Origin of the sequence: Polaribacter sp. AHE13PA, assembly GCF_019278505.1 — a bacterium.
Lineage (GTDB): Bacteria > Bacteroidota > Bacteroidia > Flavobacteriales > Flavobacteriaceae > Polaribacter.
In genome coordinates, this window is record NZ_CP058985.1 from 2,344,731 (window position 1) to 2,402,401 (window position 57,671).

Annotated in this window: 54 protein-coding genes and 2 tRNA genes (1 of these 56 only partly in view); 20 read left to right on the forward strand and 36 right to left on the reverse strand. The window is 30.7% G+C overall.

Features of this window, described 5'->3' with window-relative positions; genetic code table 11:
* Nucleotides 1-55: 55 nt before the first annotated feature.
* From H0I28_RS10185 to H0I28_RS10215, 7 genes are all read right to left on the reverse strand, one after another.
* A complete protein-coding gene (locus H0I28_RS10185) occupies nucleotides 56-1,546 on the reverse strand; it encodes a M48 family metallopeptidase (protein WP_218759042.1) in 1,491 nt (496 codons plus the stop codon).
* 5 nt (nucleotides 1,547-1,551) lie between these two features.
* Nucleotides 1,552-2,721 carry a DUF6882 domain-containing protein gene (locus H0I28_RS10190; RefSeq protein ID WP_218759043.1) on the reverse strand — a complete coding sequence of 390 codons (1,170 nt, stop codon included), beginning with the start codon at nucleotides 2,719-2,721 and terminating at the stop codon, nucleotides 1,552-1,554.
* 38 nt (nucleotides 2,722-2,759) lie between these two features.
* Nucleotides 2,760-3,416, reverse strand: a complete 657-nt coding sequence (locus H0I28_RS10195) for a hypothetical protein (RefSeq protein ID WP_218759044.1) — start codon at nucleotides 3,414-3,416, stop codon at nucleotides 2,760-2,762.
* Between the two features lie 14 nt (nucleotides 3,417-3,430).
* Complete coding sequence (locus H0I28_RS10200) at nucleotides 3,431-4,393, reverse strand: hypothetical protein (RefSeq protein WP_218759045.1); 963 nt, start codon at nucleotides 4,391-4,393, stop codon at nucleotides 3,431-3,433.
* Between the two features lie 50 nt (nucleotides 4,394-4,443).
* The gene (locus H0I28_RS10205; protein ID WP_218731362.1) at nucleotides 4,444-4,854 is read right to left on the reverse strand and encodes a hypothetical protein; all 411 of its coding nucleotides are present in this window, start codon (nucleotides 4,852-4,854) and stop codon (nucleotides 4,444-4,446) included.
* 107 nt (nucleotides 4,855-4,961) lie between these two features.
* Complete coding sequence (locus H0I28_RS10210) at nucleotides 4,962-5,699, reverse strand: LytTR family DNA-binding domain-containing protein (RefSeq protein WP_218754403.1); 738 nt, start codon at nucleotides 5,697-5,699, stop codon at nucleotides 4,962-4,964.
* On the reverse strand, nucleotides 5,699-7,549 hold the full coding sequence (locus tag H0I28_RS10215; RefSeq protein ID WP_218759046.1) for a histidine kinase: 1,851 nt from the start codon (nucleotides 7,547-7,549) through the stop codon (nucleotides 5,699-5,701). Before H0I28_RS10215 ends, H0I28_RS10210 begins: the two co-directional genes overlap by 1 nt.
* Nucleotides 7,550-7,732: 183 nt before the next feature.
* Between H0I28_RS10215 and H0I28_RS10220 the strand changes: the two genes are divergently transcribed.
* From H0I28_RS10220 to H0I28_RS10250, 7 genes are all read left to right on the forward strand, one after another.
* Nucleotides 7,733-8,074 carry a DUF3703 domain-containing protein gene (locus H0I28_RS10220; protein WP_218754405.1) on the forward strand — a complete coding sequence of 114 codons (342 nt, stop codon included), beginning with the start codon at nucleotides 7,733-7,735 and terminating at the stop codon, nucleotides 8,072-8,074.
* A gap of 242 nt (nucleotides 8,075-8,316) precedes the next feature.
* On the forward strand, nucleotides 8,317-8,856 hold the full coding sequence (locus tag H0I28_RS10225; protein ID WP_218759047.1) for a sigma-70 family RNA polymerase sigma factor: 540 nt from the start codon (nucleotides 8,317-8,319) through the stop codon (nucleotides 8,854-8,856).
* Between the two features lie 69 nt (nucleotides 8,857-8,925).
* The gene (locus H0I28_RS10230; RefSeq protein WP_218754407.1) at nucleotides 8,926-9,816 is read left to right on the forward strand and encodes a dienelactone hydrolase family protein; all 891 of its coding nucleotides are present in this window, start codon (nucleotides 8,926-8,928) and stop codon (nucleotides 9,814-9,816) included.
* A 174-nt stretch (nucleotides 9,817-9,990) separates the two neighbouring features.
* Entirely contained in the window at nucleotides 9,991-10,812 is an 822-nt protein-coding gene (locus H0I28_RS10235; protein ID WP_218759048.1) for a class I SAM-dependent methyltransferase, read from the forward strand.
* A 78-nt stretch (nucleotides 10,813-10,890) separates the two neighbouring features.
* Complete coding sequence (locus H0I28_RS10240) at nucleotides 10,891-12,348, forward strand: NAD(P)/FAD-dependent oxidoreductase (RefSeq protein ID WP_218761707.1); 1,458 nt, start codon at nucleotides 10,891-10,893, stop codon at nucleotides 12,346-12,348.
* A 342-nt stretch (nucleotides 12,349-12,690) separates the two neighbouring features.
* Nucleotides 12,691-13,755 (forward strand): sensor histidine kinase, encoded by a 1,065-nt coding sequence (locus tag H0I28_RS10245; RefSeq protein ID WP_218759049.1) that lies wholly within the window; start codon nucleotides 12,691-12,693, stop codon nucleotides 13,753-13,755.
* The gene (locus H0I28_RS10250) at nucleotides 13,752-14,486 is read left to right on the forward strand and encodes a LytTR family DNA-binding domain-containing protein (RefSeq protein WP_218759050.1); all 735 of its coding nucleotides are present in this window, start codon (nucleotides 13,752-13,754) and stop codon (nucleotides 14,484-14,486) included. The genes H0I28_RS10245 and H0I28_RS10250 overlap by 4 nt, the downstream gene beginning before the upstream one ends.
* An 82-nt stretch (nucleotides 14,487-14,568) precedes the next feature.
* On the opposite strand, the gene H0I28_RS10255 is transcribed toward H0I28_RS10250, so the two are convergent.
* A complete protein-coding gene (locus H0I28_RS10255) occupies nucleotides 14,569-15,720 on the reverse strand; it encodes an adenylyltransferase/cytidyltransferase family protein (RefSeq protein ID WP_218731371.1) in 1,152 nt (383 codons plus the stop codon).
* Between the two features lie 193 nt (nucleotides 15,721-15,913).
* Between H0I28_RS10255 and H0I28_RS10260 the strand changes: the two genes are divergently transcribed.
* Nucleotides 15,914-16,378 carry a glycine--tRNA ligase subunit alpha gene (locus H0I28_RS10260; protein ID WP_218759051.1) on the forward strand — a complete coding sequence of 155 codons (465 nt, stop codon included), beginning with the start codon at nucleotides 15,914-15,916 and terminating at the stop codon, nucleotides 16,376-16,378.
* Between the two features lie 87 nt (nucleotides 16,379-16,465).
* Here the strand turns inward: H0I28_RS10260 and H0I28_RS10265 are convergent, their stop codons facing one another.
* The gene (locus H0I28_RS10265) at nucleotides 16,466-18,430 is read right to left on the reverse strand and encodes a YgiQ family radical SAM protein (protein ID WP_218731373.1); all 1,965 of its coding nucleotides are present in this window, start codon (nucleotides 18,428-18,430) and stop codon (nucleotides 16,466-16,468) included.
* A 297-nt stretch (nucleotides 18,431-18,727) separates the two neighbouring features.
* On the reverse strand, nucleotides 18,728-19,474 hold the full coding sequence (locus tag H0I28_RS10270; RefSeq protein WP_218759052.1) for a DJ-1/PfpI family protein: 747 nt from the start codon (nucleotides 19,472-19,474) through the stop codon (nucleotides 18,728-18,730).
* A gap of 266 nt (nucleotides 19,475-19,740) precedes the next feature.
* Between H0I28_RS10270 and H0I28_RS10275 the strand changes: the two genes are divergently transcribed.
* Nucleotides 19,741-21,657, forward strand: coding sequence for a CocE/NonD family hydrolase (locus H0I28_RS10275; protein WP_218759053.1), 1,917 nt, complete (start codon nucleotides 19,741-19,743; stop codon nucleotides 21,655-21,657).
* Between the two features lie 53 nt (nucleotides 21,658-21,710).
* On the opposite strand, the gene H0I28_RS10280 is transcribed toward H0I28_RS10275, so the two are convergent.
* The gene (locus H0I28_RS10280; RefSeq protein ID WP_218759054.1) at nucleotides 21,711-22,916 is read right to left on the reverse strand and encodes an MFS transporter; all 1,206 of its coding nucleotides are present in this window, start codon (nucleotides 22,914-22,916) and stop codon (nucleotides 21,711-21,713) included.
* 234 nt (nucleotides 22,917-23,150) lie between these two features.
* Between H0I28_RS10280 and H0I28_RS10285 the strand changes: the two genes are divergently transcribed.
* Entirely contained in the window at nucleotides 23,151-23,765 is a 615-nt protein-coding gene (locus H0I28_RS10285; RefSeq protein WP_218759055.1) for a DUF1684 domain-containing protein, read from the forward strand.
* A 96-nt stretch (nucleotides 23,766-23,861) separates the two neighbouring features.
* Here H0I28_RS10285 and H0I28_RS10290 read toward each other — a convergent pair whose 3' ends face one another.
* On the reverse strand, nucleotides 23,862-24,110 hold the full coding sequence (locus H0I28_RS10290; protein WP_165732273.1) for a hypothetical protein: 249 nt from the start codon (nucleotides 24,108-24,110) through the stop codon (nucleotides 23,862-23,864).
* Entirely contained in the window at nucleotides 24,110-24,436 is a 327-nt protein-coding gene (locus H0I28_RS10295) for a nucleotide pyrophosphohydrolase (RefSeq protein ID WP_218731378.1), read from the reverse strand. The genes H0I28_RS10290 and H0I28_RS10295 overlap by 1 nt, the downstream gene beginning before the upstream one ends.
* A gap of 161 nt (nucleotides 24,437-24,597) precedes the next feature.
* On the opposite strand from H0I28_RS10295, the gene H0I28_RS17590 reads away from it, so the two are divergent.
* Nucleotides 24,598-25,170 carry a hypothetical protein gene (locus H0I28_RS17590; protein ID WP_254712763.1) on the forward strand — a complete coding sequence of 191 codons (573 nt, stop codon included), beginning with the start codon at nucleotides 24,598-24,600 and terminating at the stop codon, nucleotides 25,168-25,170.
* A 152-nt stretch (nucleotides 25,171-25,322) separates the two neighbouring features.
* On the opposite strand, the gene H0I28_RS10305 is transcribed toward H0I28_RS17590, so the two are convergent.
* Nucleotides 25,323-26,096, reverse strand: a complete 774-nt coding sequence (locus H0I28_RS10305) for an alpha/beta fold hydrolase (protein ID WP_218759056.1) — start codon at nucleotides 26,094-26,096, stop codon at nucleotides 25,323-25,325.
* 158 nt (nucleotides 26,097-26,254) lie between these two features.
* Nucleotides 26,255-26,968 (reverse strand): pyridoxine 5'-phosphate synthase, encoded by a 714-nt coding sequence (locus tag H0I28_RS10310; RefSeq protein ID WP_218731380.1) that lies wholly within the window; start codon nucleotides 26,966-26,968, stop codon nucleotides 26,255-26,257.
* Nucleotides 26,969-27,034: 66 nt separating this feature from the next.
* On the opposite strand from H0I28_RS10310, the gene H0I28_RS10315 reads away from it, so the two are divergent.
* The 8 genes from H0I28_RS10315 to murI all read left to right on the forward strand — a co-directional run bounded on the left by H0I28_RS10315 (nucleotide 27,035) and on the right by murI (nucleotide 34,954).
* Nucleotides 27,035-27,688, forward strand: a complete 654-nt coding sequence (locus H0I28_RS10315) for a CBS domain-containing protein (RefSeq protein WP_254712691.1) — start codon at nucleotides 27,035-27,037, stop codon at nucleotides 27,686-27,688.
* Nucleotides 27,689-27,727: 39 nt separating this feature from the next.
* Nucleotides 27,728-28,627 (forward strand): NAD kinase, encoded by a 900-nt coding sequence (locus tag H0I28_RS10320; protein ID WP_218754416.1) that lies wholly within the window; start codon nucleotides 27,728-27,730, stop codon nucleotides 28,625-28,627.
* Nucleotides 28,628-28,731: 104 nt separating this feature from the next.
* Nucleotides 28,732-29,430, forward strand: coding sequence for a DUF6089 family protein (locus H0I28_RS10325; protein ID WP_218759057.1), 699 nt, complete (start codon nucleotides 28,732-28,734; stop codon nucleotides 29,428-29,430).
* A 6-nt stretch (nucleotides 29,431-29,436) separates the two neighbouring features.
* The gene (locus H0I28_RS10330; RefSeq protein WP_165732258.1) at nucleotides 29,437-30,180 is read left to right on the forward strand and encodes an isoprenyl transferase; all 744 of its coding nucleotides are present in this window, start codon (nucleotides 29,437-29,439) and stop codon (nucleotides 30,178-30,180) included.
* A 7-nt stretch (nucleotides 30,181-30,187) separates the two neighbouring features.
* Nucleotides 30,188-32,719 (forward strand): outer membrane protein assembly factor BamA, encoded by a 2,532-nt coding sequence (gene bamA / locus H0I28_RS10335; protein ID WP_218731384.1) that lies wholly within the window; start codon nucleotides 30,188-30,190, stop codon nucleotides 32,717-32,719.
* Between the two features lie 64 nt (nucleotides 32,720-32,783).
* Nucleotides 32,784-33,563, forward strand: coding sequence for an OmpH family outer membrane protein (locus tag H0I28_RS10340; RefSeq protein WP_218754417.1), 780 nt, complete (start codon nucleotides 32,784-32,786; stop codon nucleotides 33,561-33,563).
* Between the two features lie 19 nt (nucleotides 33,564-33,582).
* Nucleotides 33,583-34,089, forward strand: coding sequence for an OmpH family outer membrane protein (locus H0I28_RS10345; protein WP_165732252.1), 507 nt, complete (start codon nucleotides 33,583-33,585; stop codon nucleotides 34,087-34,089).
* Nucleotides 34,090-34,156: 67 nt separating this feature from the next.
* Nucleotides 34,157-34,954, forward strand: a complete 798-nt coding sequence (gene murI / locus H0I28_RS10350; RefSeq protein WP_218759058.1) for a glutamate racemase — start codon at nucleotides 34,157-34,159, stop codon at nucleotides 34,952-34,954.
* On the opposite strand, the gene H0I28_RS10355 is transcribed toward murI, so the two are convergent.
* From H0I28_RS10355 to H0I28_RS10400, 11 genes are all read right to left on the reverse strand, one after another.
* Entirely contained in the window at nucleotides 34,951-35,934 is a 984-nt protein-coding gene (locus tag H0I28_RS10355; RefSeq protein WP_218731387.1) for a type IX secretion system membrane protein PorP/SprF, read from the reverse strand. The genes murI and H0I28_RS10355 overlap by 4 nt on opposite strands.
* 156 nt (nucleotides 35,935-36,090) lie before the next feature.
* A complete protein-coding gene (locus H0I28_RS10360) occupies nucleotides 36,091-36,789 on the reverse strand; it encodes a sulfite exporter TauE/SafE family protein (protein ID WP_218759059.1) in 699 nt (232 codons plus the stop codon).
* The gene (locus H0I28_RS10365) at nucleotides 36,789-37,235 is read right to left on the reverse strand and encodes a FixH family protein (RefSeq protein ID WP_218731389.1); all 447 of its coding nucleotides are present in this window, start codon (nucleotides 37,233-37,235) and stop codon (nucleotides 36,789-36,791) included. The genes H0I28_RS10360 and H0I28_RS10365 overlap by 1 nt, the downstream gene beginning before the upstream one ends.
* A gap of 8 nt (nucleotides 37,236-37,243) precedes the next feature.
* Nucleotides 37,244-38,665 carry a cytochrome c oxidase accessory protein CcoG gene (gene ccoG / locus H0I28_RS10370; RefSeq protein WP_218731390.1) on the reverse strand — a complete coding sequence of 474 codons (1,422 nt, stop codon included), beginning with the start codon at nucleotides 38,663-38,665 and terminating at the stop codon, nucleotides 37,244-37,246.
* 28 nt (nucleotides 38,666-38,693) lie between these two features.
* Complete coding sequence (locus tag H0I28_RS10375) at nucleotides 38,694-39,611, reverse strand: cbb3-type cytochrome c oxidase N-terminal domain-containing protein (RefSeq protein WP_218731391.1); 918 nt, start codon at nucleotides 39,609-39,611, stop codon at nucleotides 38,694-38,696.
* A 12-nt stretch (nucleotides 39,612-39,623) separates the two neighbouring features.
* Nucleotides 39,624-39,791 carry a cytochrome C oxidase subunit IV gene (locus H0I28_RS17595; RefSeq protein ID WP_082864248.1) on the reverse strand — a complete coding sequence of 56 codons (168 nt, stop codon included), beginning with the start codon at nucleotides 39,789-39,791 and terminating at the stop codon, nucleotides 39,624-39,626.
* Nucleotides 39,792-39,795: 4 nt separating this feature from the next.
* On the reverse strand, nucleotides 39,796-41,991 hold the full coding sequence (gene ccoN / locus H0I28_RS10380) for a cytochrome-c oxidase, cbb3-type subunit I (protein ID WP_218731392.1): 2,196 nt from the start codon (nucleotides 41,989-41,991) through the stop codon (nucleotides 39,796-39,798).
* A gap of 10 nt (nucleotides 41,992-42,001) precedes the next feature.
* Nucleotides 42,002-42,175 carry a cbb3-type cytochrome oxidase assembly protein CcoS gene (gene ccoS / locus H0I28_RS10385; RefSeq protein ID WP_105047790.1) on the reverse strand — a complete coding sequence of 58 codons (174 nt, stop codon included), beginning with the start codon at nucleotides 42,173-42,175 and terminating at the stop codon, nucleotides 42,002-42,004.
* Between the two features lie 92 nt (nucleotides 42,176-42,267).
* Nucleotides 42,268-43,635 (reverse strand): oxygen-independent coproporphyrinogen III oxidase, encoded by a 1,368-nt coding sequence (gene hemN, locus H0I28_RS10390; RefSeq protein WP_218759060.1) that lies wholly within the window; start codon nucleotides 43,633-43,635, stop codon nucleotides 42,268-42,270.
* Nucleotides 43,636-43,691: 56 nt separating this feature from the next.
* Nucleotides 43,692-44,390 carry a purine-nucleoside phosphorylase gene (gene deoD / locus H0I28_RS10395; protein WP_218759061.1) on the reverse strand — a complete coding sequence of 233 codons (699 nt, stop codon included), beginning with the start codon at nucleotides 44,388-44,390 and terminating at the stop codon, nucleotides 43,692-43,694.
* A gap of 2 nt (nucleotides 44,391-44,392) precedes the next feature.
* Nucleotides 44,393-46,768 carry a heavy metal translocating P-type ATPase metal-binding domain-containing protein gene (locus H0I28_RS10400; RefSeq protein ID WP_218759062.1) on the reverse strand — a complete coding sequence of 792 codons (2,376 nt, stop codon included), beginning with the start codon at nucleotides 46,766-46,768 and terminating at the stop codon, nucleotides 44,393-44,395.
* A gap of 104 nt (nucleotides 46,769-46,872) precedes the next feature.
* On the opposite strand from H0I28_RS10400, the gene H0I28_RS10405 reads away from it, so the two are divergent.
* Nucleotides 46,873-47,559 carry a Crp/Fnr family transcriptional regulator gene (locus H0I28_RS10405; protein WP_218731396.1) on the forward strand — a complete coding sequence of 229 codons (687 nt, stop codon included), beginning with the start codon at nucleotides 46,873-46,875 and terminating at the stop codon, nucleotides 47,557-47,559.
* Nucleotides 47,560-47,765: 206 nt separating this feature from the next.
* Here the strand turns inward: H0I28_RS10405 and H0I28_RS10410 are convergent.
* The 10 genes from H0I28_RS10410 to H0I28_RS10455 form a co-directional block, all read right to left on the reverse strand.
* Nucleotides 47,766-47,839, reverse strand: a tRNA-Asp gene (locus tag H0I28_RS10410).
* 153 nt (nucleotides 47,840-47,992) lie between these two features.
* Nucleotides 47,993-48,066 (reverse strand) — tRNA-Asp (locus H0I28_RS10415).
* 65 nt (nucleotides 48,067-48,131) lie between these two features.
* The gene (locus tag H0I28_RS10420; protein WP_218759063.1) at nucleotides 48,132-49,046 is read right to left on the reverse strand and encodes a DUF58 domain-containing protein; all 915 of its coding nucleotides are present in this window, start codon (nucleotides 49,044-49,046) and stop codon (nucleotides 48,132-48,134) included.
* 1 nt (nucleotide 49,047) lies between these two features.
* Entirely contained in the window at nucleotides 49,048-51,609 is a 2,562-nt protein-coding gene (locus H0I28_RS10425; RefSeq protein WP_218759064.1) for a M1 family aminopeptidase, read from the reverse strand.
* Between the two features lie 80 nt (nucleotides 51,610-51,689).
* Nucleotides 51,690-52,007 (reverse strand): thioredoxin, encoded by a 318-nt coding sequence (gene trxA, locus H0I28_RS10430; RefSeq protein ID WP_165733121.1) that lies wholly within the window; start codon nucleotides 52,005-52,007, stop codon nucleotides 51,690-51,692.
* Between the two features lie 215 nt (nucleotides 52,008-52,222).
* On the reverse strand, nucleotides 52,223-53,179 hold the full coding sequence (gene metF, locus H0I28_RS10435; protein ID WP_218754432.1) for a methylenetetrahydrofolate reductase [NAD(P)H]: 957 nt from the start codon (nucleotides 53,177-53,179) through the stop codon (nucleotides 52,223-52,225).
* A gap of 276 nt (nucleotides 53,180-53,455) precedes the next feature.
* Nucleotides 53,456-53,698, reverse strand: coding sequence for a hypothetical protein (locus H0I28_RS10440; RefSeq protein ID WP_218731400.1), 243 nt, complete (start codon nucleotides 53,696-53,698; stop codon nucleotides 53,456-53,458).
* Between the two features lie 58 nt (nucleotides 53,699-53,756).
* The gene (gene metH, locus H0I28_RS10445; RefSeq protein WP_218731401.1) at nucleotides 53,757-56,432 is read right to left on the reverse strand and encodes a methionine synthase; all 2,676 of its coding nucleotides are present in this window, start codon (nucleotides 56,430-56,432) and stop codon (nucleotides 53,757-53,759) included.
* A complete protein-coding gene (locus tag H0I28_RS10450) occupies nucleotides 56,432-56,713 on the reverse strand; it encodes an antibiotic biosynthesis monooxygenase (protein ID WP_165733125.1) in 282 nt (93 codons plus the stop codon). The genes metH and H0I28_RS10450 overlap by 1 nt, the downstream gene beginning before the upstream one ends.
* Nucleotides 56,714-56,775: 62 nt before the next feature.
* Nucleotides 56,776-57,671: the 3' portion of a homocysteine S-methyltransferase family protein gene (locus H0I28_RS10455; protein ID WP_218759065.1), read on the reverse strand. It continues 106 nt past the right edge of the window; 896 of the gene's 1,002 nt are visible here — the last part of the coding sequence; the start codon falls outside the window, past its right edge; the stop codon is at nucleotides 56,776-56,778.

The following is a 57,671-nucleotide window of genomic DNA, read 5'->3' on the forward strand; positions in this document are numbered from 1 at the left end:
ACTACCTTTCTAATTAACTGTAATAAAAGTCCCCCAACTCTTAAACAGTATTTATTTAAACACCTTGTGCATCACCAATAACACGATCTATAAAATCTGTATTGATATATAAAAGCCTTGCTAAATTGTACAAAACATTTACTTCGCTATCATCTATTTCTCCATCAGCATAAGAAATAATAGATAAATCTCTTAAAATGTTAAGCTTCTGCATCACAGACAACACAACATCTAAATCTTTGGTAAGTTGTTGTACTTCACTAATCATTTCATCTTCTGTTAGTCCTTTTATGGTCATCATACAATTGGCAAAAACCTTCGGAGCTACAATACTGCTTAATGCTTGTATTTCCGAATCGTCTACAACACCATCTGCATTAGAAATTAAATAGCCTCCTAAAAACATTAAACGTTGTATTTTCTCAGAATGCTCACCTTCATCCTCTAGATTCTCAGGCTCCATTAAAGACATAATTCGCTTAATTTCAACCTCCATAGCTTCCTCAGTAATTTCTCCAGAAATAGACTCATTAAAAGCTGCATAGGTTTCACTTTTATTAAAAAGTTCTAAGGCTTTAATTCTTAACGGGCTAAACGGATGAGTACTATACCAATCTGAAGGATCTAAATTAGAATCGTTTAAAACCTCTTCTAAATCTACAAATTGTTCTATGTACGCATTTAATTGAAAATCTAAAGAATCTGTTGTTACTCCTGATGATAATTTAAAGAAAGTACGACCAACAGCTTCAAAATTCTGACAACATAACAAGCCTGCTCTATCTGCACTTATTTCTGCATTTCTGTTCCAAGCATACAATTTCATTGCGTGAATTGGCGCCAAATCATTTTCGCCTGTATCTAATATTTGTCTTACAGGATAATCGAAATGCTCAAAAAGCACATGCCCTATTTCATGACCAACAACAAAAGTTAATTCCTCTTTAGAGAAACGCTCTAAAATTCCGGATGATAAAATAATGTATAATTTATTATCGTCTGGCGGATAACAAGAAGCATTAAAAGTATCTCCTTGATATACAAAAAACTCAATATCAGCCTTAAGCTTTAGCGTTTTTTTACAATGCTCTCCTATTTCATGAAGCATTGGTGCTAAAGTCTTTGTCAACCTTAAACTAGATTTTAATAAATGCTTTCTAGACTTAAATTTACCACTATTCTTATTTACTTTTTCTAACGTTTTTTGTATTAAATCGTCTTGTTGAAAAGCAATAACATAATCTCTATCACCATCATAAACTAATAAGTTTAAATCAATGTCAGCCCTATTATTTGTATAGATCCCTTCTACGGTTTCTACTTCTGCCTTATGATTTAAAGCATTTATCTCTTCAATACGTTTGGTATATTCTGCCGCTAGTTCTGTTGTTAAATTTTGAAAAACAATACTAGCTTCTTGTATTTTATCGAAATTTCCTGACGCTTGTGCATCATTTAAATCTGTTAACATTTTTTCTTGCGCCGTATTTAAAGCCGCTTGATGTTCTTTTTCTAATTCTGAAAGTGTTTCCGCTATATATGACATACTTTTTAAGCTTGAACTGTTATTTTTGAATTAGAAATTTTCATTATTTTTCCTTTTAAATCGAAAATTCCTAAAATCTGATCATCTCCTTTTTTAGCAACGATGTTGTTTCCTGGCAACTCTACGTCATACCCTTTTCCTTTTAGATAAAAGTATAAACTGTATTTATGTGGAAATCTATAATTGGCAGCAGATTCTGTAAAATGAGAACACATCAATGCAGGTTCAGTAATAGCCTTATTATCTAATTCTTCAGATTTAATAGTAACATAAACAGTTAATCCTTTAAAAACTAAAGGAACAAAACAGCTTTCCTGTCCCATAGAAGAAGCAATCGTAGAAAAATAAGCTCCTGGATCTGAACTAAATTCTTTCTTAGGGGTTATCATATCTTCAATTTTATAAGCTTCACCTATTGCTTTTACTACTAATGATGTTTGTAAAAACTTTTCAGGAATACCACCTTGTGTATTTCCCCAAGCCCATAACCAACTTTTTTCATTTTCGGAATACGTACCAATAACCTGAATATCAAAAACTTTATCGGTACCATACGTTAATTTACCTTCTAACATATCGCAATTCCAATCTAATCCTTTTACTGTTTCGGCAAAAATTACTTGTCTTTCATTAGAAATTACAAAAGATTGATTGTACAATTCTTGAATACTTACTTTATTTTCTTGTTCCTCTGTGGCTGCTTGTTTGTTTTCTGTTTCAGATGTTGCCGTTTCAGCTGCTGCTGGAGTTCCTTCTGCAAATTCTTCTAGTTTATCTTCTAATAAAGAAATAATACGAGCAGTTCTACGATCTACATTATCTGCGTTAACAATAGGACTGTGATCAATTTTTAAAACAGCGTCTTCAAAAGTAATCGCACGGTCTAAATTATGTTCGTCATTTTCATTAACGATAATAACTTCTTTTAATCCGGCTTTTAAAAGCTCCACACCCATATCATCAACACAAATAGCTTTAAAAGCTTCTATTAATGGCAGAAAATAGATTTTAGGAAACGTATCATTATATAAATGAGAAAATCGATCTTCCATTAAAGTGTTCCAAGAAATATTTAAAGGAACAGTAAAACCTGCTGCCGTATTAATTTCTGTTTCTAATGCTGGAAATAATTCTTTTTGAAATGCTTGGATAATTCTTTTTTCTTTAAGTCCCATAATTCTATTATTTTAATTTTATTAATTTTGTTTTTAGTTTATAATATTTGAAGTAGTTTTTCTTCAAAAATAGTAGCTAATTTTTTTGGTAAAGCTTTATCAATAGGTATTGATATGGTTATTGTTTCTCCCTGATATTCAAGATCTAATTTATCTGCTTGTTGTAGAATAATAGTATCTACTCCTTGCCAAGCTTCTTTACCTAATTCGTCTGTTACAATTTGATGTATCGCACTTTTTAATGCTGTAAAAACATCCTGAATATTAAACCTGGTATTTATTTCACTTAGAGAAATATCATTGATATCAAATTCTTTTATCTGACTTCCAAGTAAACTTTTTTCACTTTGCAACCAACGTTTTAGTTGCAAAACAGTTAAATTTTCGTTTTCTGATGATAAAGGCCTACTTATAACTCCTTTAGATAATTCTACAACCATTTTTTTAGGTTGTTTTATGGTAATCATTGCAATACTATGTAGGTTTAAAAAAGCTACTTCTTCTTGCAGAGAAAGGATACAAACCGATTTATTATGGTTATTGTCCTCTTTTAAATCTAAAATTATGCCTTCTACATAACCTCCATTGTTTAATGAAATAGCAATTAAAATGTCTTCTTTTTTCTTAAAAACAGATCGTAAGATTTCCTCTGGCGTTTGGGCTACAAACGCTTTATAATAATGTGTGTTTTTCATGATAAAAAATAGTGTTATAAATCTGCTATGAGATATTGGTAATCTTGTGGCAACTGTGAAAATAAATAAAGAAAAATATCGTCTTTATCTGTAGTTCTGTAATCGTAATAGGTTAAATTTTTCTTTTTTAAATTCGGATAATTCATTTCAACTAAATACATCCCTACTACTTCGGTTAAAGGCTGATTTTTCTCTAGTCTTTTTCTTGGTTCATGTTTTTCAAAAGCGATATAAAATGAATTTAAATCTTTTTGATTGACCCAAATATTGCTTAAAAAAACAGGAGAATTTGGCTTAGAAAATTCTTTTCTTATTATGTAATCTATATTTTCTGCCTTTACAGATCCATAATTATTTGCAACAATAGCATTTTGCTTATATCTATATAATTCTGTGCTATCATTATACGCAGTGGGCTTTACTATCAATTCATAAAAACCCTTTTCTTCTCTTTCTATTTTAAAATCTATATGAGCTTCTCTTGTCCAGATATTTGGATATTTATCTAAAATGTTACCAATTTTATTTGAAAAATAATGAAACTTATTAAATGTAGGTTCAGATTTTAAACTAATACTAATGGAATGATTAAAGACATTTACATCAACACTTAAAACATCTTCATCTAACACTTCGTACAGTTCTTCTCTCAATACAATTTCTTGTTTTTGATAATCTGTTAACGCCTCAATACTCCTATCTTCAGCATCATGAGACGAAACACAAAGCGCTTTATCTTTAGCATCCCATTCAAAATTTATAACAACTTTAAGGTTTTCTTTAAGTGCTAATTCTACCCAGTATAAATTAGGATCCATATTGGCAGCATTAAAATTTCTTTCAAAAGTTATAATTTCATACTTGTTATTATGGTGCTCTTTTAAATACGCTACAAACCCTTTTTTTGCGTTCGTATTAGAAACTCCACAACCTACAAACAAGAATAAAATTCCAATTAAAAAACTATATAAAATCATTTTATGCATACCAATATCTTTTACCAATTACACTAAATATAAAATGCTTCTTATAAATTATTTTCCAATAAGTTAACAAGCACTTTAATTCTACTATCAACGTCTGGTGCATTTGAAATAGGACTATGATCTATCGTTAAAACTCCATTTGAAAATGTGAATCCATTAGCAGGATTGTGATGATCTTTGGTATTTAATATGTGTATTTCTTTTAAGCTTTCTGCTAATGCTTCTTTCCCCATATCGTCACTAGCAATAGATTTAAAAGCTTCTATAATTGGTAAGAAATATATTTTTGGGTATGAATCTGAATAAAGATGTAAAAAACGATCTTCAAATAAAGTGCTCCATTCAATGTTTAAAGTAACATCAAAACCAGCAGCTTCATTTATTTGTGCTTTTAATTCTGGAAATTGTTCTTCTTGAAATGTTTTTGTAAATCTGTTTTCTTTTAATCCCATGATATTTTAATTTAAAGGTTATTTGTTTATTTACCTCAAAACTAAGATTTGATTAGGATGTTTTTAAAACCGTTTTACATTTGTCGTTCTTCGTTTTATAATTGCTTTTATAATGTATCTAAAATCTGTTTTAAGTACGATTTTTTACGAGTAGCAACAGGAATTTTCTCGCCATTTGTTAAGTAAACAGTGTTATTAGCGTTAATGGTTTTTATGTATTTTATATTCACTAAATGTGATTGATGTATGCGCACAAAGGTGTGTTCACTTAGAATATTCTCATAATATTTTAGATTACGAGCACTCATTATTTTTTTATCTACAGTATGAAAAATGGTATACGCACCATCAGACTGACAACGAACAATGTCTTTTGTTTGAAGAAAATATTGTGCATCTGCTGTTTTTATTAATAAGGTTTTGTCAATTTCTTTTTTATTAATTTCAGAAACTTGGTTTAATGCATTTTTATAAACTTGTTCTTTTTTAAAACCAACTCTAAATCGATCTATACACTCTGATAGTTCTTCTGAATCTATCGGTTTCAACAAATAATCTATCGTATCAAACTTTATTGCTTTTATAGCAAATTCATCATAAGCAGTCGTAAAAATTATTTTGAAATCAATACTATCTAAAGCTTCTAATATCTGGAATGCATTACCACCAATCAACTCTATATCTAAGAAAACTAAATCTGGAGTTTCTTCTTTTAAAAATGAAATAGCATCTGTAACATTATCAATTTTAGCTACAACCTCAATGTCTTTTTGAGTATAGGTAATCAATTTATCTAATGTATTTAATGCATTAAATTCGTCTTCTATTATAACTGCTTTTATCATTAAAGTTTTAATTTAAAAAATACTTTTGTTCCTGAAGGATTATTGTTTTTATCAAATAAATCTTGGAGTATAAATGATTTTTCTTCTCCCTTTTTCCTCATTTTTAAACGCTCCTTAAAAATAGTTGTTGCATGTAGGTCTTCCGTTACTTCTTCTTCTTTTGCTTTTACAGACCTCCCTACTCCATTATCTAAAATAACAAATAACAGCTCATCTCCTTTCTTTTCTATTTGAAGCAATAATTTACCATCCTCTTTTTTCTCTTTTAAACCATACTCTATGGCATTTTCTAAAAAAGGTTGTAACAACATTGGCGGCACTTGTATTTTAGAAACATCCATCAATTGATCGATTTCTATAGTATACGAAAAAACATTATTAAAGCGTAATTGTTGTGTTTCTATATAATTAGAAATCATGGCAATTTCTTTATCTAAAGAGATTGATTCTTTTCTAACATAATCGAAGTTTTGCCGAATCAACTTAGAAAACTTAGCGATATAATTAGATGATTTTATAGCATTTCCTTCTAAAGTTATATTCTGGATAGCAGCTAATGTATTGAATATAAAATGTGGATTCATTTGTACACGTAGCAAACTTTGCTCTAACTTTGATGCTTTATTTGCTGCTCTTAACTTGGTATTATACACATAAAAAGCAGTTGCAATGGCTAGAAATATAAATAACAAAATAGTACTTATTAAAAGCCACTGATTTCTTGTATTTATTTCTTTTTGATGATTTATTTCTGTTTCTTTTTTCTTTACTTCATAATTAACATTTGCAAAATTTAAGAGTCTATCTTTTTCTAAAGCACTCACATTCAACTGTAAACTATCTCTAATTATTTGGTTATCTAAAGCTCTAACAAAATCTTCTTTCAAAATAGAAATAGCAATAAGCTTACCTCTAACCTCTATTTCTTCTTTTACGTTTTTATTAGCAACATAAATATCTAGGGCCTTTTTATAATTAACTGCTGCAGAGTCGTATTCAGATTTTAACAAAAACAAATTACCCAAACCTTTATAAGGCGCAGCATTTACTGCTTTTATATTGTTATTTAAAGTAGCAGCACCTCTTAAAAATTTTTCTGCATTTTCATATTTCACTGCATCAATATAAGTGTAACCTATATTATTTAAAACACTTGCTAATAAGACAGGATTCCGTATAGACTGACTTAAAGCCATCGCTTCAGAATAACTATTTAAAGCTTTATTATACTCCCTTAATTGCAAATAAACACTAGCTATATTATTTTTTATTGAAACAATAGAAGTAGTATCCATTTCTTTTGAAAACAAACTATCCGTTATTTTTATATAAGACAAAGCTTTGTCATAATCTTTTAATTTAAAATGAAGATTAAATAGTTGGTTATAAGCTTTACCCTCTATTCTTTTATCGTCTGTTAACTGCGCCAAATGCAATGCTTTAAGCGCGTATATTTGCGATGTTTCCACATCTCCCATATGTAGTGCTGCTCCACTTAATGTTATCAAACTACGCCCTTGGTTATAAATATCATTTAATTCAACAAATAATTTATAACACTTTAAATGCGTATTAAATGCTTCTTGATATTTAAAATTTATATATAAAAATTCTCCTTTTTTAAACAGCAACATTGCACGTTCTAAGGATGTTAAATCTTTACTATTTTGTAATAAACGATCTAATTCTAAAAAAAAATCTTCTGTTTGTGTTTGCGTAATACTATCTAAGCTAGCTAGTTTATTCTTTATGTCCGGGCGAATAACATCTTGTTTGGAACAAGCTAAAAACAATAGTATTAAAGACATCGCAAAACTTAATTGCCATAATCTTTTCTTTTTTAAAATCATAAAAACTAAAATAGAAAATGTTTGAACAAGCTAAAATAAGCAATCATCAATACTCTAATAAAAAAAATACTTTTATTTTTGTTAAACCAAACATTTTATTAGAACAAAATGGAAATTGATAACAGTATTTTTTTTTAGATTTTCTGCATCTTTATAGATCTAGCTTTGTCTATTAGGAAAAATATGAGCAATCAAAAATTGAAATCAGAATTCAAGAATCAATTAAATATAGCAAAAGTAGCAATATGCAAAAAGCAGTATAAAACAGCTTTTTATCATTTAGAAAACGCACATGTCTTAGGACAAAATAACTTGTACAGACATACTTTAAGTCATTATTACATGCTGATATTTGGCTTAAAAACAAAAAATAATAAAGAAATCATTGGGCAAGTCTTAAGAATTTTTGCATCTATTTTGTTTACATTAATTTGGGTTCCTATAGGTAATACAGGCGGTACCAACATTTCTCCAGTAAAAATAATTCCTATTAGAAAAGAATTAAAAAAATATTTCTTAAATTAATGCATCTTTTTAAATGATACCCCGTCTATTAGGTGAACATTAAATATAGAATATCATGAAAAATACAAATTGTAACTGTAATTGTGAAGGTTGTAAAACCGGAGATTGTAAAAATTGTACATGTACAAACTGTACGTGTAATAATTGTAATTGTTAAATAAATATCATTTCGAACTGAGGAATAAAGAGAACACTCAATCGTTACTCATTTCGGAATGATATCTTATACTTAAAAATACCGTATGACTACAAAACAAGTTTGGACTTTATATTCTAAAGATTTAAAACGATTTATTATCAGCAAGGTAAAAGATACAACTATTGCAGATGATATTTTGCAGGACTCCTTTATTAAAATTCACACAAAACTACACACCTTAAAAGATATTAAAAAGCTAAAATCTTGGTGTTTTACGGTTGCTAGAAATTCTATTTTAGACTATTGGAGAACCAATAATAAAACTTTTGAAATTGCCAATTTTGAAGCAGAAACGAGTATTTTAAAAGAAGAACATACAGAAAAAGACTGTTTAATAGGTATTTTAAATCATTTACCAAAAAAATACAGAGACCCTTTATTTCTTTCGGATATAAAAGGAATGAAACAAAAAGAAGTTGCAGATCAATTAAAACAGTCTTTACCAACTACAAAATCTCAAATACAACGTGCTCGAAAATTAATTGCAGAAGGCTTTATGGATTGTTGCGGTTTTGTTTTAAATGATGATGGTAATTTGGTTGGAGAAATTAAGGAAAAGGAAGATTGCAAAGTTTGTAAATAAATTAACAATAATCATCACCTTATTATTTATCTTAGTTGAAATTATAACAAAAATTAAAACATCCCAACTATGGCAGCACTTAAAAAAGAAGACATTAGTCAAGAAGTATTTGACTTATATGACGACTATGCACATAACAAAATAGACAGAAAGCAATTTCTAAAAAAACTATCATTATATGCTGTTGGAGCAATTACATTACCAGCTTTATTAAGTTTTATTTCTCCTAATTATGTAGATGCTATATTGGTAGAACCTAACGATCCTCGATTGAAATCTGAAACCATAAATTATGCCTCTCCTAAAGGTGGAAAAAAAATGACAGGTTTGCTCTCCATTCCTAAAGATCCAAAAGGTAAACTACCCGGAATTATAGTTGTCCACGAAAACCGAGGATTAAACCCGTACATAAAAGATGTTGGTAGAAGAGCTGCCTTAGAAGATTTTATAACCTTAGCGCCAGATGCACTTTCTCCAATGGGAGGATATCCTGGTAATGATGATGATGGTAGAGATATGCAAAAAAAGAGAGATCAAGGCGAAATGCTAGAAGACTTTATTGCTGGCTACAACTACCTTAAATCTCATGAAGATTGTAACGGAAAAGTAGCAGTTGTTGGTTTCTGCTTTGGAGGTTGGATTTCTAATATGATGGCAGTTAGAATACCAGAATTAGCAGCTGCCGTTCCATATTACGGAAGGCAACCAGAAACAGAAGATGCTAAAAAGATTAAGGCTCCTTTACTATTACAATACGCCGGTTTAGACAAAAGGGTTAATGATGGTTGGCCCGCTTTTGAAAAAACTTTAAAAGAAAATAATATTGAACACGAAGCACATTTTTATCCTGAGGTAAACCATGGCTTTCATAACAATACAACCCCCAGATATGATGAAGCAGCAGCTGATTTATCTTGGAAAAGAACCATTGATTTTTTTAACAAGCATTTAAAAGAATAAATTAATAAATGTAAGCTACAATAACGAAGCATTGTGTTTATTTACAATCGTTTCTCAATTTATAATGAGAAACGATTGATAAATCTATTTTTTAATTAGATTCCTTCTCATTCTTTCTTTAGAATGACAATTTAATGTTTATAATTATTTACTTTTATCTTTTAAATATTTAAGGTGAAAAATAAAACTCTTATAAGTAAAGAATTAGACAATTTCTACAACAAAGCATCAGAAGAAACCAGACTAGAAAAAGGTATGGGTATTTTTGAATTTGAACGTATTAAAGATCTCATACAGTTACATATTTCTAATCCAAAATCTAGAATTATTGATGTTGGTGGCGGAACCGGTAAATATTCTGAATGGTTGGCAAAAAATAATCATACCGTTCATTTAATAGAACCTGTTTTAAAACATATAAAATTGGCTGAAAAAAGAGCCAAAAAATTAAAAAACCCTTTTTCTGTTGCTATAGGTGAAGCTAAAAATTTACCTTTTGAAGACAATGTTGCCGATTTGGTAATTTTACACGGACCTTTATATCATTTACAAAAAAGAGAAGATAGAGTTGCAGCTATTCTTGAAGCAAAAAGAGTGTTAAAAAAAGGTGGAATTATTTTAGGTTTTGCTATTAACGCAACTGCCTCTACCGTTGTTGGTTTAATGAATGGAATGATTCATGCAAACTCATTTTTTGATATGTGCAAAAAAGAACTTACTACAGGTATTCATGATGCACCAAAAGACTTTCCTTTTCTATTAGCTGATGCTTTTTATCACAAACCAGCTGGGTTAAAAGCTGAATTTCTAGAGCAAAACCTCAACTTTATAAACCTGTTTGCCGTAGAAGGTATGATTTGGTTAGACAATGAATATTTTGCAAATATGTTAGATAAGAAAAAATCGAAAACATTAAAAGCATTGCAAAATCTCACACAAAATGATGAGTATTTACTACCTTTTAGTCCGCATATGATGATTTCCGTAAAGAAATAACTTCGTTTCTTTTTTAAATTTATATAAAATAAACTCGCTATATAACTAATTAAAAATAGTCTTTAGAAAACGAATAAAATAACTAAAGTGAAAGATAAAGAGGTCTATTGGGGAGTTTGTAAAAACTGTAAAGGAACAGGAAAAAAAAGGAAAAGTCTTCCTAAAAAAACACGACTCATTTACAAAAATTCATTAGAACAATTTAAAAAATCAAATGGAGAAATTCCCCCTCCAGTTTTACCTAAAGGACCACTAGACACATGTGCTAAATGTAAAGGAACTGGACTTATTGAATCTAACACCTTGCCAACTGTAGACACAGAAAACTACCCACACATTGCCATTATTGGTGGCGGAATTGGAGGCGTTGCACTAGCTGTTGCATGTTTGCATCGCGGAATTCCCTTTACACTTTATGAACGAGATATTAGTTTTAATACTCGCTCTCAAGGTTACGGACTTACCCTCCAACAAGCAAGCAAAGCCATGGCTGGGTTAGGTGTTGTAAATTTAAAAGACGGAATTACATCTACTAGACACATAGTTCACACAATTACAGGAGAAGTTATTGGTGAATGGGGAATTAGAAAATGGGGAAGATCAGAAACAAAAGCATCACCAAAACGGACAAATATTCACATTGCAAGACAATCTTTACGTTTGGCTTTACTTGATCAGTTGGACAATACTGATAGCGTAAAGTGGGGACACAAATTATTAAATTATAAAGAGTCTGAAGATGGAAATATTGATATCAACTTTAAAGTAAACGACAAAGTTAGATCAGAAAAAGCAAATCTAATTGTTGGTGCAGACGGAATTAGAAGTACCGTAAGAAAACTGTTAATTGGTGACGATATTTCTCCTTTACGCTACTTAGACTGCATTGTTATTTTAGGTATTTGTCCTCTAAAAAATCTAGACGGAATTGAAAGCCCATTATTAGATTCCGCTACCGTTTTTCAAACTGCTAATGGTAATGAACGCATCTATATGATGCCTTTCGATTCGGAAACCATCATGTGGCAACTTAGTTTTCCTTTATCAGAAAAAAAAGCAAAAGAACTTAATATTAAAGGAGCTAAATTTCTTAAAGAAGAAGCGTGTAAAAGAACGCAATGGCACAGTCCAATCCCTCAAATTGTTGCTGCGACCAATGAAACTCAAATATCAGGTTATCCTGTTTACGACAGGCCGCTACTGAACGCTAAATTATTAGAAAAAGAATCTAAAGTAACACTCATTGGAGATGCAGCTCACCCTATGAGTCCCTTTAAAGGACAAGGAGCAAACCAAGCTTTGTTAGATGCTTTATCACTTGCACGAAGCATTACTAAAAACTGCAAACCGCTATCTAAATGGAGACAGATTGGTATACGAAAAAGTGTGCTTACTAAATTTGAAGCGGAAATGATAGCCCGTAGTGCTTCCAAAGTAAAAGATTCCGCAGAGGCTGCAAAATTATTACATTCAGAAATTGTACTTTATAAAGGAGATGGCCCGAGAGGCAAGCATCGAAAGAAAAAAGGAGAATAATTTTTAATTTTAAAACGCGACAACCCACTTAAAAATACTGATAATCAACCTCCTGAAATGTTTATTATTCTTTATTTTATTGATTAGATGAAATTTCCGTTGCTCACTTTCAAATTACCGCTTATCATATTATCAAATTAAAAAGCAGTTTACTCACTTACATTTACCAAACCATTCTAAAAATAATAAATTATGATTGTAATTGTAAAAGCAGTAATAGAAATAGTTGAAAAAACAATTGAACTTGTTTTTCAAGTATTCTTGTGATAAATTCATTTAATAATTGATAAAAAATTAAAATTAGATTTAATTTGTAAGTTAGACAATTAGAATACTCAATACATGAATTTATCTTTAAAAAGATTTTATATACTATTCAACCTCATTGGATGGGTCCTTTTATTTACAGCAACATTGGCTGGACCAAAACTGTTTCTTTCAGGCACTATATTGGCTCCTGAACAGATATTATATTACTGGCTAGAAACTATTACGTGCGCACTGCTTGCTTTTACGCTAACATTTTTAATTTCTTTTTATATTGATAAAAAAATTAATTTTAACAGCGACTGGAAGCCTATTACTTGGCAGATTCTTCTAGTTTTTACAATTGTACAAGCATTATACTCTTTATTTATCTGGCCAATGTTAGATTTTGTTCAAGAGTACACCAATTACGAATCAACTCACATAATGAATTTTGTAGGTAAAATATATAATGTTTTTTATTTTTCTACCTTATTTGTAATCTGGCTTTTTGTTTTTTTAACCATTAAAATTTACCATCAATTAAAAACGGTTCAAATAAAACAGTTAGAATTAAAGGCTACTTTAAAAGAATCTCAATTAAACACTTTAAAAGGACAAATCAATCCACATTTTATGTTTAATAGCTTAAATAATATACGAGGCCTTATGCTAGAAGATGTTGATAAAGCAAGAAATATGCTTACTAGCTTATCAGAAACTTTACGCTATTCTCTTACAAAAAGTGCTCTAAATTCAATTTCTCTAGAAGATGAATTAGAAATGGTAGAAAATTACATAGAAATTTCTAAAATTCAATTTGAAGATCGTTTACACTTCGAAACTCATATTGATAAAAATTCTTTAAGCAAACAAATTCCACCAATGATCATTCAAATGTTAATTGAGAATGCATTAAAACACGGAATTTCTAATTTAAAACAAGGAGGTAAAATAACCTTATCTAGTGCTATAGAAAGTAATCACTTGCAAATCGAAGTTATAAATTCAGGCACCTTACAAAAGACTAAAAAAGGTACTCAATTAGGAATAAAAAATATTAAAAAGAGGTTAAAACTACTCTATGGAGAAACTGCTAATTTTAGATTAGCAGAAATAGAAAATCAGGTAATTGCCTCTATTAAAATTCCACTAATATGATAAAGTTAAAAGCAGTTATTGTAGAAGATTCCCGTTTGGCTCGTAATGAGTTAAAAGAACTAATTAAGGCACATAAAGAAATAGAAATAATAGGAGAAGCAGAAAATGTAGACGATGCTTTTAAGTTGATTAATGACACAAAGCCCGATCTTCTTTTTTTAGACATTAACATGCCTGAAAAAGATGGTTTTGAACTCTTAGAAATGTTAAGCGAAGTACCTATTACTATTTTTACCACTGCGTTTGATGAATATGCAATTAAATCTTTTGAATACAATGCTTTTGATTACCTGTTAAAACCAATTAATCAAAAACGCTTTTCTACAAGTATTGAGAAAGTAATTGAAAGTATTAGTAAAAATGAAACTGCTACTATTAACAAAAATGAGAATGCCTTAAGTTTAGAGAAACAAATTTTTATTAAAGACGGAGAAAATTGTTGGTTAGTAAAATTAAAAGATATTTCGCTATTTGAAATTGTAGGCAATTACACGCGGGTTTACTTTGATCTGAAAAAACCATTAATTTACAAATCATTAGCACAAGTAGAAGAAAAACTACCAACAGAAGTATTTTTTAGAGCTAACAGACAACAGATTATCAACATTAACCACGTTAAAAAAGTGGTTTCTTGGTTTAACGGAAAGTTAAAAATAGAAATGAATTCTGGCGAAGAAATAGAAATTTCTAGAAGACAATCTTACTTATTTAAAGAACAGTTGAGTTTCTAATTCAGCTATTTTAGAGCAAAAAAAAAGTTTTTCATCCTTTAACAAAAGGATGAAAAACTTTAATCTATCTTTTTTAGAAAAACTATAAAGCTTCTTTTCTTCTTACTTTAATTTTCATTGCACCTTCAATAGGTTTGTCAGAAACTAAAATTAAATATCCTGCTCCTCCAGCTCCTGCTAGTTTCCAAGCAAGTGACTTTTCCTTATATTTTTCTATTTCTTTAAGAATTTTATCATTTACCATTGCCGGAAACATTTTTACTTGTGCATCAAATGACTTTAAAAATGCTTCAGAGAACTTCTCTAAATCTTTATTTTGAATCGCATCCCAAACTTCTTCAGAAGCATTTGCTAAAGACTTTACATTCTCTTCCGTAATATAAGTTTCTCCTAATAAATCTAAACCTTGTTCTCTAGGCCATAATAATACCATCTGAATATGATCTTCTAACCAACCTAAAATAGATTCATCATGTACAGATTCAAATTGTGTTGGCCAATAACCATCACTATAATAATGTCTAACAAGACCTGGCATACAAATACCTATTGCATCTTGAGCTCCAGAAACCATCGTAGAACCTGGTGTATTTTCAAACTTAAAAAGTATTTCTGCTAATTTTTGTGGTTTCTCTAATGGTAAATAATGAGGCCATATTTTTTTTGCAGCATTTCTAGTAGAAGTAGACATTCCACAACGTTCATTATACTCAATAATTGGTTCTAAAGAAAGTGTAATTGCCCAACCTGGGTGAAATTTAGACACATAAGGTTGATCTATCCAAGTACCACCAAGATCTATTCTGTAAGGCAAACTACAAATACCACCTGTTCTTAAAGAAGTTGTAGACCTTTCTGGCAGACCAGCATCCGGAATTCTTTTCAAGTTTTTTAACTCAATATTTAACTCATTACATAATTCTTCTTTTGCTGGCGAAAAACCATCTTCATTTACAATAAAGTAATCTGGTTTTAATGCCTCTAGATCTTCTTTAAAATCTAGCATTCCAGAACCAGAGTTCACAAAAGCATTTTTCACATATTTAATGGCATTAATCATATAAATTCTTTCTTGTTCAGAATTTATAGTATGACGCCCTTTTAATTCAGACACAGTAGCATCCGAACCAATACCTACATATAAATCTCCATACGTAGAAGCCTCTTTAAAAAATGCAATATGCCCACTATGTAGCATATCAAAACAACCTGATACAAATACTTTCTTCTTCATCAATTATAACTATTTTTTGTAATTCACTCTATTTGAACAGTAAAAATACTGCATTTATTTTAAAAGGTAAGTTTCTTAAACTAGTTTTCATTAAAATCAGAAAAACCTTCCCAAACATTTACATTATCTTTATATTCTATGTTACTTTTTATAATTTTACGTGTCTAATAAGTAACAGACATAAAATACAATCATGAAAAAAACACAATCCCTATTAGTTTTAATATTTCTTTTTTTAGCAGCAACTTCTTACGCACAAGAAGTAGTCTATAAAGACACAACATATACTGTTAAAAGGAAATCAATTTATTTAGCAAAAGTAGATGTAACAAAAACCTTAAAACCAGAAAAGGTAAATGAAATTTTTGCTATTCATAAAATAAATGAAGACATAATAGAAGCTGCAAAAAAAGCAGAAAAAGAAAAAAAAGCAACCCAAAAGAAACTAAAGAAAGCTGAAAAGGCTTTAAAGAGTAAAATTAAAGCTCAGAAAAAATTAAGCAAAGCAAACGACAAACTAGATAGTGGTATTAAAAAATACAATAAGCTTAAAAAGAAAGGCGACTTATCTCCTAATGACGACCAAAAATGGTTAGATAAAATAGCGAAGCTAAAAAAGAACGTTACAAAAGCAGAAAAGAATTTTAAAAAATCATAACGAACAATTTTAAAAATTCTTATTTGTAAAAAAAAGGTCTGGTTTATAATAAACCAGACCTTTTTTTGTTATATAATTTTATAAATATTACCTCCTTCTTTTTGGAGCCCTACTTACTTTTTTCTTTCGCTTATTAAAAGGAACAGGCACTGCATCATCAAAAGTATTCTTAGTTTCTTTTGCATTTTTGTTCTTTTTCCATGAATTATTTTCAGGTAATAATTTCTGTAATAAATCTTGTCTTCCCACTTTGTTCAACGTGTTTTTAATCCAATCTTTATTTTCTTTCTTATACCAAAAGAAAAATTTATGTTGGTCTTCACGTTCTTTTTTAGTCTTAGGTGTTTTAGTCGGTTTTAAAGTATACGGGTGATATCCTGAATAATAAATAACCGTTGCAACCGTCATTGGTGTTGGGGTAAAACCTTGCACTTGTTCTAACTGAAAGCCCATATCTTTGGTTTCTGCAGCTAAATTTGCCATGTCTTCTACTTCACTTGCTGGGTGACTAGAAATAAAATAAGGAATCAATTGTAAGTTCAATTTCTTCTTAATATTTATTTTATCGAAACGTTCTTTAAACATGTGAAAATATTTAAAAGAAGGTTTACGCATCAACTTTAAAACAGGATCAGATGTATGCTCTGGCGCCACTTTTAAACGACCAGAAACGTGCTTTGTCATTACCTCTTCTGTATATGCATCCAACTCTTTTGGATCTGCGTTTTTATTGAATTCTGGCACTAACATATCATGTCTAATTCCACTTCCAATAAAAGACTTTTTAATCTTCGGATGCTTATCAACTGCTTGATATAATTCCGTTAAAGGTTTATGAGACGTATCTAAATTAGAACAAATTACAGGCGATATACAACTAGGTGCCACACATTTGTCACAAATAGATTGCACTTTTCCTTTCATCTGATACATATTAGCAGAAGGTCCACCAATATCAGATAAATACCCTTTAAAGTCTGGCATATTTGCCACTTTATCAATTTCTCGTAAAACAGACTCCTGACTTCTACTTGCTATAAATTTTCCTTGATGTGCAGAAATTGTACAAAAACTACAACCACCAAAACATCCTCTGTGAATGTTAATAGAAAATTTTATCATTTCAAACGCAGGTATTGGTCCACGTTTATCATATTTTGGGTGCGGTAAACGCGTAAAAGGCAAATCGAAAGAACCATCAATTTCCTTTTCTGTCATGGTAGGAAACGGCGGATTAATCACCAACGTATTCTCTCCTACTCGTTGTAAAACTCTACGTGCTTTTAACTTATTAGACTCTTGTTCTATCACTTTAAAATTAGAAGCAAACGTTTTCTTATCCTTTAAACAAGCCTCATGAGAATTAATGGTAACATCTTCCCAATCATTTACAACAGGTAATTTCTCTTTCTTTTCATTAACGTAAATAGCCGTTTGTTTAATGTTTTTTAAACTAGAAAACGGAACCCCTTTTTGCATCAATTCTACAATTTCTCGCAAAGGCTGTTCCCCCATTCCGTACACTAACATATCTGCTTTAGACGTCTCTAAAATACCTGGCAACAACTTATCAGACCAATAATCATAATGCGTTACACGTCTTAAAGAAGCTTCAATACCTCCAATTAAGACAGGAATATCCGGAAACTTATCTTTTAAAATCTTAGAATACACAGACGTAGCATAATCTGGTCTAAACCCTTTATCACCATTTGGTGTATACGCATCTTTATCTCTACGCTTTTTACTTGCCGTATAATTAGAAACCATCGGATCCATACAACCACCAGTAACCCCAAAAAACAAACGAGGCTTTCCTAGTTTTTCAAAATCTTGTAAATTATCGTTTACACTTGGTTGCGGCACAATAGCCACACGCAAACCGTAACTTTCTAAAATACGACCGATTACTGCAGGTCCAAATGATGGATGATCTACATAAGCGTCTCCGCTAAATAAAATAACGTCTAATTCTTCCCAACCACGAATTTTCACTTCCTTGTTTGTAGTTGGTAACCAGTCTGTTAATTGATGTCTCTTAGGTTCTTGCATAGTTTGCAAAAATACAAGAATTTTAATAGAAAAAACACTTATTTTAAGAATGTCTTTTTTTAGATTAATTTGAAGCTATTTCCTACTTTCACTACTCGCTTTTTTTATGCAGAAAAAGCATAAAAAAGAGCTCAAACAGACCGTTCAATCAGGGCTAGACTTGTTAGGAAACTAATTGAGAAACCAAAACTTTAAGTAAATCGTCATTACGAGGAAGAATGACGAAGTAATCTGTTTGTTTTTAGTTCCAACTTAAGAGATTGCTTCGTAAACTCGCAATGACAATTATAACAACAGTTACTCCACAATTAAATGCGGCACCTCATCTACATTCCAATCAATTACCAAACCACCTGCTAAAGATTTTGCTACTTCTTTTCCGTATAAAAATTCACATAAATACAACGCAGCTTCAAAAGATTTTGCGCCACCGGCAGAAGTAATGTATTTTCCGTCGTGCACAAATAAAACTTCTTTTCTAATATCTAAATCAGGAAACGTAGCTCTCATTTTATCAATATCACTCGGAAAAGTAGTAGAAACTCTATCATTTAACAAACCTGCTTTTGCTAATACAAAAGCGCCATCGCAATGAGAAGTTATATAAGTAGCGTCTTTATCTACTCGTTTTACAAAGTCTATCATTGCAGCATCTTCTAAATCGGAATCTAAATGATGCTCTGCAGACGGAATTACTAAAATATCTATTTTTGGTAACGAATCTTTTAGATAATTAAAATCAGGCAGAATTCTCATTCCTTCGAAAGTAGTAATTGGTTTGTCTGTATTTGCAACGGTAAATACATTCATTGACTTAATATTTTCTCTAAAAATGGTATGCTGAAAAATATCGAAAGGAGCCGTTAGTTCTGTATTAAAAGTGCCGTCCATAATTAAAAAAGCAACATTATATCTGTCTTTTTCTAATTTTGGAAATACTTTTTTAACCTGAACCTCTTTTATATTTTCAGTCTTTTTTTCTGCTTTTTTAGATTGACAACCTATGAAAGTAATTAGCAATAAGGATAAAAAAACTCTTTTCATTTTATATGTTTTAAGCAGCCATAAAAGTATTCAAATTCATTTTAACAGCATATTAATAAACAATAATTTTCCTTTCTAACTTAAATTAAAGTTGGCAAAAATTCTTAGCCCTGATTGAAACGACATCCTTTTTTTGAGGTACGAAAAAAAAGATATAGAGGAAAGCAGGAAATAGCTACTAAAAAAAACAATTTTCATTTTAACAAAAGATTTTTTACCAACTCTTTTTTGTTTTGTAGTTTTAGCAAAAACTAATTTACCTTTATATGAAGAAACTTTTACTCTTAACATTTTTAAGTCTTGTTTTATTAAATTCTTGTAATTCTACCATAGAAAAAGAACAAAAAAAGGACACTTTTGTAGCAGATAATTACACCAAAAAGGAAGTAGATATTGTTATGCGAGATGGCACAAAACTCCACACAACCATATACGCTCCAAAGGATACAAGTAAAAAATATCCTATTTTAATGCAAAGAACGCCTTATAGTTCTGCACCTTACGGAGCAGGAAAAATGAAAACTAAAATTGCGCCAAATATTCATTTAATGAAAGAATTGAATATTGTAGTATATCAAGATGTTCGTGGTCGTTGGATGAGTGAAGGCGTCTATGATAATATGCGTGCTTATATTCCGAATAAAAAAGAAAATGAATCTGATGAAGTTTCAGATACCTACGACACCATTGATTGGTTGGTAAAAAACGTAGAAAACAATAACGGAAATGTTGGTACTTGGGGAATTTCATACCCTGGGCATTATGCAACCGTTTCTACTATAGATGCGCATCCGGCATTAAAAGCAGCTTCTCCACAAGCTTCAATTGGAGATTTTTTCTTTGATGATTTTCATCATAATGGTGCTTTTTTATTGAGTTATTTTAGAGCCATTTCTTTATTTGGAACTTATAAAGACACGCCAACAGATTCGGCTTGGTATTCGTTTCCTAAAATGGATTCTCAAGATCAATACCAATTTTTCTTAGACAAAGGTCCTTTAAAGAACTTGAATGAATATTTTCAGTATGATAAATTAGATGTCGCAAATACCGAAAAAGATAAAAATAAAATTGATGATTTTTTCTGGAAAGAGATTGTAGAGCATCCTAATTACGATTCTATCTGGCAAAGCAAAGGTATTATTCAACATTTAGACAAAGTACCTTCTACTGTTGCAACAATGGTTGTTGCAGGAGAGTTTGATGCAGAAGATTTATACGGACCTTTAGAAACCTATAAAGGCATAGAAAAACACGGTAAAAACAATTATAACACCTTAGTTTTTGGCCCTTGGGATCATGGAAAATGGGCTAGAAACACCGTAGAAAATTATGTTGGTAATTATTATTTTGGAGATTCTATTTCTTTAAAATATCAATCTGATGTAGAAACAAAATTCTTTAATCATTTCTTAAAAGGAAAAGGTGATAAAAACTCTGGATTGCCAGAAGCCTATGTTTTTGATACTGGTAAAAAAGAATGGAAATCTTATGATGCTTGGCCTCCTAAAAATGTAGTTAAAGAAGATTGGTTTTTGTCTGAAAATCAAGAATTAACTTCTGAAAAAAAATCTACTGAAAAAATCAATTTCATTAGCGATATTAAACGTCCGGTTCCATATTCCGAAGATATTAAAACGGTTTTTACCCCACGTAAATACATGACAGACGATCAGCGTTTTGCTGCAAGAAGACCTGATGTTTTGGTTTTTGAAACGGATATATTAACAGATGACTTTACTTTAGCGGGAGGTATTTTAGCAAAACTAAAAGTAGCAACTACAGGTTCTGCTGCAGATTGGATTGTAAAAGTGGTAGACGTTCATCCTGCGGATGCAGAAGAAAACAACAAGAAACTACAAAATCATTTAAAAATGAGCAATTATCATTTAATGGTTAGAAGTGAAGTTTTAAGAGGTAGATTCAGAAATAGTTTCGAGCATCCAGAACCTTTTATTCCGAATAAAAAGACTGATGTAAATATTAAGCTACAAGATGTTTTTCACACGTTTAAAAAAGGACATAAAGTACAAATTCAAGTACAAAGTACCTGGTTTCCTTTAATCGATTTAAATCCGCAAACGTATGTAGACAATATTTATAAAGCGGACGAAAAAGATTTTAAAACACAAACACACACTGTTTTTACCGATTCTAGTATTGAGTTTTCTGTATTGAAATAAAATATTAAACATTTAATTAAAAAAAATCCATCAAGAAAACTTGATGGATTTTTTTATATCACCTCTTTCTTTAAAACTCTTAAAAGATAAAATAGAATTAAGACACCTACAAATGCGAATGCTGTAACTAGTATCCAAGTGGTTTCAAAACCAAATTTAGCCACCAACTGCATACCAACATTGTGGCTAAAAATATGTGATAAAGAAAACGCAATACTATACAAAGCCATGTATTCTCCTTTATTTCCTTTTTCGGCTCTATCTATGGCAAAAGCATTCGAAAACGGAAAAGCAATCATTTCTCCAATAGACATTAATAAAATTCCGATAATTAAAACACCCACCCAACCTGTTAAATTTAAAATAATAAAACTAAAACCAACCAGAAAAAGGCCTAAAGCAATTAATTTAACTTTAGATTTTTTTAAATCTTCTAACCATTTTATCAAAGGCATTTCTAACAGAAAAATAAACAGACCACTTAAGCCCATTAATAGTCCTATTTCAAATTCTGACAAAAAACGCTTATCACTATAATATAAAGGAATTGTAGAAAAATATTGCATAAATACAAATCCAAAAATAAACATCGCTATAAAAAAGACCCAAAAAGCTTTGTCTTTATAAACAGAAATTGGGTTTTCCACTTTTACCTCATCCTGAACTTTTGCTTTCTTAGGATGCAATACTTTCAGTAATAAAAAGGCTGCTAACACACAAGTAATTCCATCCATCCAAAACAAACCTACATACCCAATTCCAGTAATTATTAAACCTCCAATTGCAGGTCCTGCAGAAAAACCTAAGTTAATTGCCAAACGAATTAAAGTTACAGAACGAGTTTTATTTTCTGGCTTGCTGTACGCACTTAAAGCAACAAACATTGCAGGTCTAAAAGCATCTGCAACAAGCATAACCATAAAAATACCAAAACAGAATTCGTTAAAAGTACTTGCAAATTGCAGAAAAACAAATAGAATTCCTGTACCAAATAAACTTACTAACATTACCTTATAATAGCCAATTATATCGGTTAATTTTCCTCCAATCCAAGTTCCCACAACAGAACCTAAACCAAAGAAAGACATAATCCAACCAACATCTGAGAATGAAAAGTGAAGACTTTTTGTAAGATATAATGATAAAAAAGGAATTACCATAGTACCAGATCTGTTAATAAAAGTGATTAATGATAACCACCAAACCTCTGTAGAGAGTCCTCTAAAAGTGTTGAGGTAATTGTTGTAAAGTTTTTTCATTTTGGTTTAGTTGATGTATATAAAACAAAAAAGTCCGACGGTGTGTCGGACTTTTATAATTGTTTGATTTTATATTGAACTCATCAAAACATATAAATATACCGATTACTGCAGTTTCCCCACGATAACTTGGCAATATAAAATGTTAAGACTCTTTTCATTATTTGTTTATTATTGTGCCAAAGCTACATAAATTATTTGAATGTTGTATTTTTGATTTGTAAATAAATTATAATGAAAAAAATAGTACTTCTACTCTCTATCACTTTTCTATTGATGTCTTGTAATTCGCAAAGCAAAAGGCCTTTAATGGGAAAAACTGTTTATCAACAAGAACTAAATGCGAGTTTTAAAGATGCATCTATATCACCTTTAAAAAAGAAAGATTTGAGACATTTTAAAGGGTTAGATTTTTTTGATATTGATTCTACTTTTATTGTAACTTCAAAATTAGTTAGAACAGAAAATGCACCAACATTTGAGATGGCAACCACCACAGATAGAAAGCCTTTGTACAAAGAATACGGGAAGTTACATTTTACTTTGCAAGGAAAAAATCACGAATTAACCATTTACCAAAGTCAAGATGATTTAGAGGATGAAAAATATAAAGACTATTTATTTTTACCTTTTACAGATGATACTTCTGGAGAAGCATCTTATGGTGGCGGGCGTTATATGGATGTAATGACCACAGATATTACGGCAGAAAACATGGTAATATTAAACTTCAACAATACTTACAATCCTTATTGTGCCTATAACGACAAATATTCTTGCCCATTAACACCTAGAAAAAATCATTTAGATTTAGAAATAAAAGCCGGAATTAAGGTTTATAAAAAATAAGTATTTTAAAACTCTGTTATAACCTACTATAAACAAGTGCAGAAATAACAATTTAATTAAAATCCCCAAGGTTGCACCTTGGGGATTTCTTTTTGCTTACACCATTTTTTTATTGGTCATATACAAACCATAAGCCGCACTAAAAACAACTTTAAATCCAAAGAAGTTTTTCCATTTTCCGTCTGCAAAATTGGTTTCTATAACTTTCGCAAAGTCCGCAGAAAATAAATCGCTAAAACTAGCCATTAACAAAGAAACTACCGTTACAATTACAAAGAAAGGGATAGCTACTCTAGCAAAATTACTCCAAAAAAGCGGTTGTTTTATTTTTTCTAAAAATGTCATTATTTTAATTTTTGATTATTGTGATGACGGTCGTGATCACGTTTTGTTTTAATATCTAATTTCTTTTCAAAAGCGTCTTGTAAATCGACGCCTGTTTGGTTAGCCAAACACAAAACTACAAACATTACATCTGCCAACTCCTCTCCTAAATCTTTATTTTTATCAGACTCTTTTTCACTTTGTTCCCCATAACGTCTTGCAATAATACGTGCAACTTCACCAACTTCTTCTGTTAGTTGCGCCATGTTTGTTAACTCGTTAAAATAACGAACCCCATGAGTTTTAATCCAATCGTCTACTTGTTTCTGTGCGTTTTCTATATTCATTTTTCTTTATTAAAAGATTGAAAAAATTAAAGTATCAAAGATACATTTTATAAATTATTTGGTTTGTTTCTAAACCAATAAAACGCTAACTTCGTTATCGACTGATATAAAATATTAAAACGATTTTATATTATTTCATTAGCAGCAATATGACCAAAAATATGAAAGAAGGATTAATTAAAGATACTTACGAACTCATTTTTAAAGAAATACAAACAGTAATTACAATTTTCTATATTTTGATTGTTGGTATTGGAATGCTTTTTACTTATCAAAAGTACTCGGAATTCGGAATTAATATTTTTGATTATGCGGATGTTTTTGATTTTTTAGTAGCTCCTTTTTCTGATTTTAAAATATTATTATTTTCTACAATAACAATAACGTTAGTTTTTCTCTTTTTTAAACTTGATAGTCTATTTAATAGAAAATTTCCGAAAAATTACTCGAGAATAAACTTTGGTTGGGATAAAAAAAGCTGGTTCAATTCATACAGGTATTCATTATTTTTTATTCTTTTTATTTTCTACCTTTATCTTTCTGCTGATTTTTATGGGAAATTCACAAGTAAACAAACAAAAGAAAATTCACCAATAAACTTAAAATACTCCGACAATGAAAATATCAATGGAATAGTAATTGGAAAAACAAAAGATGTGATTTTTTTATTGCAAGGTAAAAAAGTGAAAGCAATCCCAATAAATTCAATAATTAAAGAATTTGAAATAAAATAAAGCTGCTAACACCGTGTATAATTAATTGCTTTGGTCCTTGCCTATTTGGAAAATTCCTTCGATATTTTTCTCGCGTTCGTTTTTGTTTACTAACTTAGTTGCTTAAACACGTAACAAAGTGTACACAACAACGATAACGAACCTTCAAAAAACTAACTCAAAAACTCAGAAACCTCTGCATAAAAATCCTTCGGATTTTCTGCATGTAACCAATGCCCTGCATTTTTAATTTCTACAATTTTAGAATTCGGAAAATGTGCTTCAATAATAGGTTCTTCGTCTTGTGTAATATAGTCCGATTTTGATCCTTTTAAGAACAAGGTATCTTTTTCAAAAACAGTAAATGATGGCAAAGCTTCACCAACTTCTGGATTATTATCGGTTAAGGATTCCAAATTAAATCTAAACGCTAATTTTCCTTTTTCTTTCCAATAGACGTTTTTCAACAGAAACTGACGCACACCAAAATCCGGAATTAAAGCTGATAATTTTTTATCAACCAAAGTTCGAGTATTTTCTACAGAAAAATCAATAGAATTTAATCCAGCTAAAATAGCATTATGGTGTGGTTGGTACATTCTTGGAGAAATATCAACAACAATTAATTTATCAACTAAATCTGGATATGTAACGGCAAACAACATCGCGGTTTTTCCGCCCATAGAATGCCCAATAATATTTACTTCTTCTAACTGATAATGCTGAATATAAGCATGTAAATCTTCTACTAAAACCTCATAATTAAATTCATCTTCATGAAAACTACGTCCGTGATTCCTTTGATCTATTAAATGAACTTGATAATCTTCAGCAAACTGATTTCCAATGGTCTTCCAGTTATCAGACATTCCAAAATAACCATGTAAAATTAACAATGGTTTTCCTTCCCCTTTTATCGTTGAATGTAAAATTTGATTTTTAGACATTTTGATTGTTTTGTCTGGTCGAGCGCAGTCGAGACCTAAAGATTAACCTCTCGACTGCGCTCGAGGAGACATTTTTTAAATTTCCTGACCACAAAGAAACATAGAAAACTTAGTTTTATTGCAGACTGAAACTGAAAACTGAGACTGAATACTACTTACTATTTCAGTCGATGTAAATACATATTTACAACATTCTCTAAACCTAAATAAAGGCTTTCTGCAATAAGTGCGTGTCCTATTGAAACTTCTGCCAAATTAGGAATATTCTCTTTAAAGAATTTAATATTATCTAAGCTTAAATCGTGCCCAGCATTAATACCTAAACCTAATTTATGAGATAAAATTGCAGCTTCTGTATAGGGTTTTATAGCATCAAAATTACCTAAATCATATTGCGTTGCAAAATCTTCTGTGTACAATTCTATTCTATCTGCTCCTGTTTTAGCCGCTGCTTCAATCAGTTTTGCATCTGTATCAATAAAAATTGAAGTTCTAATTCCGTTTTGTTGAAACTCTTTAATTACTTCTTGTAAAAAAGATTGATGTGTAATGGTATCCCAACCTGCATTAGAAGTAATTGCATCTAGAGCATCTGGCACCAAAGTAACTTGTGTTGGTTTTACTTCTAAGACCAAATCCATAAAAGATTTTATAGGGTTTCCTTCAATATTATACTCGGTAGTAACAACATTTTTTAAATCTCTTGCATCTTGATAACGAATATGTCTTTCGTCTGGTCTTGGGTGAATTGTTATTCCCTGAGCACCAAACTCTTCTATATCACTGGCTACTTTTAATAAATTAGGGACATTTCCTCCACGAGAATTTCTTAAAGTTGCTATTTTATTAATATTTACACTTAACTTTGTCATTGTCTAAAATTAGGCTGCAAATATAATTTATTAAATCATTTTATCCTATATTCGTAAAGCATGAATATGAACGACTACTTATTAGAACAAATAAAACCACTTCGCTTAAAAGACACTGTTAAAAGTGCTCAAAAAGTGTTAAGAAAAAATCATATAACACATTTTCCCATTATTGAAAACAACAAATTATTAGGTTCTTTTGCAGAAGATGATATACAGACCATAGAAAACAACGAAGAAGAGTTAGTTGAGCATGCACATTTATTAAATTCTTTTTTTGCTGATGAAAAAGCAACTGTTTTAGAACTGTTAAAGATTTTTGCAGACAATGACACCAACCTTATACCTGTTTTAAATGAAGCCAAAGATTATATTGGTTATTTTGATTTACGTGATGTTTTAGATGTTTTTTCGACAAGTCCGTTTATGGTTGAAGAAAGCGAGACTTTAATTATAGAAAAATTAAGGAACGACTACTCTATGAGTCAGGTTGTACAAATTATAGAAGCTAGTGGAGGTCAATTATTAGGCTTATATATTTCCGAAAAGAATTTAGATAATGTACAAGTTACCATCAAAGTAATTTCTGAAGAAATAAATGAAATTATGCAAACTTTTAGAAGGTATGATTATAAAATTATATCTATGCATGAAAATGACATTTATTTAGAAGATTTAAAAAGTAGGTCTGAATATTTACAGAAATATTTAGACATGTAAACCTATAAGAATACATTTACCAAAAAATAAAAAAACGTATTGAAAAAAGCAGCAATTTACGGTCAATCATACGCGATTACATCAGAAAAAGAAGTTAAAACATTAATACACGTTTTACAAAAAAATAAGATTGATTTTTATATTGAACATGAGTTTTACAAACTTTTAACAGTAAATAAAGTATTGGAGGATTCATACAAATCATTTGATAATTTTAATGATTTAGACAATACTTTTGATATCATGCTTACACTTGGTGGAGACGGTACATTTTTACGTTCTGCAACCCATATTAGAGATTTAGACATTCCTATTTTAGGCATAAATACAGGTAGATTAGGTTTTTTAGCCATCGTTGCAAAAGACGTAATAGAAGAAAGTATAAATTTGGTTTTAAAAGGCGAATATACCATACAAGAAAGAACACTTTTATCTGTTAAAACAGAACCTAAAACAAAAGATTTTGAAGAATTAAATTTTGCCTTAAATGAAGTAACTATTGCCAAAAAGAACACTACTTCTATGATTGGGGTAAAAACCTATTTAAACGGAGAGTACCTTACAAATTACTGGGCAGACGGCTTAATAATATCTACACCAACTGGTTCTACAGGCTATTCGTTAAGTTGTAACGGACCTGTAATTTTACCAGATTCTAAAAACATTGTAATTACACCAATTGCACCACACAACTTAAATGCAAGGCCTATAGTAATCTCTGACGAAACTAAAGTAGAGTTAGAAGTAGATTCTAGAGAAAAAAGCTACTTAGTATCTTTAGATTCTAGAGTTACTACGGTAGCCAACCACACAAAAATTCTAATAGAAAAAACAGATTTTACCATAAAAAGTATTCTACCTAAAAACCAATCTTTTTTAAAGACGTTAAGAAGTAAACTTTTATGGGGAGAAGACATTAGAAACAAAACAAATGTTTAACGGAGTACTTACAATATTTCTTTAAAAATGTTGTTATTCAAAAAAGACTATATATTAACTTTATAAAGCAATTTGAAATTTCTATATTTGCCCACTATTTTATAATGAAAAAAAGAATATTATTTTTTGTATTTGTAAGTTTCACCTCCATTTTTATGGGGCAACTTCATGAGGTAGGCCTTACTATTGGAGGTACTAACTATGTTGGTGACATTGGTAAAAACTACTACTTTTATCCGAATGAACTCGCTGGTGGCATTACATACAAGTACAATTGGAATCCAAGAATTGCTTTAAGAGCATCTTACAGCCTTCTACCTATTTCAGGAAATGATGCAGATGCAGACACAGGGTATAGAAGAGATCGATTAGACGCTAGCGGAAAAACATACAAGTTTTCTAACAATATTAATGAATTAGCTGTTGGTATCGAATATAATTTCTATGAATATGATTTATCTTCTTATGATAAAACTTGGACTCCTTACCTAATCTTAGAATTGGCTGTTTTTAATCATACAAACGTAAGTTCATACTTACCAACAGGAGGAATAGAAAAATTAGGAAAGAAAACGTCTTTGGCTATTCCTTTCGGTTTTGGTTATAAGTCTAAATTATATGGTACTTTAGCTTTTGCAATTGAAGCAAAATTTAGATATACTTTTGAAGATGATTTAGATTACCTTTCTAACGATACACCAAATGTGAATTTAGACGGTACAGGTAATGATTGGTATATGTTTACTGGAGTTTCTTTAATCTATACCTTTGGTAGACCTGCTTGTTATACAAACGGATTATAAAAAACTATGGACAAAAAATTACTAATCGACCTACAAAGAACACCAAAACATGTTGCCATTATAATGGATGGTAATGGCCGTTGGGCAAAAGGTAAAGGAATGAATAGAATTTTCGGCCATAGAAATGCCCTAACTGCTGTTAGAGAATCTGTTAGTGCAGCTTCTCAAGTAAACATAGAGGCAATTACTTTATATGCTTTTTCTACAGAAAACTGGAACCGACCTAAATTAGAGGTAGACGCTTTAATGAGTTTATTAATTAATTCTTTAAAAAAGGAATTACCTGGCTTCATGAAAAATGGCGTAAAAGTAAACGCAATTGGCGCTATAGAAAGCTTACCTAAAAAAGCTCAAAAAGTTTTAGGAGATGTAATTTCTCAAACAAAAGACAACACAGATATTGTATTAACCTTTGCTCTTAGCTATGGTTCTAGAGAAGAAATTGTTAATACTATTAAAAACATATCCAAAAAAGTTGTTAATAATGAGATAAATATCGAAGAAATTGATGAAAATACTATAAATAACCATTTATATACGTTTAATTTGCCCGACGTAGACTTAATGATTAGAACTAGTGGAGAACAACGCATTAGTAATTTCTTATTATGGCAAATGGCATATGCCGAATTATATTTTACAGATATACTTTGGCCAGACTTTAGAGAAGAGCATTTTTACGATGCAATCATAGATTATCAGAATAGAGAACGAAGATTTGGAAAAACAAGCGAACAAATTACAGAATAAATTTTTTATGAAATTATTTTCTGCATCAATAATGTTAACAGCATTATTTTTTACTTTTAGTGCTAAGGCACAAACTGAAATAGATAGTTTATCGACAGTAAAAATAGACACGACCTCTATAAAAGATACATCCTTTGAAAAAGGGAAAGAATACACCCTAGGAGGCATAAGTGTAACCGGTTTAAAAAAGTTTAGTGAAGAAACCGTTAGGGTTTTTACAGGCTTAAGAAATGGGCAACCTATTAAATTACCAGGAGACAAACTTACAAGTGCCATTAAAAAACTATACGAAAGTAAGCAGTTTAGTAACGTAGATGTTTACCTAGCTAGATTAGATGGTAGTACAGTTTACCTACAATTTGATGTCTTAGAATTACCTCAATTAAACAATATAACAATTGCAGGTATTAAAAAAGGGAAAGCAAAAGAACTTAAAAAAGATGCTGAATTAAAAAAAGGAGCAATGGTTACTGATAACCTTATTGTTACTACTAAAAATTACTTCACAAAAAAATATACAGATAAAGGTTTCCTAAAAACAAAAGTTAATTTAGATGTTAAAAAAGATACATCTGATATTAACATTGTTAACATGGCTATTTTTATTGATAAAGGCAAAAAAATTAAAATTAAAGACATTAATTTTGTAGGAAATAAAGCACTTTCTGATAAGAAACTTAAAAAAGCGATGAAAAACACCAAAGAAAAACTTCTTGGTCGTTTTTGGAAAGGATCTAAATATATAGAAGAAGACTTTCAGGAAGATTTAGAAAGTATTTTAGATAAATATAGCAGATTAGGATACAGAGATGCACGTATTCTTAGTGATAAAATTAGTTGGAATGATGACAACACCATCGATATTGATTTAGAATTAGAAGAAGGAAGACAATATAGATTTGCAGAAATTTTATTTGTTGGTAATAAAGAATACACAGCAGAACAACTTCAATTATATTTAAAGATTGAAAAAGGAGATGTATATAATGGTGCTGTTTTAGAAGAGCGTGTTAAAGGTGATGGTAGCCCAACATCTCAAGATATATCTACTTTATACCAAGATAACGGTTTTTTATTCTCTTCTGTGAATGCTGTAGAAACTAAAGTTAAAAATGATTCTATTACAGTAGAAATTAGAATTAGAGAAGATGAAAAAGCTCGTATTAAAAAAGTAACTGTTTCTGGTAATGATAAAACTAATGACCATGTTTTATTCAGAGAACTACGCGTAAAACCTGGAGACTTATTTAGTAGAAGTGCTATTATTAGATCTATTAGAGAAATTGGTCAATTAGGTTTCTTTGATTCTAATGTTTCACCAGATGTAATACCAGATTATCAAAATAAAACAGCAGATATAGACTTTTCTGTTGTAGAAAAAGGTGGGAGTCAAATAGAATTACAAGGTGGTTATGGTGGTGGTTCTTTTATAGGAACTTTAGGTTTATCATTCAACAACTTTTCTATAAGAAACATCTTTAACAAAGAGGCTTATAAGCCTTTACCAATGGGAGATGGTCAAACACTATCATTAAGGTTACAAACGAGTAGAACATACAATACATATAGTTTTTCTTTTACTGAACCATGGTTAGGTGGTAAAAAACCAAAATCATTATCTTTTTCTGTATATTCTTCTAATCAATATCAATTAGATTTTACTACTTATGATGTAGATAAAAGTAAAAGTTTAGGTATTATTGGAGCTTCTGTAGGGCTAGGACAACGTTTAAAATGGCCAGATGATTTTTTCCAATTATCACAATCTATTAGTTACCAAGCATTAAAATCTAACAACTATAACTTTGGTTTGGCAGGTTTAAACTTAAACAATGGTACATTAAACAACCTTTCTTACAATATTTCTTTATCAAGAAACTCTGCAGGACCAAGTTTAATATTTCCTACATACGGATCTGAGTTTACCGTTGGAGCGAAAGCAACATTTCCTTATTCTTTATTGAATAATAAAGATTATAATGACAGCAGTTTAGATGCTGTAGACAAATACAAATGGTTAGAGTACTATAAATTAAATTTTAAAGGAAAATGGTATACTGCATTTACAGACAAATTGGTATTAATGACCAATGCAGAGGCAGGTTACTTAGGTTCTTATAATAGTGATTTAGGAGCAACACCTGTAGAGCGTTACTTTGTTGGTGGAGATGGTATTGCTGCTTACCAATTAGATGGTAGAGAAACAGTAGGTTTAAGAGGATATGAAAACAGTGGACTTTCATCTAACTATGGTGGAACCATTTATAATAAATTTCAATTAGAATTACGTTATTCAATTACAGATGCTCCTTCTGCATCTATTTATACACTTGGGTTCTTAGAAGCGGGTAATTCTTATGACGATTTTGATGAGTTTAATCCCTTTGATCTAAAACGTTCAGCAGGTGTTGGGGTAAGAATTTTTATGCCTGCATTTGGTTTATTAGGAATTGATTTTGCACATGGATTTGATCCACTACCTGGTCAAAGTGAAAAATCTGGTTGGCAAACACACTTTATAATTGGAAAACAATTCTAAAAAAACTTCAGCATTGTAAGGGAAAAGTTTTTTTGGCACGGTTTTTTCTAAATACATAATACAAATGAAAAAAATATTTTTAGTAATCGTTCTTTTACTTAGTGTTACTTTTTCTTGGTCTCAAAGAGGTCAATCAATTGCCTATATAGATATGGAGTATATTCTAGAAAATGTTCCAGAATATTTAGATGCGCAAAACACGTTGGATGCTAAAGTTGCTAAATGGAGAAAAAAACTAGATGAACAAGCTAGACATATAGAAATCTTAAAAACAGATTTAGCAAATGAAAAAGCAATTCTGACAAAAGATTTAATTGAAGAAAAAGAAGAAGAAATTAGTTTAAAACAAGTAGAATTAAGAAGACTAGAATCTTTGTACTTTGGCCCAAATGGAGATATGTTTTCTGTAAGAAAACAATTGGTTAAGCCAATTCAAGATCAAGTTTACAATGCAATACAAAGTATTTCTTTAAGAAAAAATTATGACTTTGTTTTTGATAAATCTACTGACTTGGTAATGCTATATTCAAATAAAAAATACGATATTAGCGACCTTGTTTTAGCAACTATAGATCGTAGTAGATTAATTGCTGAAAAAGGGAAACAAAGGGAAGAAAGAAATCTAGCTCCTAAAAACGAGTTAACAGATAGACAAAAAGAAGCTATCGCCAAAAAAGAACAAGCACAAGCAAAGAAAATTGCAGATGTTGAAGCAAAAAAGAAGCTAATCGCAGAAAAAAGAGAAAAGCTTTTAAAAGATCGAGAAGAAAAGAGAGAGTTGTTAAGAGCTAAGAAAGAAGCTTTAAGAAAGAAAAAAGAAGAACAAAAAGAAGAACAAGAATAATAATTAAATTAAAACAAGAATGAAAAATTTAAAATCGTTACTATTAATCGCTGTATTTACTTTAGGACTAGCAGGTGTTGCAAATGCACAAAAAATAGGTCATATAGACTTTGAAAAATTAGTTGCAGAAATGCCTCAAACTAAGACTCTAAAATTAGATATGGAGAAACTTGGTAAAACGTACCAAGATGAGATTACAGGAATGGAAAAGAAAATTGAAGCTACTAGACAAAAGTATGTTGCAGAGTCTAAAGGACAAACCAACGAAACTAATGATACAAGAGCTCAAGAATTACAACAAGAAGCTGCAAAAATTGAACAAGCAAGAAGATTTGCTTACCAAGATATGCAGAAAAAACAAAATGAAGGTTTACAACCAATCATAGAAAAAGCACAAACTGCTATCGATGCTGTAGCTGCTTCTAAAGGTGTAGTATATGTTTTAGATGCTTCTGTTGGTAAAGGTTTATTAGTTAAAAAAGGTGAAGACTTATTTAACGATGTAAAAGCTAAATTAGGTTTTTAATAAATCTACTTAATATTACAAATTAAAACCTACTGAAATTCAGTAGGTTTTTTTATTTTTACAGAACATGGTAAAACACAATAAATTTCCTATTGGCATATTTGACTCTGGTGTAGGCGGTACTTCTATTTGGAAAGAAATTAATGCACTTTTACCACAAGAGAATACTATTTACTTATCAGATAGTAAAAACGCTCCTTATGGGGATAAAAGTAAACAACAGATTATTGATTTATCCATTAAAAACACCGAGTTTTTACTAAAACAAAATTGTAAAATTATAATTGTAGCCTGCAACACTGCAACTACAAACGCCGTAAAAGTTTTAAGAGAAAAATACGATATTCCATTTATAGGAATAGAGCCAGCTATTAAAACAGCTGCTTTACATACAATAACCAATACCATTGGCATACTTGCCACAAAAGGAACCTTAAATAGTGAGTTGTTTGAAAAAACATCCCATTCCATCAACCAAAAAATTATACGCAAAGAAATAATAGGAACAGGCTTAGTAGAGCTTATAGAAGATGGTAAACTGCACTCTAAGGAGATGACAGAATTATTATCAACCTATGTTAATCCTTTAATAGAAGAGAACGTAGATTGCCTAGTTTTAGGTTGCACACACTACCCTTACTTAATTCCACAAATAAGAAAATTGGTTGGAAATAAAATTCAAATTATAGATTCTGGTCAAGCTGTAGCAAGACAAACCAAAAATATTTTAGAAAAACATCTACTAATAAATACAAATAAAGAAAAAGGTGTACATCAATTTTTTATCAACAAAGAAAAAAATGTATTAGAAATTTTAGTCTCTGATAAAAACCACACAACAACAGTAACTGAAAAAGATTTTTAGAAACCGATAAATGAATTATTAATATTAGGCATACTACGCCAAGTTTTATCTTGCGTCCATAAATTAATACCTAAAGTTAATTGATGAAAACCAGATTTTGTTAAGACTACATCTCCTATTTGGTTTGTATAGGTATAAGAAAACATAACGTTTTTATAATTTAAACCAACTATTGGAGAAACAAATTGAGAGTTCTCTACAGCATCGGCATCAAAACTTCTTCTATAAGACAATGCTAACCACAATTGATAGTTATTAAGCGTTTTATATCCTTTTAAATTAAAATCTGCAATTTTCTGTCCTGTATTTTCCTTCACTTGAAGCATAAAAGAAGGTTCTAATTGAAAATAGTAATTTTCATCATAATAATATCCTGCAGAAAAAACATAATTCCTTAAATTTAAAGGTTCTAAAACATTTAAATTATTTTTAGCTGTTAATAATAAATTCTTCACTGTAAAATAAGACGAAAAACCACCTCTATGGTAAGCAGCACTAAAATCTGAATTATAATAACTAGAGCTCTGAATAATTGCAGCAACATCATCATTACCAAATGATCTTTGATCGGATTGATTTTGAACAAAAGTAAAAGATAACCCGAAAGATAATTGCTCAAAATAATTACCATTATCATTTAAAGGTAAATGATACGCATACGTACCTTGAATTCCTTTTTGAGAGTGATATCCGTTTTTATCATTAAACAAAACAACACCAAAAGCTGCATTTGTTTCAGCACCAAATCTAGAATGGAAACTTATAGTTTGTAAAGCAGGTGCATCTGGTATACCAGACCATTGTTGTCTTGCTGTAAAACGTAATTTACTAGAATTACCAATACCTGCAGCAGATGGATGTACCAAATACACATTGTCAGATAAATAATCTTGATAAATCGGTAATGTTTCTTGTGCATAATTTTTTAAAGAAAAAAACAAAACACACAGTAAAGAATATTTTACGTAATTTAATTTCATTAAAGGAAAAGTATTATAAGATATCAAATATATTCTTTTTCTTATAGAAAACACTTTTCAAGTTAAAAATTTTACAAAATTAGTTGTATATATTTCAGCTAACAAGCTAAAATTATGATTAATACAGTAAAATTTAAAAAGAAAGAATAAAAACCGTTAATGACAAATTTCATTCGCATTTATAACTTCTAAAATAGGAGCCGGAGAAACATAAGGAATTCCAAGACCTAGTCCTCTTAAAACAAATAAAACCCCAATAAATACAACCACAACGGGTATTGCTTTTTGAATTTTTTTTCTAAGAGTACCTTTGGTAAAGTTGCCCAAATAAACGACAGAAGTCATTAAAGGAATAGTACCCAAACCAAATAAAAACATATATAAACTTCCTGAAAAAGCATTTGTGGTAGCTAAAGCTCCAAAAACAGCCATATAAACCAAACCACAAGGTAAAAATCCATTTAAAAAACCAATGGTAAAAAAAGTATCATTTCTCTTCTTCTTCAACTCTTTGCCTAATGCATTCTTTACTTTAAAAATAACTTTATTGATGCCCTTAGAAAAATTTATTTTTGAAAAAAATCTAGGAAAAATCACCATCAAAATCATACTGATACCAACAATTATAGATAGTTGCTGTTGAAATCCGAAGAAATAAAATCCCTTCCCTAAAAAACCAAACAATAAACCGATAAGACTATAACTAAATAATCGACCAAAATGATAACTTAAAATTTGTAGAAAACCTTTAGTTTTATTTTGTCTATCAATTGGCAGCATAAAGGCAATAGGTCCGCACATACCAACACAGTGAAAACTACCTAATAACCCAAATAATATTGCCGATAAAAACATTAATACTGTATTTCTCTTTTAATTAAGTATTCTTTATCCTTATATTTGAAAGCCAAATTAATGTTCCAACGACCATCTAATAAACGTTTCTCAGGCACGAGCAAATATGTATTAGAGATTGAAATAGGTATTTCAAAATCTAATTGTTTATTAGACGGTCTATATAGGAACACTTTTCCTGTAATTTCATTTGGAGATAACTCTTTAGGAAATTCTATTTTTAAACCTTCTACTGTTCTTTGAATAGTTACTTTATCTTTATACTTGGCTCCATTTTGCTCTGCATCAATTTCACCTTGAAAATGTACTTCTTGTTGGTAATAATTTTCTGTAACTAAATCGTAACTATAAGAATTATCTGTGCTCATAGTAATAACCATGTATAAAATAAAACTCATAAAAGCGACTATTGCAATAGTAATTCCTGTTCCCCAATTAAATTTCATAATGTTATTTATTTGTAACTTCTAGGTCCTAAAAAGTTGGTTATGGTAGTTTCAATTAATTCGTCGCCACTATAAACACCTATTTCTAACTTTATTTTATCTTTTTTTAATGCTGATGAGTTTATTTCTATAAATAAAGTTCCCTCTGCTAAACCTTGCTTCGGAATATTAAAATCTTGATTGGTTACTAATTTTATAGTTCCTTTTTGAGACATTAATTTATAACTGACGTCATTTATATCTTTGGTTGTTTTATTAATCACCTTAAAAGTATACACATTACTAATAATGTTATTTTCTTTATGCTGATACAATTGTCCTGGTAACCTTAAAATAGTTGCTTCAACATCATTTCTTAAAAACAACATTCCTATTAAAACTCCTACTAAAATAAATAAGACAGCAGAATAACCTTTAATTCTTGCATTCAGCTTAAAAGGTTTCTTTTTCTCGATATTTTCTTCGCTTTCGTATCGTATTAATCCTTTTGGTAAACCAACACTTTCCATCATGTGGTCACATTCATCAATACAAGCAGTACAATTTACACACTCTAATTGTGTACCGTTTCTAATATCTATCCCGGTAGGGCAAACAACAACACATTGTTTACAATCTATACAATCTCCTTTACCTATAGCCTCTCTATCTTCGTTTTTCTTAAATTTAGATCTTCCTGCCTCTCGTTCACCTCGTTTATGATCATACGCTACGTTAATGGTTTTGTTGTCTAATAAAACACCTTGCAACCTACCATACGGACAAGCAATAATACAAACCTGCTCTCTAAACCATGCAAAAATAAAATAGAAAACACACGTAAAAATAATTAATGAAATTAGCGTACTAGTATTATCAAAAGGACTGCCAGTTATGTATGTTATTAATGTATCTCCACCAATTAAATATGCTAAAAATACATTAGCAATAAGAAAAGAAATAACAAAGAAAATAAACCATTTTAAAAGTCTTTTTCTAATTTTTTCTGCGTTCCAAGGTTGTTTATCTAAGCGTATTTGTTTTCCTCTATCACCATCAATCCAATATTCTACTTTTCTAAAAACCATCTCTAAAAAAATGGTTTGCGGACAAATCCATCCACAGAAAATACGACCGAAAATAACGGTAAATAGAATGATAAACACAACACCCACAATCATTGAAATTACCAATAAGTAAAAGTCTTGTGGCCAAAAAGGGAATCCAAAAATATTAAATTTACGTTCTATAACATTAAATAGTAAAAACTGATTCCCATTAATCTTTATAAATGGAGCTGCTAAAAGAAAAGCTAATAAAAAGTAACTTACGTAAGACCTGTATTTATAAAATTTTCCACTAGGCTTTTTAGGAAAAACCCAAGAACGATTACCCGATTTATCAATTGTACCAATACTATCTCTAAATTGTTCGTTTTTAGGAGTTTCCATAAATCTACTAATTAACTTGTATTATCAGTTATTCTACTTCTGTTTCTACAGGAGCTTCTTCTTCAGTTGAAATTACCTCTACACCTTCTGCAACCCATTTATCTCCTTCAGGAGCTTTAGCGTTTGCAGGTGTAGTACCTTGTAAAGAAATTACATAGCTAGCAACTTTAGCAATATCATCTGCTTTTAAAGTTTTATTCCAAGCTATCATCCCTTTACCATCTCTACCTCCATTAGAAATAGTACTAAAAACATTTTTAATACCACCACCTAAAATCCAGAATTCATCTGTTAAGTTTGGTCCAATTGCTCCACCACCATCTGCAATATGACAAGATGCACAGTTCAATTTAAAAACAGCTTTACCTCTACCTAAATCTTTAGCATCTGTTAATAAAGTTACATTTTCAGCAGTTATAAAATCTGTTGCTGGTGCTGTAGATTTATATTCTTTTAAAGCAGCTTTCGCTTCTGCAACCGCTTTATCATATTCTACAATTTGATTATCGCCATCTAAGACTTCAAACCTTACTAAATACACAATTGCAAAAACAATAGAAGCATAAAACATATACACCCACCAAGGTGGTAACGTATTGTCTAATTCCTGAATTCCATCATAGTTATGCTCTAAGATTATTTCTTGTTCACTATCAATATCTTTAGATCTTGTCCAAGATTTTAATAGCTTTTTAATCCATGCATTACTTTCTTCCGGAACAATACCTAATTTTTCATTTTTTAATTCTGTTGCTTTAGCAATGGCAATTACATTTACCATTTCCTTTAGTACAACAACTAAAACAAAACCAATAAGAGCGATCCAAACTAAAGGATTCTCATAAATATCAAATGGGTTTTCGTACACCATAAACGACTTTGCAAGCGCTAAAAACGTAACAATTACAAAGATTATATAGATTGTAGATTGAAAATATTTTTTCATTTTTTTTTCTTTTTAGTTCTCTAACGGTATATTACTTACCTTATTTATATATTCTTTTTTTGCTGTAAATACCCACAAGAACAATGCGACAAAAAAAGTAAAGAATATGATTAATGATATTAAAGGATAAATTTCTATCCCTAAAATACTCTCCATGTGACCTTTTACAAATTTTAACATCGTCTTATTTTTTAGTTATTTTTTGTTCGTCTTTTACTTTTATATCAGTACCCAAACGTTGTATGTACGCTATTAAAGCAACAATTTCTCTGTTTTTCATTTCTATAAAAGCTTCACCATTTTCTTCTGCGTATTGTTTATCCGCTTCGTAATTTTTAGCAAAATCTGGATCTGCATATAAGTTTTGCTCAATTTCTGTTCCTTGTGCTAACATATGCTGTTGTGCATTTGCTATTTCTTCTTCAGAATAAGGAACTCCTAAAGTAACCATCACTTCCATTTTAGATTCCGTATCAGATTTATCTAGTTCATCTGTAATTAACCATTTGTATGACGGCATAATAGAACCTGGAGAAGTACTTTGTGGATCATACATATGGTTTAAGTGCCAACTATCTGAATATTTAGCCCCAATTCTATGTAAATCTGGCCCAGTACGTTTAGATCCCCATAAAAATGGATGATCATACACATACTCGCCTCCTTTAGAGTATTCACCATAACGCTCTACCTCACTTCTAAAAGGTCTTATCATTTGAGAGTGACAACCAACACATCCTTCTCTAATATAAAGATCTCGTCCTTCTAACTCTAATGGAGTATAAGGTTTTACACTACTAATTGTAGGAATATTAGACTTTACTAATAAGGTAGGAATAATTTGAACTGCTCCACCAATTAAAATAGCAATCGTTGCAAAAATTGTTAATTTAATAGGTTTTCTTTCTATCCAAGTATGCCATCCTTCTCCTTTAGTTCTGTGTTTAGGCACTACTGTTAAAGCAGCTGCTTCTGCTAACTCATCTTCTACTTTGCTACCAGATCTTACTGTTAAAACAACATTGTACAACATTACAAATGCTCCTATAATATACATACTTCCTCCAATTGCACGCATCCAGTACATTGGTATAATTTCACTAACAGTTTCTAAGAAGTTACCGTATGTTAAAGATCCGTCTGGGTTAAATTGTTTCCACATAGAAGCTTGTACAAAACCTGCTACATACATTGGTAACGTATACAATATGATTCCTAAAGTACCAATCCAAAAGTGTACGTTTGCTAAGGCAACTGAATATAATTTTGTTTTAAACATTCTTGGTACCATCCAATACAACATACCAAATGTTAAGAAACCGTTCCAAGCTAATGCTCCAACGTGAACGTGAGCAATAATCCAATCACTATAATGCGCAATAGCATTTACATTTTTTAAAGATAACATTGGCCCCTCAAACGTTGCCATACCATACCCGGTAATTGCAACAACCATAAACTTTAAAACAGGATCTGTTCTTACTTTATCCCAAGCACCTCTTAATGTTAACAAACCGTTTATCATACCACCCCAAGAAGGTGCTAATAACATTATAGAAAATGCAACTCCTAAATTTTGAGCCCATTCTGGTAATGAAGTATATAATAAATGGTGAGGTCCTGCCCAGATATAAATAAATATTAAAGACCAAAAGTGTACAATAGACAATCTATAAGAATATACAGGTCTGTTTGCTGCTTTTGGCACAAAGTAATACATCAATCCTAAAAACGGTGTTGTTAAGAAAAATGCTACGGCATTATGACCGTACCACCATTGAACTAAGGCATCTTGCACTCCTGCATACACAGAATATGATTTTAAAAAGGTAACAGGTAATGCCAAACTATTAAAGATATGTAATACAGCAACCGTTACAAATGTTGCTAAATAAAACCAAATAGCGACATATAAATGACGTTGTCTTCTTTGTAAGATAGTCCAGATCATGTTTACACCAAACGCAACCCATACCAATGCGATAGCAATATCTATTGGCCACTCTAACTCTGCATATTCTTTAGATGAAGTATAACCTAAAGGCAATGTTATGGCTGCTGCAACAATAATTGCTTGCCAACCCCAGAAGTTAAAATTACTTAAAAAATTACTTGCCATTCTTGCTTTTAACAATCTTTGAAGCGAGTAATAAACTCCTGCAAAAATAGCGTTACCTACAAAGGCAAAAATTACAGCATTTGTATGTAATGGTCTTAAACGCCCAAAACTTAACCAAGAAATTCCTTCTGTGTAGTAAGGGAATAAAAACATAAAAGCGAGCATTAGCCCCACAGAGAACCCCACTATTCCCCAGAATAATGTAGCATAGATAAATTTCTTTACGATCTTATTATCGTAATAAAATTGTTGCATTTCCATAATTTAATATTTAGTCTTTAGTTGATTTTTCTTTATCTTTTACTAATTCATCATCAAACAACATACGAACAGATGGCGTATAAGAATCGTCAAATTGCCCAGTTTTTACTGAATAAATAAATGCGATAAAAAATAAGATTGCTACTAGAATACTAATAGTTAGTAGTAGGTATATTACGCTCATATCTTGCCTGATAATTGATTTGTCAAAAATAGTATTGGTCCGATTCTTAAAACATGACAAATATCATGTTTCTCAAATATCTTAATTATTTGTTAAATAGTCATAGAAAACAACTGTGTTTTTGGTTTATTTTTTAAAAGATGCAAATCAAACGCCATACAAATGTTTCGTACATAAGGTCTTGCTTCTTCGGGTATTGATAATGATTTTGATTTTACATCAATTTTAACCAATCCATCTTGCTCCATTTCTTCTAATAATGCTAGATGTTCTTCTATTTTATTGATTCTCATCGTTTTTTCATCCCACGAAGTGGAAAAATGACACATAATATTTAAAATATGTTTTCTAATAACGATATCTTCTTCAGATAATAAATGTCCTTTAAAAATAGGAATCTCTCCTGCATTTACAATTTTCTGATATTCTTTTACAGTCTTTACATTTTGTGCAAATGCATACCAAGAATCGGAAATTGCAGACATTCCTAAACCAATCATTAACTTTGTTTTATTGGCTGTATAGCCCATAAAATTTCTATGCAATGTTTTGTTGATGGTGGCCTTGTACAAACTATCGGTCTTTAAAGCAAAATGATCCATACCAATTTCTACATAGCCTAATTCTGCAAAAAGTTCTTTTCCTATTTCATACAAGGCTCTTTTTTCATCATCTTTTGGTAAATCATCTTCATTAAAACCTCTTTGCCCAACACCTTTTACCCAAGGCACATGTGCATAACTGTAAAATGAAATTCTGTCTGGTTGTAATTCTTTGGTTTTATTAATACTATAAATTACGTTTTCTTTAGTTTGATGTGGTAACCCGAAAATTAAATCATGACTTACAGAAGTATACCCAATTTCTCTAGACCACCTGGTAACTTGTTCTACCGCTTCAAAAGGCTGAACTCTATGAATTGCTTTTTGTACTTTTTCATTATAATCCTGCACACCAAAACTTACTCTTGTATAGCCCTCATCAAACAACGTTTGTAATTGTTCTTTGGTGGTATTATTAGGATGCCCTTCAAAACTAAACTCTGCCTCTGGATGCTTTTTGGCAATTTCGAAAATACCATCCATTAAATATTTTAGGTTTTCTTTTGAGAAAAAAGTTGGAGTTCCGCCACCTAAATGCAATTCTTTAACAACAGGAACCTCATCTACCAAAGCCACATATAATTTCCATTCCTTTAAAACAGTATCTATATACTCATCTTCTACCTCATGACGTTTTGTAATGTGTTTATGGCATGCACAAAACGTACATAAACTCTCACAAAAAGGTAAATGAATATAAATACTGATACCTTCGGATGCATTACTTTCTTTAAAAGATGTTTGAAAAGACTGTAACCAATCTTGTTTGTCTATTCCTGCCTTGTTCCAATATGGCACCGTTGGATAACTGGTGTATCTTGGCCCTGGAATGTTATATTTTTGTACTAATGATTTCATATGCTCGATACAATTTTATTTGATTCTTCCATAAAAACACTTTAGCTGACAATTAACTAAGCCAATTCTAAAGCAATTTCTATCATTTCTTTAAACGTTTTCTCTCTTTCTTCTGCAGTGGTTCTTTTTTTGGTTACCAAACTATCAGATATTGTTAAAATAGACAATGCGTTTACATTGTGTTTTGCTGCTACCGTGTATAAACCAGCAGTTTCCATTTCTACACACAAAACACCATAATCTGCCCATTTTTTATAACTATCAAATTCATCTGCATAAAATTCATCTGAACTTAAAATCCCTCCAGCATTTACAGTTATATTTTTTTCTTTTGCAACCCCTATTGCTTTCTGAAATAATTTAAAACTTGCGGTTGGTGCATAATCTGCTCCGTTAAAACGAATGGTATTTAAACCCGAATTGGTAGAAGCTGACATTGCCAAAACAATATCTCTTATTTTTACATCTTTTTGATAAGAACCTGCAGAACCTACTCTAATCAAATTTTTAACACCGTATTCTGTAATTAATTCTGTACAATAAATTAAGGTTGATGGAATTCCCATCCCCGTTCCTTGCACAGATACCTTTTTACCATTATAAGTCCCCGTAAAACCTAACATACCTCTCACATCATTGTATTGCTTAATATCTTTTAAAAAAGTATCTGCAATCCATTTGGCTCTCATAGGATCTCCAGGTAACAAAACTGTTTCTGCTATTTCTCCGTTTTTTGCTTCGATATGAACACTCATAATTATTTTATTTTATTTCCGATTAAATTGGTAGAGATTGTTGTAAAAACAACAATACTTATAGAACTTAAAGGCATTAGAATTGCTGCCATTACAGGTATTAATTGCCCCGTTACAGCAAAATACAATCCTATTACATTATAACATAGAGACAGTATAAAACTGTATTTTATAACCTTAATCGCTTTTTTTGATGCTTTTATGTACGTGCCAATTTTATTAAATTTTGATGCATCTAAAATTCCGTCACAAGCAGGTGAAAACACATTAATATTTTCTGATAATGCAATACCAACATCACTTTTTGCTAAAGCACCGGCATCATTTAAACCATCTCCAATCATCATTACTTTTTGATGTTTTAGCTGAAGACCTGCAACTACTTCTAATTTATCTTCTGGTTTTTGATTGAATAACAAATTGGTACCTTTTGGTAAACTTTCTTCTAAATAAACTCTCTCTCCTTCATTATCTCCAGAAACAACAGCTAAGTCATATCCCTTTTTTAAGGATTCGAATAACGGCTTTACTCCTTCTCTGTAAGAATTTTTAAAAGTAAATTTCCCTTTGTAAATCTCATTAAAACTAACATATACAGAGGTATCTAAAGCAGATTTATCATCTTTGTTTTCTACATAAGAAGAAGAGCCTAATTTTAATTTTACATCTTTACAACTTACTTCAATACCTTTTCCTACAATTTCTTTAAAATCAGAAATAGCAAGTACCTCTACTTCTCCCAAACTATTATACAATGTTCTACTTAACGGATGATTAGATGCTCTTAAAGAACTTTTTAAAACACTTTTTTCTGAATTACTTAATTGAACTCCGTCATAAGAAATCGTATTCTCTTTATGTGTGGTTAGCGTACCTGTTTTATCAAAAATAATAGAATCTATAGCTGCCAGTTGCTCTACAACCGTTGCATTCTTTAAGTAAAATTTTTCTTTACCAAAAATACGCAGCATATTCCCTAAAGTAAATGGTGCTGCTAAAGCAATTGCACAAGGACATGCTATAATTAAAACTGCAGTAAACACATTTAATGCTTTGCTGGCATCATAAAACAGCCAAAAACTAGTGGACAAAAAAGCAACGAGTAAAACTAGTATTGTAAAATTCTTACTAATCGTATCTGTAATGGTTTTAAAAGGCGATTTATTTTCTTTATTAAACACATCATTACTCCATAATTGCGTTAAGTAACTTTGAGAAACAGAAGCTAAAACTTCCATCTCTATCACTCCTGAAAGCTGCTTACCACCAGCAAATAATTTGTCTCCAGATTTTTTAGAAACTGGTTCCGCTTCCCCGGTAACAAAACTATAATCGATATCTGCAGTTCCGTTGATTAGAATACCATCCGTAGGAATTAATTCTTGGTTTCTAATAAGTAGTCTATCTCCTTTTACAATATCATAAATAGCCACATTTTCTTCTTTGCCTTTAGAAGTTATACGGGTAACAGCAATAGGAAAATAAGATTTATAGTCTCGTTCAAAAGACAAGAAATTGTATGTTTTCTGCTGAAAAAACTTCCCTAATAAAAGAAAGAAAACCAACCCTGTTAAACTGTCGAAAAAACCCGTTCCTAAATCGAAAATAATTTCTACAGTACTCCTAATAAATAGCACTAAAATACCCAGCGCAATAGGAACATCAATATTTAAAATTTTTGATCGCAACCCTTTGTAAGCAGAAACAAAATAACCTTGTCCCGCATAAAAAACAACGGGTAAAGAAAAGGCAAACATTAACCACCTAAAGAGCGTTTTATATTTCTCTATCCAAAAACCATCTACTTCAAAATACTCAGGAAAAGAAAGAAACATAACGTTTCCGAATGCAAAACCTGCAATCCCTAATTTATAAATTAGACTTCTGTCTACAGCTTTTTTGCCTCCTTCATAATCATCTAAACTTATATAGGGTTCATAACCAATAGAGCTTATTAAAAGAACAATTTCTTTTAAAGTGGTTTTATCAGAATTAAAAGTAACCCTTACTTGTTTCTTCGGAAAATCTACTTGAGACGAAGATATTTTATCATTTAATTTATGTAAGTTTTCTAAAACCCAAATACAAGAACTACAATGAATATGTGGTATATACAGCGTTGCAATCTGTGTATTACCATCATTAAAATCTAATAATTTCTCCGCTATTTCTGTCGTATCTAGAAAATCATATTTTCCTTGAATTTCAGATGGGATTGCTCCTGGATTGTCTTGAAAATTGTAATAACAAGTTAAATCGTTTTCAGAAAAAATTTCATAAACAGTTTTACAACCATTGCAACAGAAACTCTTTTCATCGAACTTTATTAAATTATCATCACAAGAATCACCACAGTGATAACATTGTGTAGATTTCATATTTACTCTTTTGCCTTTTGCAAATTTACGATAAGAATCATGCTTTAGAACATGATATATATCACATTTTTAATATCTTTGACTCTCAAATACCATTAGTCATTATGAGTAAATGCGAGCAATGTATTATTCGTCAATTTAATTCCCTACAACACTTAACTAAAGAAGAGTTGGTTAAGATCTCTAACTGTAAAACAACTAAAGTTATAAAAAAAGGTGAGGCTATCTTTGAGGAAGGTGAGCGATTAAAAGGTGTTTTTTGTATTAAGGATGGTGTTTGCAAGGTTTCTAAAATGAGTGAAAATGGTAGAAATCAAATTATTAGTTTAGTTACCAAAGGTGACTTATTAGGAGAAAGAAGTTTAATATCTGACGAAGCATCTAATCTTAAAGCAGTTGCCTTAAATGATATGCAAGTCTGTTTTATCCCTAAAGAAGAAATTTTAAAGGACCTATCTAAAAACCCAAACTTTACCATGAATGTGCTTAAAGACATGGCACAAACTTTAAAACAGGCTGATAACGTTATTGTAGATATGGCTCAAAAGACCGTGAAACAACGTTTAGCCGAAACACTTCTAAAGCTTCATAAAAAATTTGGCACAAACAGAGAAGGCACAATAGACATCCACCTTTCTAGAGAAGATATTGCTAACATTATAGGAACAGCAACAGAGTCTGCAATTCGCTTACTTTCTGAGTTAAAAAAGAAGAATATTATTGAGTTTAAAGGAAAGGATATCTCAATATTAAATAGCATTGAATTAGACAAAATTGCTCAAGGATTCTAAAACAAAAATATTTTATAATCATATTTTAAAAAGGTGCATTCAACAATGCGCCTTTTTTCTTTTTTTACAGCAAGCTGATGAAATAAAAAAAATTGAGCCTTAGATTAACGATACCACAACTACCATTAAAAACACTGCAAAAAAACTATAGCGCTAAAGAAACTTATAAACACAAAAAAAGCACTTCATAAATGAAGTGCTTTTCGCGGTCTGGACGGGACTCGAACCCGCGACCCCCTGCGTGACAGGCAGGTATTCTAACCAGCTGAACTACCAGACCGTTGCTTTAAGCGGTTGCAAATATACAATGTATTTTTACATACACAACAAAAAAATGAAATAATTTAAAAATAATTTCATTTTATATAATTTTGATGCTTTTCAACTAAAATTTAAACACAAAAAAAGCACCTCATAAATGAAGTGCTTTTCGCGGTCTGGACGGGACTCGAACCCGCGACCCCCTGCGTGACAGGCAGGTATTCTAACCAGCTGAACTACCAGACCGTTGCTTTAAGCGGTTGCAAATATACAATGTATTTCTAGATACACAAGCATAAAATAAAAAAAGTTTATATTTTTTTTCTACTAATTAAATATGCCGTTAAAACTTCATTGTATCCTTTACGTATATCTACAGGGATGTAATCAATTTTATATTGTAAACATTTATTTTTCAATTCTTTAAAATAATCACCAACTAATGCAGTGTACTTTTCTCTAATATTTTCTGCGTATATATTAATTTCTTCTCCAGTTTCAACATCTACAAACTTTTTAGGATTATTGTCAAAATTGAAGTTAAATTCTGTTTCTCCATCATAAGTATGAAATAAAACAACCTCATGTTTATTAAATTTAAGATGTTTTAAAGCTTCAAAAAGTGTTTCATTATCTTTATTTGGTTGAAACATGTCTGTAAAAACAAAAATTAATGAACGCCTGTGTATTTTCTCTGCAATTTCATGCAAATACTTATAGGTTTCTGTAGAAGACTTAGATTCTGAAACTAATAATTGCTCTAATTGATGCAGTAACATCTTTCTGTGCCGCTCACTCCCCTTTTCTGGAGCATAATATTCATAACTATCGCCATAAATACTTAAACCAACTGCATCTCTTTGTCTTTTTAAAATCTCCATTAAAGAAGCCGAGGCAACTGCAGAAAACCCAACTTTGTTTAAATTGTCTACCGTTTGCTTTTTTACAATAGGATAATGCATAGAAGCAGAATTATCTATTATAATATGGCACCTTAAATTGGTTTCTTCTTCATACTTTTTAGTATATAACTTCTCTGTCTTTGCAAACAGCTTCCAATCTATATGACGTGTACTTTCTCCTTTATTGTATAATTTGTGCTCAGAAAACTCTACCGAAAACCCGTGAAACGGACTTTTATGAATCCCAGTAATAAAACCTTCTACTACTTGTTTAGCAAGTAAGTCTAGGTTTTTAATGTCTGATTTAACTTCAGATAAATCCATATTATTTTTTAATATTTTGAGCTCTCGTTAAATTATCTGTAGTTTGTAACAACTTCTTTAATAAAATAGCATTGTAATCTGGATGCTCTTCTAAAAACTGATCTAAAACAACTTTTGCTTCTTTAGAGGAATATTGACCAATAGAACTTGCCAACCATCCTTTAGGAAAAAAGATATCACCTGTTAATTGCACTTCTTCTAATGTTTCTAAAACCGATTTTAAATATATTGTTGCCTCTTTTTGTCTTAACGGATGGTGAATATTCTTTAACCCTGCTTCTACCCAAGATTCGTTTTCTCTATTTTCTTTTTCTAAAAGTGATGTCATAAAAGCATCTCTTACTTGTAAATCTGCAGATAACGAAGGTAACAACCATTTAAAACGATCTAATCTATCGTTGTTAGATATTCTAGTTTGCTGTTCTTGTAAAATTTCTATTACTTTTACATGTTCTAAAATAGCTAATGTCATTGCCAAAGAACTAAAGTCGCTTTCATTTAAAAATAAGTTGTTAATTTTCTTCTCCTTATTCCAAATTTCATACAAAGTTTCTTTTCCTCCTTCAGAAATAGCTATTGATTTATACAAACCAAACAGCGTTCTTTTTATATTTTTAGACACATTACTTTCTAGCAAACCTAAAACCTCTTTTTCTACTTTTTGCTGCACTTCATTTTGCTCCTCTTCTGTTAAAAATGACCAAAATATTGTTTGAATTCTTCCTGACAAATAATTGGTAATCAACTCATTTTTTTCATCTTTAATTGCTGATATATAAATCTGAAACGTTTCTAACGGAGTAACTTCACCAATCAACATATTTTCATATAAATTAATGTATTGAGAACCTCTAGAAACCTCATCATTTATGTGTCGATAAGTATCAATTTCTTTCTTATAAATTGGAAAAACACCGTAACCAAATCCGTTTGTATTGTATAGAACCTGTCCGGGTTTAAAGTCTTTTGTTGCAGATGTAATATCAAAAGATTTCCCCATATTTTTTATATTGATAATTTTCTCATACCCTCTTTTATCAATCAATTTAATTTTAAAAGATTGCGTCCAAACTTTATCAGAACCGTCTTCTGCTTTTTGATGAATTACAAACTTACTTACGTTTCCTTTTTCGTTCAATTCTATTTCTTCAAAGAAAATTGGTCTTCCAGATGAATTCACCCAAACATCAGACCAGTTTTTTATATTTCCTGGTGACTTGCTATCTAAAATAGCAACCAACTCATTCCAATCTGCATTAGAATTTGCATAAGTTTTTATGTATTCTTGAACTCCCGATTTAAAAGCATCTTCTCCCAACAAATACTCTAACTGACGCATCATAATTGGCGCTTTGTTGTAAATAATTCTTCCATATAAAGAACCTGCATCTTTTAAGTTCCCTAAATGCTGTCGAATTGCATTTGTCCCTTTTGTTCTATCTTCGGAATAGGCACTTGGATAATGCGTCATCATAAAATTAAGTTTATGATTTACTTCTAGAAAAACAGGATTCATAATTTTATCTGCCATAAAATTAGCAAACACCTCTTTCATCCAAACATCATTAAACCATCGCATCGTAACCAAATCTCCAAACCACATGTGTGAGGTTTCATGTGCAATTAACTTTGCTCTGCTAATTTTTTGCTTTTGAGTAGCATTCTTATCTAAAAACAAAGACGATTGTCTGTATTGTATAGCACCAACATGTTCCATTCCTCCGTATTGAAAAGGCGGAATTGCAGCAAAATCCATTTTTTGGAAAGGAAATTTAACCTGCGTAAATTCCTCTAAAAAATCAATCGATTTCTGATGAATTTGAAACACCTCATCTACACTCTCATTTATCTTTTCTGTATCATTCTCTCTGTATAAAAAGCGCATATCAAACGCTCCAGGATTTTTAGTTTCTTCCGTAAATTTACCTGCTACAAAAGAAAACAAATACGTACTCATTAAATCAGACGTTGCAAACGTATGTTCTATAAAGTCATCTAGCTCTATACTACTTTCTTCAAACCCTCCTGCAAGAACTTGCCAATCTTTTGGAGCAGTAATTTTTAAATTGTACTTAGCTTTTATATCTGGCTGATCAAAACAAGGAAACAGCGTACTTGCTCTATCCGGAACTAATAAAGTATATAAAAACTCTTCATTTCTATTGAGTGATTTTTCTCCAGCTTCAAATAATATTTCTATTACGTTTTCGCCTAAACTCAATCGTTTTTTCTCAATAATAACGTGTTCTTTCTGGTGATTTATCTCGGATATTTCTCCGTTTACTTTTATTGACTTCAACTTAGAGGCATCCTCGTTAAAATCTAAATAAACATCGTTTTCTAAATCATTAGCAGTAAACTTAACTTCCAATATAGAAGCAATAGCCTTTTCTTTTTCCTTCGGAATTTTAAAATGTACATCATAAACAACATCAGCAATTTGCTGTTTTCTGTATTTGGCTAACTCAAAAGAAATTCCCTTTTCTAGTTTTAATTGATTCTCTTGCTTATCACAAGAAATAAAAAGGAAAAGGAAAACTATTATTGATAGATGAAATTTCATGTAAAGAATTTAGATTTTAAAAATAAAAAAAGGTTTGACGTTAGCCAAACCTTTTTAATATTATAAAAAATGAATACTACTTATATAGCAGCATCGATTTTTCCAGTATACACATTTTTAGGAGCAACACCTACTTGTTTGTCTACAACTTCTCCGTTCTTAAAGATTAAAACAGTTGGTATGTTACGTACTCCGTATTTTGCTGCAAATTCTTGGTTAGCATCAACATCAACTTTACCAACTACGGCTTTTCCTTCATATTCAGTATGAATTTCATCAACAATTGGTCCTACCATTCTACATGGTCCACACCAAGCTGCCCAAAAATCTACTAATACTGGTTTGTCAGATTTTAATACTAATTCGTCAAAGTTTGCGTCTGTAATTTCTAATGCCATTTTTATATTTTTAAATTATTATTTCAATTTCGAACTACAAAAGTAATCATTTTATTCACTTAGTAGTTTTCTTAAAAATTACTTTTTCCTATTTGTCTATAAATAGTTGTTATGCATACAAATAGAGAATCATCAAAAAGACACTCTTTTAAAGTAGTTTTCTGATGATTCTCTATAAATTTAATTCCTAATTAAAGAAACTACACCTTTTTATTTTAAAATAATTTTGATGCAATTGCATGTATATTATCACTTTTACCCATAGAATAATAGTGTAAAAATGGCACTCCTGCTTCTTTTAACTCCTTAGATTGCTGAATAGCAAACTCAATACCAACCTGTCTTACCGCTTTATTATCTTTACAACCTTCTACAGCATCAATTAAATCTTCTGGTAAATCAATTTTAAAAACTTGTGGTAAAATCTGTAAATGTCTTTTTACAGCAAGTGGTTTAATTCCTGGTATAATTGGCACTGTAATTCCTATTTCTCTAGCTTTTTTAACAAACTCGAAATATTTATTATTATCAAAAAACATTTGCGTTACCACATAATCTGCACCCGCATCTACCTTTTGTTTTAAACGTTTTAAATCTGTATTTAAAGATGGAGATTCCATGTGTTTTTCTGGATATCCTGCAACACCCACGCAAAAATCATAATTATGCTCTACTTTAATATCATCATGTAAATATTTCCCTTTATTTAAATCAGATATTTGTTGTACCAAATCGCTCGCAAAAGCGTTACCTCCTTGAGTTGCTTTAAAATAAGATTCATCTTTTCTAGCATCACCTCTCAAGGCAACCACGTTATCTAATCCTAAATAATGGCAATCTACCAAGACGTATTCTGTTTCTTCTTTGGTAAAACCTCCACACAGTAAATGCGGAATTGCATCTACCTGATATTTATGCATAATAGAAGCACAAATACCTACCGTTCCTGGGCGCATTCTAGTAATTCTCTTGTCTAAAAGTCCATTTCCTTTATCCACATAAACATATTCTTCTCTAGAAGTTGTTACATCTATAAAAGGTGGATTAAATTCCATTAAAGGATCTATATTATTGTATAAATCTTGAATATTTTTTCCCTTCTGAGGTGGTATTACTTCAAAAGAAAATAATGTTTTACCATTTGCATTTTTAATGTGATCTGTAACTTTCATTTCTGCTGAATTTATTTCAGTATTTAATAGAAATAAGCAACAACTAATGCCGAAAGCGATAACAATAAAAACTGTAGAAGGAATTTTAATTCTATTCTATATCTTTTCATCTCTTAAATTTTCCGCAAAAATGTACTTTCCTATTGTATTATTTATTGATTTAAATGTAACAAATTGTTAATTTAATGTTTTATTCATTTTTTGGGCGTTACCACAAGGGTCACGCTTTGCACTATATCTTTTTTTTATCAAAAAAAAAGGATGCCGTTTCAATCGTTAACGCAAACTATTTAGCAGCTTTTTTACGGCTTCGAAATCTTCTTTGTATTCCCAATAAATCCATCTCCCATCTACATAATCTGTTAAAATATATTTTTCGCTTAAAGATTTAATTCTAGAAACTGCAATTAATTTCTTTCCAAATTTCTCTGCAGCAACAGGAGTCATTTTCTCTTTATTGTTTTTATCAAAACCATGAGAAATAACATAACTTCCTAAATGCAATTCTATAAACTCCATATATACTCATTTTGTAAAATACCCCTGATAGGTTTTAAAACCCTATCAGGATTAATTATTATTCTTCTGCAAGTATTGGATGCAACCATTTTCTAGCTTTCTCCTTAGTAATACCTTTTCTTGTTGAATAATCTGTTACTTGATCATCTGTTATTTTACCCAAACCAAAATACTTAGATTCTTTGTTTGCAAAATAATATCCAGACACAGCTGCAGCTGGCCACATTGCCATACTTTCTGTTAATGTAACACCAATGTTTTCTTCCACTTTAAGCAATTCCCAAATGGTTTCTTTCTCTAAATGATCCGGACACGCAGGATATCCTGGTGCAGGACGTATACCTTTATAACTTTCTTTTATTAAATCATCATTTGTTAATCCTTCATCCGTATCAGAACCCCAATGTTTCGTCCTAACTTGTTTATGCAGGTATTCTGCCATTGCTTCTGCAAAACGATCTGCAATAGCTTGCGCCATAATTGCATTGTAATCATCTTCTTTTGCCTTATAGCTTTCTGCCAATTCTTGTGCTCCAAAAATACCAACACAAAATGATCCTATATAATCTGTTCTACCAGTTTCTTTAGGTGCAATAAAATCTGACAAAGCGTGGTTAGGTATGCCTTCTCTCTTTTTTAATTGCTGACGTAAAGTTCTAAAAATAAATTCTTCTCCTCCTTTTTTCTTTACAGCAATATCATCGTCATTTATAGTGTTTGCCTCAAACAAACCAAAAACAGCTTTTGGCTTTAACAATTGTTTCGCAATAATTTCTTTAATCATTGCCTGAGCTTCATCATACATAATAGTAGCTTGCTCACCAACAACCTCATCCTTTAGAATAGCAGGAAACTTACCATGTAAATCCCAACTTCTAAAAAATGGACTCCAATCTATAAAAGGTAATAATTCTTTTAAACTTAATTGCTCTAAAGTCTGAATTCCTAATTCGTTTGGTTTTACAATTTCAGACGTTTCCCAATCAATTTTATATTTTCTATTACGTGCTTCTTTTATAGAGATGTATGATTTTTCTTTCCCTCGTTTTAAAAACTTGGTTCTAAATTCATCATAATCTTTTTTCATTTTAGCAACGTACTCATGCGATGTTTTCTTATTTAATAAATCACCTACAACAGTTACTGCTCTAGAAGCGTCATTTACATGCACCACAGCATTGGTGTATTGTGTATCTATTTTAACAGCTGTATGTGCTTTAGAAGTTGTTGCGCCACCAATTAATAAAGGCAACACAAAGTTCTGGCGTTGCATTTCTTTGGCTAAATACACCATTTCATCTAACGATGGCGTAATTAAACCAGACAAACCAATAGCATCTACACGTTCGCTAATAGCCATTTCAATAATCTTTTCTGGCGGAACCATTACGCCTAAATCTACAATTTCGTAGTTATTACAAGCCAAAACAACACTCACAATATTTTTCCCAATATCATGCACATCACCTTTTACAGTTGCCATTAATATTTTACCAACAGGCTCTTGCTTGTCTCCTTTTTCTGCTTCAATAAACGGATTTAAATAACCTACCGCTTTTTTCATTACACGTGCAGATTTTACTACTTGTGGCAAAAACATTTTTCCTGCTCCAAATAAATCTCCAACCACATTCATTCCAATCATTAAATGACCTTCAATCACTTCAATTGGTGCCGTAGCTTCCTGTCTTGCTTGTTCTATATCTTCAATAATAAAAGCATCTATTCCTTTTACCAAAGCATGTGTAATTCTATCTTGTAAAGGGTTTTCTCTCCAAGATAAATCTACCGTTTTTTCTACTTTAGAGCCTTTTACAGTATCAGCAAAATCTAATAAACGTTCCGTTGCATCTTCTCTTCTATCTAGAATTACATCTTCTACGCGTTCTAATAAATCTTTAGGAATATTATCATACACTTCTAAAAGTGCAGGATTTACAATTCCTATGTTCATACCTGCTTGAATCGCATAATATAAAAATACTGAATGCATCGCCTCTCTAACTCCATCATTTCCTCTAAAAGAAAACGACACGTTACTAACCCCTCCACTAACACTTGCATTTGGTAAATTTTCTCTTACCCAACGTGTAGCTTCAATAAAATCGATGGCATTTCTTCTGTGCTCATCCATTCCCGTTGCAACGGGAAATATATTTAAATCGAAAATAATATCTTCACTAGGAAAACCAACTTCATCAACTAAAATATCATACGATTTTTTAGCAATTTCAATTCTACGATCATAGTTATCTGCTTGTCCTTCGGCATCAAAAGCCATTACAATTACAGCAGCTCCATATCGTTTTATTTGTTTTGCTTCCCAAATAAATTTTTCTTTTCCTTCTTTAAGTGAAATTGAATTTACAACGCATTTTCCTTGAACCACTTGTAAACCTGCTTCTATGATTTCCCACTTAGAGCTATCAATCATAATTGGCACTCTACAGATATCTGGTTCTGCTGCAATTAAATTTAGAAAACGAACCATAGCTTGTTTTCCATCAATTAAACCGTCATCAAAATTAATATCTATAATTTGTGCGCCACCATCTACTTGGTGTCTTGCAATATCTAAAGCTTCATCAAATTGCTCGTTTTTTATCAATCGTAAAAACTTACGAGAACCAGCTACATTTGTACGTTCCCCTACATTGATAAAATTGCTATTTTCATTCAAGACTAGAGGTTCTAATCCCGATAAACGCATATATTTTGTTTGTTTCACTTTCATTATATGTAATGTTCTACTATTGGAAATGGTTCATAAAAATGATGCAATAATTCTTTCCATTGTTCATATTCATCAGATTTTCTAAATCCAACCTCGTGATCCTCTATTGTTTGCCAACTCACCAATAAAATATATTTATCATCTTGTTCAACACATTTCTTTAATTGATGAGAGCTATATCCTTTCATAGAAGAAATAATCTTTTCTGCCTTCTTAAAATTAAACTCAAAATCTTTTGAAAGACCTACTTTTATGTTTAAAATGGCTACTTCTAGAATCACTTTCCTTTTATTTATATTGAGATTACTACTTACGCAGCACTACTTTTTTATATATCTAAAACCTATTTATTTACAACAAATGCTCTTGGCTTATATTTTTCCGAAATCCTTGCAATCTCGCTAATATGCTCAGGTGATGTTCCGCAACAACCTCCAATAATATTAATTAAATCTTTCTTTAAATACTCTTCTATTTGCTCACCCATTTCTTCTGCAGTTTCATCATACTCTCCAAAAGCATTTGGCAACCCTGCATTTGGATGTGCGGAAATAGCAAAATCTGTTTTGTTTGCAATAGCTTGTAAATGGGGTTGTAATAAATTGGCTCCTAAAGCACAATTAAACCCTACAGATAATAAAGGAATGTGAGATACAGAAATTAAAAAAGCTTCAGCAGTTTGCCCAGATAAAGTTCTACCTGAAGCATCGGTAATAGTACCACTTAACATAATTGGAACATCAATACTACGTTCGTCTTTTACTTCTTCAATGGCAAATAATGCTGCTTTGGCATTTAAAGTATCAAACACCGTTTCTACTAACAATAAGTCTGCACCACCATCTAATAAAGCTTCTACTTGTTGTTTATAGGCAATTCTTAATTCATCAAAAGTAACTGCTCTATAACCAGGGTCATTAACGTCTGGAGACATACTAGCAGTTCTGTTTGTTGGACCAATAGAACCTGCTACAAAACGAGGTTTGTGTGGTTCTTTTGCAGTAAACTCATTTGCAACTTCTTTAGCAATTTTTGCAGATTGATAGTTTAATTCGTACACTAAATTTTCCATCTGATAATCTGCCATTGCAATGGTAGTTCCAGAAAAAGTATTGGTTTCTATAATATCTGCACCAGCTTCAAAATATTTACCATGAATGGTTTTAATTGCTTCTGGTTGTGTAATTGATAACAAGTCATTATTTCCCTGTAAAGGTGATGGATAGTCTTTAAAACGTT

Coding starts and splice junctions, on each gene's coding strand:
- H0I28_RS10185 (WP_218759042.1), bottom strand. CDS start 1,546: ATGTCATATATAGCGGAAACACTTTCAGAATTAGAAAAAGAACATCAA.
- H0I28_RS10190 (WP_218759043.1), bottom strand. CDS start 2,721: ATGGGACTTAAAGAAAAAAGAATTATCCAAGCATTTCAAAAAGAATTA.
- H0I28_RS10195 (WP_218759044.1), bottom strand. CDS start 3,416: ATGAAAAACACACATTATTATAAAGCGTTTGTAGCCCAAACGCCAGAG.
- H0I28_RS10200 (WP_218759045.1), bottom strand. CDS start 4,393: ATGATTTTATATAGTTTTTTAATTGGAATTTTATTCTTGTTTGTAGGT.
- H0I28_RS10205 (WP_218731362.1), bottom strand. CDS start 4,854: ATGGGATTAAAAGAAAACAGATTTACAAAAACATTTCAAGAAGAACAA.
- H0I28_RS10210 (WP_218754403.1), bottom strand. CDS start 5,699: ATGATAAAAGCAGTTATAATAGAAGACGAATTTAATGCATTAAATACA.
- H0I28_RS10215 (WP_218759046.1), bottom strand. CDS start 7,549: ATGATTTTAAAAAAGAAAAGATTATGGCAATTAAGTTTTGCGATGTCT.
- H0I28_RS10220 (WP_218754405.1), top strand. CDS start 7,733: ATGAGCAATCAAAAATTGAAATCAGAATTCAAGAATCAATTAAATATA.
- H0I28_RS10225 (WP_218759047.1), top strand. CDS start 8,317: ATGACTACAAAACAAGTTTGGACTTTATATTCTAAAGATTTAAAACGA.
- H0I28_RS10230 (WP_218754407.1), top strand. CDS start 8,926: ATGGCAGCACTTAAAAAAGAAGACATTAGTCAAGAAGTATTTGACTTA.
- H0I28_RS10245 (WP_218759049.1), top strand. CDS start 12,691: ATGAATTTATCTTTAAAAAGATTTTATATACTATTCAACCTCATTGGA.
- H0I28_RS10250 (WP_218759050.1), top strand. CDS start 13,752: ATGATAAAGTTAAAAGCAGTTATTGTAGAAGATTCCCGTTTGGCTCGT.
- H0I28_RS10255 (WP_218731371.1), bottom strand. CDS start 15,720: ATGAAGAAGAAAGTATTTGTATCAGGTTGTTTTGATATGCTACATAGT.
- H0I28_RS10260 (WP_218759051.1), top strand. CDS start 15,914: ATGAAAAAAACACAATCCCTATTAGTTTTAATATTTCTTTTTTTAGCA.
- H0I28_RS10265 (WP_218731373.1), bottom strand. CDS start 18,430: ATGCAAGAACCTAAGAGACATCAATTAACAGACTGGTTACCAACTACA.
- H0I28_RS10270 (WP_218759052.1), bottom strand. CDS start 19,474: ATGAAAAGAGTTTTTTTATCCTTATTGCTAATTACTTTCATAGGTTGT.
- H0I28_RS10275 (WP_218759053.1), top strand. CDS start 19,741: ATGAAGAAACTTTTACTCTTAACATTTTTAAGTCTTGTTTTATTAAAT.
- H0I28_RS10280 (WP_218759054.1), bottom strand. CDS start 22,916: ATGAAAAAACTTTACAACAATTACCTCAACACTTTTAGAGGACTCTCT.
- H0I28_RS10285 (WP_218759055.1), top strand. CDS start 23,151: ATGAAAAAAATAGTACTTCTACTCTCTATCACTTTTCTATTGATGTCT.
- H0I28_RS10290 (WP_165732273.1), bottom strand. CDS start 24,110: ATGACATTTTTAGAAAAAATAAAACAACCGCTTTTTTGGAGTAATTTT.
- H0I28_RS10295 (WP_218731378.1), bottom strand. CDS start 24,436: ATGAATATAGAAAACGCACAGAAACAAGTAGACGATTGGATTAAAACT.
- H0I28_RS17590 (WP_254712763.1), top strand. CDS start 24,598: ATGAAAGAAGGATTAATTAAAGATACTTACGAACTCATTTTTAAAGAA.
- H0I28_RS10305 (WP_218759056.1), bottom strand. CDS start 26,096: ATGTCTAAAAATCAAATTTTACATTCAACGATAAAAGGGGAAGGAAAA.
- H0I28_RS10310 (WP_218731380.1), bottom strand. CDS start 26,968: ATGACAAAGTTAAGTGTAAATATTAATAAAATAGCAACTTTAAGAAAT.
- H0I28_RS10315 (WP_254712691.1), top strand. CDS start 27,035: ATGAACGACTACTTATTAGAACAAATAAAACCACTTCGCTTAAAAGAC.
- H0I28_RS10325 (WP_218759057.1), top strand. CDS start 28,732: ATGAAAAAAAGAATATTATTTTTTGTATTTGTAAGTTTCACCTCCATT.
- H0I28_RS10330 (WP_165732258.1), top strand. CDS start 29,437: ATGGACAAAAAATTACTAATCGACCTACAAAGAACACCAAAACATGTT.
- bamA (WP_218731384.1), top strand. CDS start 30,188: ATGAAATTATTTTCTGCATCAATAATGTTAACAGCATTATTTTTTACT.
- H0I28_RS10340 (WP_218754417.1), top strand. CDS start 32,784: ATGAAAAAAATATTTTTAGTAATCGTTCTTTTACTTAGTGTTACTTTT.
- H0I28_RS10345 (WP_165732252.1), top strand. CDS start 33,583: ATGAAAAATTTAAAATCGTTACTATTAATCGCTGTATTTACTTTAGGA.
- murI (WP_218759058.1), top strand. CDS start 34,157: ATGGTAAAACACAATAAATTTCCTATTGGCATATTTGACTCTGGTGTA.
- H0I28_RS10355 (WP_218731387.1), bottom strand. CDS start 35,934: ATGAAATTAAATTACGTAAAATATTCTTTACTGTGTGTTTTGTTTTTT.
- H0I28_RS10360 (WP_218759059.1), bottom strand. CDS start 36,789: ATGTTTTTATCGGCAATATTATTTGGGTTATTAGGTAGTTTTCACTGT.
- H0I28_RS10365 (WP_218731389.1), bottom strand. CDS start 37,235: ATGAAATTTAATTGGGGAACAGGAATTACTATTGCAATAGTCGCTTTT.
- ccoG (WP_218731390.1), bottom strand. CDS start 38,665: ATGGAAACTCCTAAAAACGAACAATTTAGAGATAGTATTGGTACAATT.
- H0I28_RS10375 (WP_218731391.1), bottom strand. CDS start 39,611: ATGAAAAAATATTTTCAATCTACAATCTATATAATCTTTGTAATTGTT.
- H0I28_RS17595 (WP_082864248.1), bottom strand. CDS start 39,791: ATGTTAAAATTTGTAAAAGGTCACATGGAGAGTATTTTAGGGATAGAA.
- ccoN (WP_218731392.1), bottom strand. CDS start 41,991: ATGGAAATGCAACAATTTTATTACGATAATAAGATCGTAAAGAAATTT.
- ccoS (WP_105047790.1), bottom strand. CDS start 42,175: ATGAGCGTAATATACCTACTACTAACTATTAGTATTCTAGTAGCAATC.
- hemN (WP_218759060.1), bottom strand. CDS start 43,635: ATGAAATCATTAGTACAAAAATATAACATTCCAGGGCCAAGATACACC.
- deoD (WP_218759061.1), bottom strand. CDS start 44,390: ATGAGTGTTCATATCGAAGCAAAAAACGGAGAAATAGCAGAAACAGTT.
- H0I28_RS10400 (WP_218759062.1), bottom strand. CDS start 46,768: ATGAAATCTACACAATGTTATCACTGTGGTGATTCTTGTGATGATAAT.
- H0I28_RS10405 (WP_218731396.1), top strand. CDS start 46,873: ATGAGTAAATGCGAGCAATGTATTATTCGTCAATTTAATTCCCTACAA.
- H0I28_RS10420 (WP_218759063.1), bottom strand. CDS start 49,046: ATGGATTTATCTGAAGTTAAATCAGACATTAAAAACCTAGACTTACTT.
- H0I28_RS10425 (WP_218759064.1), bottom strand. CDS start 51,609: ATGAAATTTCATCTATCAATAATAGTTTTCCTTTTCCTTTTTATTTCT.
- trxA (WP_165733121.1), bottom strand. CDS start 52,007: ATGGCATTAGAAATTACAGACGCAAACTTTGACGAATTAGTATTAAAA.
- metF (WP_218754432.1), bottom strand. CDS start 53,179: ATGAAAGTTACAGATCACATTAAAAATGCAAATGGTAAAACATTATTT.
- H0I28_RS10440 (WP_218731400.1), bottom strand. CDS start 53,698: ATGGAGTTTATAGAATTGCATTTAGGAAGTTATGTTATTTCTCATGGT.
- metH (WP_218731401.1), bottom strand. CDS start 56,432: ATGAAAGTGAAACAAACAAAATATATGCGTTTATCGGGATTAGAACCT.